Annotated in this window: 57 protein-coding genes and 1 riboswitch (1 of these 58 running past the window's edge); of the genes, 26 read left to right on the top strand and 31 right to left on the bottom strand. The window is 73.0% G+C overall.

What is annotated here, in order from left to right:
• Nucleotides 1-60: 60 nt before the first annotated feature.
• On the bottom strand, nt 61-1,044 hold the full coding sequence (locus ACFWJB_RS25020; RefSeq protein WP_385473650.1) for a DeoR/GlpR family DNA-binding transcription regulator: 984 nt from the start codon (nt 1,042-1,044) through the stop codon (nt 61-63).
• 248 nt (nt 1,045-1,292) lie between these two features.
• Nucleotides 1,293-2,741, bottom strand: a complete 1,449-nt coding sequence (locus ACFWJB_RS25025) for an NAD(P)H-quinone dehydrogenase (protein ID WP_385472353.1) — start codon at nt 2,739-2,741, stop codon at nt 1,293-1,295.
• A gap of 85 nt (nt 2,742-2,826) precedes the next feature.
• Between ACFWJB_RS25025 and ACFWJB_RS25030 the strand changes: the two genes are divergently transcribed.
• The 3 genes from ACFWJB_RS25030 to ACFWJB_RS25040 all read left to right on the top strand — a co-directional run bounded on the left by ACFWJB_RS25030 (nt 2,827) and on the right by ACFWJB_RS25040 (nt 6,312).
• Entirely contained in the window at nt 2,827-3,264 is a 438-nt protein-coding gene (locus tag ACFWJB_RS25030; protein WP_385472350.1) for a gamma-glutamylcyclotransferase, read from the top strand.
• A 94-nt stretch (nt 3,265-3,358) separates the two neighbouring features.
• Nucleotides 3,359-4,183 carry a purine-nucleoside phosphorylase gene (locus tag ACFWJB_RS25035; protein ID WP_386924983.1) on the top strand — a complete coding sequence of 275 codons (825 nt, stop codon included), beginning with the start codon at nt 3,359-3,361 and terminating at the stop codon, nt 4,181-4,183.
• A gap of 458 nt (nt 4,184-4,641) precedes the next feature.
• Nucleotides 4,642-6,312, top strand: coding sequence for a phospho-sugar mutase (locus ACFWJB_RS25040; RefSeq protein WP_386924985.1), 1,671 nt, complete (start codon nt 4,642-4,644; stop codon nt 6,310-6,312).
• A 173-nt stretch (nt 6,313-6,485) separates the two neighbouring features.
• On the opposite strand, the gene ACFWJB_RS25045 is transcribed toward ACFWJB_RS25040, so the two are convergent.
• Entirely contained in the window at nt 6,486-7,241 is a 756-nt protein-coding gene (locus ACFWJB_RS25045) for a PH domain-containing protein (protein WP_386924987.1), read from the bottom strand.
• A gap of 148 nt (nt 7,242-7,389) precedes the next feature.
• Between ACFWJB_RS25045 and deoC the strand changes: the two genes are divergently transcribed.
• Genes deoC through ACFWJB_RS25060 form a run of 3 tightly spaced genes read left to right on the top strand, consistent with a single transcriptional unit; the run spans nt 7,390 to nt 10,714 of the window.
• Nucleotides 7,390-8,373 carry a deoxyribose-phosphate aldolase gene (gene deoC, locus ACFWJB_RS25050; protein WP_385471677.1) on the top strand — a complete coding sequence of 328 codons (984 nt, stop codon included), beginning with the start codon at nt 7,390-7,392 and terminating at the stop codon, nt 8,371-8,373.
• A 12-nt stretch (nt 8,374-8,385) separates the two neighbouring features.
• The gene (locus ACFWJB_RS25055; RefSeq protein ID WP_385471674.1) at nt 8,386-9,831 is read left to right on the top strand and encodes an aldehyde dehydrogenase family protein; all 1,446 of its coding nucleotides are present in this window, start codon (nt 8,386-8,388) and stop codon (nt 9,829-9,831) included.
• Entirely contained in the window at nt 9,824-10,714 is an 891-nt protein-coding gene (locus ACFWJB_RS25060; protein WP_385471666.1) for an aldehyde dehydrogenase family protein, read from the top strand. Before ACFWJB_RS25055 ends, ACFWJB_RS25060 begins: the two co-directional genes overlap by 8 nt.
• Nucleotides 10,715-10,828: 114 nt before the next feature.
• Here the strand turns inward: ACFWJB_RS25060 and ACFWJB_RS25065 are convergent, their stop codons facing one another.
• Nucleotides 10,829-11,233 (bottom strand): hypothetical protein, encoded by a 405-nt coding sequence (locus ACFWJB_RS25065; RefSeq protein WP_386924989.1) that lies wholly within the window; start codon nt 11,231-11,233, stop codon nt 10,829-10,831.
• 103 nt (nt 11,234-11,336) lie between these two features.
• Between ACFWJB_RS25065 and ACFWJB_RS25070 the strand changes: the two genes are divergently transcribed.
• The gene (locus ACFWJB_RS25070) at nt 11,337-12,050 is read left to right on the top strand and encodes a uridine kinase (RefSeq protein ID WP_385471661.1); all 714 of its coding nucleotides are present in this window, start codon (nt 11,337-11,339) and stop codon (nt 12,048-12,050) included.
• A gap of 203 nt (nt 12,051-12,253) precedes the next feature.
• Here the strand turns inward: ACFWJB_RS25070 and ACFWJB_RS25075 are convergent, their stop codons facing one another.
• Nucleotides 12,254-13,024, bottom strand: coding sequence for a SigE family RNA polymerase sigma factor (locus ACFWJB_RS25075; protein ID WP_385471658.1), 771 nt, complete (start codon nt 13,022-13,024; stop codon nt 12,254-12,256).
• Nucleotides 13,025-13,248: 224 nt separating this feature from the next.
• On the opposite strand from ACFWJB_RS25075, the gene afsQ1 reads away from it, so the two are divergent.
• From afsQ1 to ACFWJB_RS25100, 5 genes are all read left to right on the top strand, one after another.
• The gene (afsQ1, locus tag ACFWJB_RS25080) at nt 13,249-13,926 is read left to right on the top strand and encodes a two-component system response regulator AfsQ1 (protein WP_385471655.1); all 678 of its coding nucleotides are present in this window, start codon (nt 13,249-13,251) and stop codon (nt 13,924-13,926) included.
• Nucleotides 13,923-15,533: an ATP-binding protein gene (locus ACFWJB_RS25085; RefSeq protein ID WP_385471652.1), complete on the top strand. Its 1,611-nt coding sequence runs from the start codon at nt 13,923-13,925 to the stop codon at nt 15,531-15,533. The genes afsQ1 and ACFWJB_RS25085 overlap by 4 nt, the downstream gene beginning before the upstream one ends.
• Complete coding sequence (locus ACFWJB_RS25090; RefSeq protein ID WP_385471650.1) at nt 15,533-16,144, top strand: hypothetical protein; 612 nt, start codon at nt 15,533-15,535, stop codon at nt 16,142-16,144. The genes ACFWJB_RS25085 and ACFWJB_RS25090 overlap by 1 nt, the downstream gene beginning before the upstream one ends.
• A gap of 89 nt (nt 16,145-16,233) precedes the next feature.
• Complete coding sequence (locus ACFWJB_RS25095; RefSeq protein WP_385471647.1) at nt 16,234-16,785, top strand: VanZ family protein; 552 nt, start codon at nt 16,234-16,236, stop codon at nt 16,783-16,785.
• A gap of 93 nt (nt 16,786-16,878) precedes the next feature.
• A complete protein-coding gene (locus ACFWJB_RS25100) occupies nt 16,879-17,082 on the top strand; it encodes a PspC domain-containing protein (RefSeq protein ID WP_386924993.1) in 204 nt (67 codons plus the stop codon).
• A 98-nt stretch (nt 17,083-17,180) separates the two neighbouring features.
• Here ACFWJB_RS25100 and ACFWJB_RS25105 read toward each other — a convergent pair whose 3' ends face one another.
• Nucleotides 17,181-17,582 (bottom strand): ATP-binding protein, encoded by a 402-nt coding sequence (locus ACFWJB_RS25105; RefSeq protein WP_386924995.1) that lies wholly within the window; start codon nt 17,580-17,582, stop codon nt 17,181-17,183.
• Between the two features lie 145 nt (nt 17,583-17,727).
• Complete coding sequence (locus tag ACFWJB_RS25110; RefSeq protein WP_386924997.1) at nt 17,728-18,903, bottom strand: adenosine deaminase; 1,176 nt, start codon at nt 18,901-18,903, stop codon at nt 17,728-17,730.
• A gap of 170 nt (nt 18,904-19,073) precedes the next feature.
• Between ACFWJB_RS25110 and ACFWJB_RS25115 the strand changes: the two genes are divergently transcribed.
• Nucleotides 19,074-19,835 carry an alpha/beta hydrolase gene (locus ACFWJB_RS25115; protein ID WP_386924999.1) on the top strand — a complete coding sequence of 254 codons (762 nt, stop codon included), beginning with the start codon at nt 19,074-19,076 and terminating at the stop codon, nt 19,833-19,835.
• 7 nt (nt 19,836-19,842) lie between these two features.
• On the opposite strand, the gene ACFWJB_RS25120 is transcribed toward ACFWJB_RS25115, so the two are convergent.
• Entirely contained in the window at nt 19,843-20,796 is a 954-nt protein-coding gene (locus tag ACFWJB_RS25120; protein WP_386925001.1) for a LysR substrate-binding domain-containing protein, read from the bottom strand.
• Nucleotides 20,797-20,859: 63 nt separating this feature from the next.
• On the opposite strand from ACFWJB_RS25120, the gene ACFWJB_RS25125 reads away from it, so the two are divergent.
• Entirely contained in the window at nt 20,860-22,179 is a 1,320-nt protein-coding gene (locus ACFWJB_RS25125; RefSeq protein WP_386925003.1) for an MFS transporter, read from the top strand.
• A 165-nt stretch (nt 22,180-22,344) separates the two neighbouring features.
• Nucleotides 22,345-23,349 carry a sigma-70 family RNA polymerase sigma factor gene (locus ACFWJB_RS25130; protein ID WP_386925005.1) on the top strand — a complete coding sequence of 335 codons (1,005 nt, stop codon included), beginning with the start codon at nt 22,345-22,347 and terminating at the stop codon, nt 23,347-23,349.
• On the opposite strand, the gene ACFWJB_RS25135 is transcribed toward ACFWJB_RS25130, so the two are convergent.
• A complete protein-coding gene (locus tag ACFWJB_RS25135) occupies nt 23,242-23,628 on the bottom strand; it encodes an STAS domain-containing protein (RefSeq protein WP_385471013.1) in 387 nt (128 codons plus the stop codon). The two genes, ACFWJB_RS25130 and ACFWJB_RS25135, sit on opposite strands and share 108 nt — an antisense overlap.
• A gap of 129 nt (nt 23,629-23,757) precedes the next feature.
• On the opposite strand from ACFWJB_RS25135, the gene ACFWJB_RS25140 reads away from it, so the two are divergent.
• A complete protein-coding gene (locus ACFWJB_RS25140; RefSeq protein ID WP_385470999.1) occupies nt 23,758-24,678 on the top strand; it encodes an AEC family transporter in 921 nt (306 codons plus the stop codon).
• Nucleotides 24,679-24,684: 6 nt separating this feature from the next.
• Here ACFWJB_RS25140 and ACFWJB_RS25145 read toward each other — a convergent pair whose 3' ends face one another.
• The 10 genes from ACFWJB_RS25145 to ACFWJB_RS25190 form a co-directional block, all read right to left on the bottom strand.
• A complete protein-coding gene (locus tag ACFWJB_RS25145) occupies nt 24,685-25,269 on the bottom strand; it encodes a Uma2 family endonuclease (protein ID WP_385471001.1) in 585 nt (194 codons plus the stop codon).
• A 97-nt stretch (nt 25,270-25,366) separates the two neighbouring features.
• A complete protein-coding gene (locus ACFWJB_RS25150; protein ID WP_385471015.1) occupies nt 25,367-26,644 on the bottom strand; it encodes a thymidine phosphorylase in 1,278 nt (425 codons plus the stop codon).
• An 18-nt stretch (nt 26,645-26,662) separates the two neighbouring features.
• On the bottom strand, nt 26,663-27,055 hold the full coding sequence (locus ACFWJB_RS25155) for a cytidine deaminase (RefSeq protein ID WP_385471003.1): 393 nt from the start codon (nt 27,053-27,055) through the stop codon (nt 26,663-26,665).
• A complete protein-coding gene (locus ACFWJB_RS25160) occupies nt 27,052-28,326 on the bottom strand; it encodes an ABC transporter permease (protein WP_386925008.1) in 1,275 nt (424 codons plus the stop codon). The genes ACFWJB_RS25155 and ACFWJB_RS25160 overlap by 4 nt, the downstream gene beginning before the upstream one ends.
• Nucleotides 28,323-29,447 (bottom strand): ABC transporter permease, encoded by a 1,125-nt coding sequence (locus ACFWJB_RS25165; RefSeq protein ID WP_385471007.1) that lies wholly within the window; start codon nt 29,445-29,447, stop codon nt 28,323-28,325. The genes ACFWJB_RS25160 and ACFWJB_RS25165 overlap by 4 nt, the downstream gene beginning before the upstream one ends.
• Nucleotides 29,447-31,012 (bottom strand): ABC transporter ATP-binding protein, encoded by a 1,566-nt coding sequence (locus ACFWJB_RS25170; protein ID WP_385471009.1) that lies wholly within the window; start codon nt 31,010-31,012, stop codon nt 29,447-29,449. The genes ACFWJB_RS25165 and ACFWJB_RS25170 overlap by 1 nt, the downstream gene beginning before the upstream one ends.
• A gap of 214 nt (nt 31,013-31,226) precedes the next feature.
• Nucleotides 31,227-32,276, bottom strand: coding sequence for a BMP family protein (locus ACFWJB_RS25175; RefSeq protein ID WP_385471011.1), 1,050 nt, complete (start codon nt 32,274-32,276; stop codon nt 31,227-31,229).
• A gap of 330 nt (nt 32,277-32,606) precedes the next feature.
• The gene (locus ACFWJB_RS25180; protein WP_385472236.1) at nt 32,607-32,972 is read right to left on the bottom strand and encodes an Rv2175c family DNA-binding protein; all 366 of its coding nucleotides are present in this window, start codon (nt 32,970-32,972) and stop codon (nt 32,607-32,609) included.
• A 66-nt stretch (nt 32,973-33,038) separates the two neighbouring features.
• A complete protein-coding gene (locus ACFWJB_RS25185) occupies nt 33,039-34,280 on the bottom strand; it encodes an NAD(P)/FAD-dependent oxidoreductase (RefSeq protein ID WP_385472233.1) in 1,242 nt (413 codons plus the stop codon).
• Between the two features lie 32 nt (nt 34,281-34,312).
• On the bottom strand, nt 34,313-34,663 hold the full coding sequence (locus ACFWJB_RS25190; protein WP_385472230.1) for a hypothetical protein: 351 nt from the start codon (nt 34,661-34,663) through the stop codon (nt 34,313-34,315).
• A gap of 51 nt (nt 34,664-34,714) precedes the next feature.
• Nucleotides 34,715-34,826: riboswitch (TPP riboswitch) on the top strand.
• Here ACFWJB_RS25190 and thiO point away from each other — a divergent pair.
• The 5 genes from thiO to ACFWJB_RS25215 all read left to right on the top strand — a co-directional run bounded on the left by thiO (nt 34,824) and on the right by ACFWJB_RS25215 (nt 40,051).
• Nucleotides 34,824-36,035, top strand: a complete 1,212-nt coding sequence (gene thiO / locus ACFWJB_RS25195; protein WP_386925012.1) for a glycine oxidase ThiO — start codon at nt 34,824-34,826, stop codon at nt 36,033-36,035. It overlaps the preceding riboswitch by 3 nt.
• Entirely contained in the window at nt 36,032-36,232 is a 201-nt protein-coding gene (gene thiS, locus ACFWJB_RS25200) for a sulfur carrier protein ThiS (RefSeq protein ID WP_385460802.1), read from the top strand. The genes thiO and thiS overlap by 4 nt, the downstream gene beginning before the upstream one ends.
• A 3-nt stretch (nt 36,233-36,235) precedes the next feature.
• Nucleotides 36,236-37,033 (top strand): thiazole synthase, encoded by a 798-nt coding sequence (locus ACFWJB_RS25205; protein WP_386925015.1) that lies wholly within the window; start codon nt 36,236-36,238, stop codon nt 37,031-37,033.
• 133 nt (nt 37,034-37,166) lie between these two features.
• Complete coding sequence (gene pknB, locus ACFWJB_RS25210; protein WP_386925017.1) at nt 37,167-39,125, top strand: Stk1 family PASTA domain-containing Ser/Thr kinase; 1,959 nt, start codon at nt 37,167-37,169, stop codon at nt 39,123-39,125.
• Nucleotides 39,126-39,172: 47 nt separating this feature from the next.
• Nucleotides 39,173-40,051 (top strand): deoxyribonuclease IV, encoded by an 879-nt coding sequence (locus tag ACFWJB_RS25215; RefSeq protein WP_385460793.1) that lies wholly within the window; start codon nt 39,173-39,175, stop codon nt 40,049-40,051.
• 13 nt (nt 40,052-40,064) lie between these two features.
• Here ACFWJB_RS25215 and ACFWJB_RS25220 read toward each other — a convergent pair whose 3' ends face one another.
• Entirely contained in the window at nt 40,065-40,712 is a 648-nt protein-coding gene (locus ACFWJB_RS25220) for a sulfite oxidase-like oxidoreductase (protein ID WP_386925019.1), read from the bottom strand.
• Nucleotides 40,713-40,904: 192 nt separating this feature from the next.
• Here ACFWJB_RS25220 and bfr point away from each other — a divergent pair, with 192 nt between their 5' ends.
• Nucleotides 40,905-41,408 (top strand): bacterioferritin, encoded by a 504-nt coding sequence (bfr, locus tag ACFWJB_RS25225; protein ID WP_385460787.1) that lies wholly within the window; start codon nt 40,905-40,907, stop codon nt 41,406-41,408.
• Here the strand turns inward: bfr and ACFWJB_RS25230 are convergent.
• Together ACFWJB_RS25230 and ACFWJB_RS25235 are read right to left on the bottom strand one after the other, a co-directional pair.
• On the bottom strand, nt 41,405-41,638 hold the full coding sequence (locus tag ACFWJB_RS25230) for a bacterioferritin-associated ferredoxin (RefSeq protein ID WP_385460784.1): 234 nt from the start codon (nt 41,636-41,638) through the stop codon (nt 41,405-41,407). The two genes, bfr and ACFWJB_RS25230, sit on opposite strands and share 4 nt — an antisense overlap.
• 171 nt (nt 41,639-41,809) lie before the next feature.
• Nucleotides 41,810-43,162 (bottom strand): class II 3-deoxy-7-phosphoheptulonate synthase, encoded by a 1,353-nt coding sequence (locus ACFWJB_RS25235; RefSeq protein WP_385460781.1) that lies wholly within the window; start codon nt 43,160-43,162, stop codon nt 41,810-41,812.
• A 104-nt stretch (nt 43,163-43,266) separates the two neighbouring features.
• Here ACFWJB_RS25235 and ACFWJB_RS25240 point away from each other — a divergent pair, with 104 nt between their 5' ends.
• Both ACFWJB_RS25240 and ACFWJB_RS25245 read left to right on the top strand, forming a co-directional pair.
• Nucleotides 43,267-43,323, top strand: a complete 57-nt coding sequence (locus ACFWJB_RS25240; RefSeq protein ID WP_225634270.1) for a trp operon leader peptide — start codon at nt 43,267-43,269, stop codon at nt 43,321-43,323.
• A gap of 104 nt (nt 43,324-43,427) precedes the next feature.
• Complete coding sequence (locus ACFWJB_RS25245; protein ID WP_386925022.1) at nt 43,428-45,317, top strand: anthranilate synthase family protein; 1,890 nt, start codon at nt 43,428-43,430, stop codon at nt 45,315-45,317.
• Here ACFWJB_RS25245 and ACFWJB_RS25250 read toward each other — a convergent pair.
• The 4 genes from ACFWJB_RS25250 to ACFWJB_RS25265 all read right to left on the bottom strand — a co-directional run bounded on the left by ACFWJB_RS25250 (nt 45,269) and on the right by ACFWJB_RS25265 (nt 49,128).
• Nucleotides 45,269-46,264: a 2-hydroxyacid dehydrogenase gene (locus ACFWJB_RS25250; RefSeq protein ID WP_385460775.1), complete on the bottom strand. Its 996-nt coding sequence runs from the start codon at nt 46,262-46,264 to the stop codon at nt 45,269-45,271. The two genes, ACFWJB_RS25245 and ACFWJB_RS25250, sit on opposite strands and share 49 nt — an antisense overlap.
• Before the next feature lie 111 nt (nt 46,265-46,375).
• Nucleotides 46,376-47,053: a response regulator gene (locus ACFWJB_RS25255; protein ID WP_386925024.1), complete on the bottom strand. Its 678-nt coding sequence runs from the start codon at nt 47,051-47,053 to the stop codon at nt 46,376-46,378.
• Nucleotides 47,050-48,300, bottom strand: a complete 1,251-nt coding sequence (gene macS / locus ACFWJB_RS25260; protein WP_385460769.1) for a MacS family sensor histidine kinase — start codon at nt 48,298-48,300, stop codon at nt 47,050-47,052. The genes ACFWJB_RS25255 and macS overlap by 4 nt, the downstream gene beginning before the upstream one ends.
• A gap of 33 nt (nt 48,301-48,333) precedes the next feature.
• The gene (locus ACFWJB_RS25265) at nt 48,334-49,128 is read right to left on the bottom strand and encodes a lysophospholipid acyltransferase family protein (protein ID WP_385460808.1); all 795 of its coding nucleotides are present in this window, start codon (nt 49,126-49,128) and stop codon (nt 48,334-48,336) included.
• 192 nt (nt 49,129-49,320) lie between these two features.
• On the opposite strand from ACFWJB_RS25265, the gene ACFWJB_RS25270 reads away from it, so the two are divergent.
• On the top strand, nt 49,321-50,124 hold the full coding sequence (locus tag ACFWJB_RS25270; protein WP_385460766.1) for an alpha/beta hydrolase: 804 nt from the start codon (nt 49,321-49,323) through the stop codon (nt 50,122-50,124).
• Nucleotides 50,117-50,779: a hypothetical protein gene (locus ACFWJB_RS25275; protein ID WP_385460763.1), complete on the top strand. Its 663-nt coding sequence runs from the start codon at nt 50,117-50,119 to the stop codon at nt 50,777-50,779. The genes ACFWJB_RS25270 and ACFWJB_RS25275 overlap by 8 nt, the downstream gene beginning before the upstream one ends.
• Before the next feature lie 30 nt (nt 50,780-50,809).
• Here ACFWJB_RS25275 and ACFWJB_RS25280 read toward each other — a convergent pair whose 3' ends face one another.
• The 5 genes from ACFWJB_RS25280 to ACFWJB_RS25300 all read right to left on the bottom strand — a co-directional run.
• The gene (locus ACFWJB_RS25280) at nt 50,810-51,556 is read right to left on the bottom strand and encodes an endonuclease/exonuclease/phosphatase family protein (protein ID WP_385460761.1); all 747 of its coding nucleotides are present in this window, start codon (nt 51,554-51,556) and stop codon (nt 50,810-50,812) included.
• A gap of 138 nt (nt 51,557-51,694) precedes the next feature.
• Nucleotides 51,695-52,648 (bottom strand): ROK family glucokinase, encoded by a 954-nt coding sequence (locus tag ACFWJB_RS25285; RefSeq protein WP_385460758.1) that lies wholly within the window; start codon nt 52,646-52,648, stop codon nt 51,695-51,697.
• A 55-nt stretch (nt 52,649-52,703) separates the two neighbouring features.
• Entirely contained in the window at nt 52,704-53,237 is a 534-nt protein-coding gene (locus ACFWJB_RS25290) for a DUF5304 domain-containing protein (RefSeq protein ID WP_385460755.1), read from the bottom strand.
• A gap of 57 nt (nt 53,238-53,294) precedes the next feature.
• Nucleotides 53,295-54,476 carry an ArsA family ATPase gene (locus ACFWJB_RS25295; RefSeq protein WP_386925029.1) on the bottom strand — a complete coding sequence of 394 codons (1,182 nt, stop codon included), beginning with the start codon at nt 54,474-54,476 and terminating at the stop codon, nt 53,295-53,297.
• Between the two features lie 75 nt (nt 54,477-54,551).
• On the bottom strand, nt 54,552-54,917 hold the 3' portion of the coding sequence (locus ACFWJB_RS25300; protein WP_385460749.1) for an SRPBCC family protein. Its footprint extends 75 nt past the window's final position; the window shows 366 of its 441 coding nt (coding positions 76-441); its start codon lies off the right edge, out of view; its stop codon occupies nt 54,552-54,554.

Raw genomic sequence — 54,917 nt, forward strand, 5'->3', positions numbered from 1 at the left:
TCTAGCACGGTCCGCCGGGCGCCCCGCCGTTCACGGGGACGCGACGGACCGTGGGGGCCCTCAGCGCCGGCGCAGGTCCGCGACCCGGGCCCGTTCGGTCCCGGTGCTCTGCTCGCCGAGTGCCGCGGCCGTGCGCAGCGCCGGCCCCGCGCCGGGGACCTGACGGCGCGGCCCGGGCAGCGGCACGTCCCGGCGCTGCTGACGCGCCGGGGCGGTGTCAGCCCCGGCGGCCTGGGGGTTTCCCGCGCCGCCCACACCCCCCGACGCCCCGGCCACGGCGATCTGCACGCCCTGGTCGGCCAGGGCCTGGAGCTCGGTGGCCGCACGGTCGTCGTGGCCGGGCGGCTCGTCCGTCACCAGGCGGGTGATGAGCTCCGTCGGCACGGTCTGGAACATGGTGTCCGTGCCCAGCTTGGAGTGGTCGGCGAGGACGACGACCTCGCCCGCGGCCTGCACCAGCGCGCGGTCGACGGACGCCGACAGCATGTTGGACGTGGACAGGCCCCGCTCCGCGGTCAGGCCGCTCCCGGACAGGAAGGCCCTGGACACCCGCAACCCCTGGAGGGACTGCTCGGCACCGCTGCCGACCAGGGCGTAGTTGGATCCCCGCAGGGTGCCGCCGGTCATCACGACCTCGACCCGGTTGGCGTGGGCGAGGGCCTGGGCGACCAGGAGCGAGTTGGTGACGACGGTCAGCCCGGGCACCCGCGCGAGCCGGCGCGCCAGCTCCTGGGTCGTGGTCCCGGCCCCCACCACGATGGCCTCGCCCTCTTCGACGAGGCCCGCGGCGAGGTCGGCGATGGCCGTCTTCTCGGCGGTCGCGAGATGGGACTTCTGCGGAAAGCCGGATTCTCGCGTGAATCCGCCCGGCAGTACCGCACCGCCGTGCCGGCGGTCGAGGAGTCCTTCTGCCTCCAGTGCGCGCACGTCCCGCCGTACGGTCACTTCGGAGGTCTGGACGACGCGGGCGAGCTCACGGAGCGACACGGCCCCGTTCGCTCGCACCATTTCGAGGATCAATTGGCGACGTTCTGCAGCGAACACGAAACTGACAGTAACCCCAACGACCGTCTGCTTTCAGCAGTATGCGCCGAATAACAGAAGTTGTTCGCACCGTAGGGACAGGAGTGGTATACACGCCTACTCCGGCCGCCTATGCCACCCGCAGGATCCGCGACTCCCCGTGACCGGCGGGGAGTAAATTCCGGCCGCCCAGGGTCTGTCGTTTGGATCAGGCCGGCTGGGACGGACGGCGCGTCCCGCTCGGGTCGGCATGATCCAAACGACAGGCCCTAGCCCTCTCCGTTGGCCTTCCGGGTGTGCAGTTGCCGCGCGACCTCGGCGATCGATCCCGAGAGCGAGGGGTAGACGGTGAAGGCGTTGGCGATCTGCTCGACCGTCAGGTTGTTGTCGACCGCGATGGAGATGGGGTGGATGAGCTCCGAGGCGCGCGGTGCCACGACCACGCCGCCGACCACGATCTCGGTGCCCGGCCGGCAGAAGATCTTGACGAAGCCGTCCCGGATGCCCTGCATCTTGGCGCGCGGGTTGCGCAGCAGCGGCAGCTTCACCACGCGGGCGTCGATCTTGCCGGCGTCGACTTCGGCCTGCGAGTAGCCGACCGTGGCGATCTCGGGGTCGGTGAAGACGTTGGCGGAGACGGTCTTGAGGTTGAGCGGGGTGACCGCGTCGCCGAGGAAGTGGTACATGGCGATGCGGCCCTGCATCGCGGCCACCGAGGCGAGGGCGAACACGCCGGTGACGTCGCCGGCGGCGTAGACGCCGGGAGCCGAGGTGCGCGAGACCCGGTCGGTGCGGATGTGCCCGGAGTCCTTGAGCTTGACCCCGGCCTCCTCCAGACCCATGCCCTCGGTGTTGGGGATGGCGCCGACGGCCATCAGGCAGTGCGACCCGGTGATGACGCGCCCGTCGGCCAGCGTCACCTCCACCCGGTCCCCGACCCGCTTGGCGGACTGGGCCCGCGACCGCGCCATGACGTTCATGCCGCGGCGCCGGAACACGTCCTCCAGGACGGCGGCGGCGTCCGGGTCCTCGCCGGGCAGCACGCGGTCGCGCGACGACACGAGGGTCACCTTGGACCCCAGCGCCTGGTAGGCACCGGCGAACTCGGCACCGGTGACACCGGATCCGACGACGATGAGCTCTTCCGGCAGCTCCTCCAGGTCGTAGACCTGGGTCCAGTTGAGGATCCGCTCACCGTCGGGGCGCGCGTCGGGCAGCTCCCGCGGGTGCCCGCCGGTCGCGATGAGCACCGCGTCCGCGGTCAGCGTCTCCTCGCTCCCGTCGGCGGCCCGCACCACGACCTTGCGCGACCCGTCGAGTGCCTGCATGCCCTCCAGCCGGCCGCGCCCGCGCATCACCCGCGCACCGGCGCGCGTCACGGAGGCGGTGATGTCGTGCGACTGGGCGAGCGCGAGCCGCTTCACGCGCCGGTTGACCTTGCCCAGGTCCACGCCGACCACGCGGGCTGCCTGCTCCATGGGCGGGGTGTCGTCGGCGACGATGATCCCCAGCTCCTCGTACGAGGAGTCGAAGGTGGTCATCACCTCGGCCGTGGCGATGAGGGTCTTGGACGGCACGCAGTCGGTCAGCACCGACGCCCCGCCCAGGCCGTCGCAGTCGACGACGGTCACCTCCGCGCCGAGCTGTGCGGCCACGAGCGCCGCTTCGTATCCGCCGGGTCCGCCACCGATGATCACGATCCGAGTCACGTACTCCATTGTCCCGCACCGCTCAACGAGGGGCCGCCCGGGGGCACGTCTGTGACGAGAGCGACTCGCGGGACGCCTGCCGTACGCTCTCCCCATGTCGCTCTACGCCGCATACGCCGGCAACCTCGACGCGCGGTTGATGACCCGCCGCGCCCCTCACTCGCCGCTGCGCGCCACCGGCTGGCTGAACGGGTGGCGGCTGACCTTCGGGGGCGAGCACATGGGCTGGGAGGGCGCGCTGGCGACCCTGGTCGAGGACCCGGTCTCCCAGGTCTTCGTGGCCCTGTACGACGTCGCCCCGATGGACGAGGACTCGCTCGACCGCTGGGAGGGCGTGGGCCTGGACATATACCGCCGCATGCGCGTCCGCGTCCACACCCTGGACGGCGAGGAGGGCGCCTGGACGTACGTCCTGAACGCCTACGAGGGCGGCCTGCCCTCCGCCCGGTACCTGGGCGAGGTGGCCGACGCGGCGGAATCGGCGGGCGCGCCCCACGACTACGTCATGGAGCTGCGCAAGCGCCCCTGCTGAGCGACGGCTTCGTCAGAAACAACAAAGCAACAATCACGATCCCGTGAGCTCCGTCATCTACGCGCGTAGGCGTAAAGCGGCTACCCTCATCGGCGTGAACGCATCTCTTCTTCCGGACGACATCCAGGGCGACCCCTACGCCGCCGCCGACGCCGCCGCGGCCCGCCTGCGCGAACTCACCGGCGCCGAGACCCACGACGTAGCCCTCGTGATGGGCTCCGGCTGGGCACCGGCCGTGGACGCCCTGGGCGACCCCGAGGCCGATCTCCAGGTCACCGACCTGCCGGGCTTCCCCAAGCCCGCAGTGCAGGGGCACGGCGGCAGGATCCGCTCGTACTCCATCGGCGACAAGCGCGCGCTGGTCTTCCTGGGCCGCACCCACTACTACGAGGGCCACGGCGTCGCCGCCGTCTCCCACGGCGTCCGCACGGCCGTCGCCGCCGGCGCCAAGACGATCATCCTGACCAACGGCTGCGGCGGCCTCCGCGAGGGCATGCGCCCCGGCCAGCCGGTCCTGATCAGCGACCACATCAACCTCACCGCGACCTCCCCGATCGTCGGCGCGAACTTCGTGGACCTGACCGACCTCTACTCGCCGCGCCTGCGCGCCCTGTGCAAGGAGGTCGACCCCACGCTGGAGGAGGGCGTCTACGCCCAGTTCCCCGGCCCGCACTACGAGACGCCGGCGGAGATCCGCATGGCGCGCGTCATCGGCGCCGACCTGGTCGGCATGTCGACGGTCCTGGAGGCGATCGCCGCCCGCGAGGCCGGCGCGGAGGTGCTGGGCATCTCGCTGGTGACCAACCTGGCGGCGGGCATGACGGGCGAGCCCCTCAACCACGAGGAGGTCCTCCAGGCGGGCCGCGACTCGGCGACGCGGATGGGCGCGCTGCTGACGCGGGTGCTGGGCCGGCTGTAACCCGGGGTACGGGTCGCCGCGCCCGGTCTCGTGACGCGCCGCCCCCGGCGCGATGGCTGACCGGGGGTGGGTCCGCGTGGCCCGGCGCTGCCGGGGTGCCTCCCCCACCGCCCACCCGTGCCGCCCTGGGGGCACCTCCCAGGCCGTTCAGGCACTGGGGGAGGCGCGACGGCCCGCAGCCGGGACGGCGTAGCGGGAGGGCGGAGCGGGACGGCCGACAGCCGCGTACGGCGGGAAGGGGACGGGTCGGGGGGTGTCCGCCCGCAGCGGTTGGCGCGTCAACGCCGACCACTTCCGTGGCCGACCGATTCCGCGCCGTTCCGAGGACGGACACCCCCCGGCCCGGCCCCGACCCACAGACCACGCACCGCGCTACGCGCACCCCCACCGACCCCGCGCGGGCCGCCGCAGGCATCCCGCACGACCCACCGACCACACGACACGAAGGGCTGACCGACGTGCACGACGACCTCCTCGCACGGGCCAGGGCATGGCTGGCCGAGGACCCCGACCCGGACACCCGCGCGGAGCTCGCCGGGCTCATCGACGCCGAGGACCACGCCGAGCTCACCGCCCGCTTCGCCGGCACCCTCCAGTTCGGCACCGCGGGCCTGCGGGGCGAACTGGGCGCCGGCCCGATGCGCATGAACCGCGCCGTCGTCATCCGGGCCGCCGCCGGCCTCGCCGCGTACCTCAAGAAGCAGGGCACCCCCCACGGGGACGACACGGCCGGCCTCGTCGTCATCGGCTACGACGCCCGCCACAAGTCCGCCGACTTCGCCCGCGACACCGCCGCCGTCATGACCGGCGCCGGCCTGCGCGCCGCCGTCCTCCCCCGCCCCCTCCCCACCCCCGTCCTCGCCTTCGCCATCCGGCACCTGGGCGCGGTCGCCGGCGTCGAGGTCACCGCCAGCCACAACCCGCCCCGCGACAACGGCTACAAGGTCTACCTCGGCGACGGCTCCCAGATCGTGCCCCCCGCCGACGCCGGCATCGCCGCGGAGATCGACGCCGTGCGCTCCCTGCACGACGTCCCCCGCCCCGAGTCCGGCTGGCAGACCCTGGACGACTCCGTCCTGGACGCCTACCTCGCCCGCACGGACGCCGTCCTGGCCCCCGGCTCCCCGCGCACCGCCCGCACCGTCTACACGGCGATGCACGGCGTCGGCACGGAGACCCTCCTCGCGGCCTTCGCCCGCGCCGGCTTCCCCGCCCCCGACCTCGTCGCCGAGCAGGCCGAGCCCGACCCGGACTTCCCGACCGTCGCCTTCCCCAACCCGGAAGAGCCCGGCGCGATGGACCTGGCCTTCGCCAAGGCCCGCGAGACCGGACCCGACCTGGTCATCGCCAACGACCCGGACGCCGACCGCTGTGCCGTCGCGGTCCACGACGGCACCGACTGGCGCATGCTCCGCGGCGACGAGGTCGGCGCGCTCCTCGCCGCCCACCTGGTCTCCCGCGGAGCGCACGGCACGTTCGCCGAGTCGATCGTCTCCTCCTCCCTCCTCGGCCGTATCGCGGAGAAGGCGGGCCTGCCGTACGAGGAGACCCTCACCGGCTTCAAGTGGATCGCCCGCGTGGAGAACATCCGCTACGGCTACGAGGAGGCCCTCGGCTACTGCGTCGACCCCGACGGCGTCCGCGACAAGGACGGCATCACCGCGGCGCTGCTGATCACGGAACTGGCCTCCGTTCTCAAGGCGACCGCGTCCGACAGCGGCTCCGCCGCGGGCCGCACCCTCCTCGACCTCCTCGACGACCTCGCCGTCGAGCACGGGCTGCACGCCACCGACCAGCTCTCGGTCCGCGTCGAGGACCTCTCCCTGATCGCCGCGGCGATGCGGCGCCTGCGCGAGCAGCCGCCCGCCCGGCTCGCCGGTCTCGAGGTCACGAAGGCCGAGGACCTCACCCGGGGCACGGACACGCTCCCTCCCACGGACGGCCTGCGCTACACGCTCGACGGCGCCCGGGTGATCGTCCGCCCGAGCGGCACGGAACCCAAGCTGAAGTGCTACCTGGAGGTCGTCGTCCCGGTCGCCGGGCACGCCGGCCTCCCCGCGGCCCGCGCGAAGGCGACGGAGCTGCTGACGGCACTGAAGCGGGACCTCTCGGCAGCGGCGGGCATCTGACGAACCTCCCCGCGCACCACGCACTCGACGGGGTGCCCCCACCCGGGGGCACCCCGTCGGGTGCTTCACCGAGGCCGAGGCCGAGACCGAGGCCGGTGGAGGCGCAGGCGCGGCAGGAAGGCCGGGGTCCGGCGTTCAGGCCGGTACCGGGGCCGACCCGTGGCCGACCGGCCTCACCCCACGGCCAGCAGCACCGCCAGCAGCACGGCCCCGGCCACCGTCGGCGCGATGATCTCGTAGGCCCAGCGGACGCCGACCCCGCCCTGCGCGGCACCGGCCTCGTCCCGGGCGGCACCGGCCTCGTCCCGGGCGGCACCGGACTCGTCCCGGGCGGCGCCGGCCGGCTCCGAGGCCCGGGCCTCACGCGCATCGAGCAGTGCGCGCAACTCGTCCATCGCCTGGTCGCCCTCCGACCGCACCGGCCCGTCCGGCAGGGCCCCGGGACCGCCGCGGCCGCCGGTCAGCCCGCCGAGGCCGCCGCGCCCGCGGGTGTCCCCGGCCTGGCGCCGGTCCTCCCGCTGGGCCGCCTTCTTGCGGGCCCGCAGCGAGACGGGGATGGCCCACAGCTGGTACTTGGTGCCGGACCGGGCCACGACCTCGTTGGAGTAGCCCGACCGCAGCGAGGCGACCTGGTCCCAGGGCAGTACGACGACGCGGAGCGGGTTGCGGACGCGCAGCCGCTCCTCGTTGGCGAAGACGGCGGGCCGCACCGTGAAGGCGGCGCCGAGCGGCACGACGAGCAGCATCAGGGCGAGTGCCGTCCACGGGGTGTTCCCCTCGCCCGAGACCACCGCGTCGATGCCGAGCCAGAAGACGAGGGCGAGCAGCAGGACGCCGCCGACGATGCCCCCGAGCGAGCGGTAGACCCGGTCCTTGGACGCGGGTTCCGGTGGCTGGGGCGCGGGTGACTGGGGCTCCGGGGTCGTCATGGTGCAGATTGTGCCCGACGTCCCGTGCGCCCCTCGGCCGCGGTGCCGGTCGGCGGCCCGGGCGACCCCCGGCCGCGGTGCGGGCGGGCGGGACGGGCGCCGGGGACTGTACAGCCGCTACGCGCGTAGATATGCTCGTCTGGTGACCATGCCCACCACTGCATCCGCTGCACCCGTTGCATCCGCTGCGTCCTCCCACGGACTCACGGACGTCACCGCGTCCGACAGCACGCTGCGCCGCTTCCTCCACGGGCTGCCCGGCGTCGACGCGGTCGGCCTGGAGGCGCGCGCCGCCTCGCTCGGCACCCGTTCCATCAAGACCACCGCGAAGGCGTACGCGCTCGACCTGGCCATCTCCATGGTCGACCTGACGACGCTGGAAGGCGCGGACACCCCGGGCAAGGTCCGGGCGCTCGGCGCCAAGGCGGTCCGCCCCGATCCGACGGACCGGACGAGCCCCGCCACGGCGGCCGTCTGCGTCTATCCCGACATGGTGCCCGTCGCCAAGGAGGCCGTCGCCGGCTCGGGCGTCAAGGTCGCCTCGGTCGCCACGGCGTTCCCGGCGGGCCGCGCCTCGCTGGCCGTCAAGCTGGCCGACGTCCGCGAGGCCGTCGCGGCGGGCGCCGACGAGGTCGACATGGTCATCGACCGCGGGGCCTTCCTCGCGGGGAACTACCTGAAGGTGTACGACGAGATCGTCGCCGTGAAGGAGGCCTGCGGGACGTCCGCCCGCCTGAAGGTCATCTTCGAGACCGGCGAGCTGTCGACGTACGACAACATCCGCCGCGCGAGCTGGCTCGGCATGCTGGCGGGCGCCGACTTCATCAAGACGTCCACCGGCAAGGTCGCCGTCAACGCCACCCCGTCCAACACCCTCCTGATGCTGGAGGCGGTCCGCGACTTCCGCGCGCAGACGGGCGTCCAGGTCGGCGTGAAGCCGGCCGGCGGCATCCGCACCGCGAAGGACGCGATCAAGTTCCTGGTCCTGGTCAACGAGACGGCGGGCGAGGACTGGCTGGACAACCACTGGTTCCGCTTCGGCGCCTCCTCGCTGCTGAACGACCTGCTGATGCAGCGCCAGAAGCTGGCCACCGGCCGCTACTCCGGACCCGACTACGTGACGGTGGACTGAGACCCCATGACCATGGAAAAGCAGACCTCTGCATTCGAGTACGCGCCGGCGCCCGAGTCGCGCGCGGTCGTCGACATCGCCCCGTCGTACGGACTGTTCATCGACGGCGAGTTCACCGAGGCGGCCGACGGCAAGGTCTTCAAGACCGTGTCCCCCTCCACCGAGGAGGTCCTCTCCGAGGTCGCCGAGGCCGGCGAGGCGGACGTCGACCGTGCGGTGAAGGCCGCCCGCAGGGCCTTCGAGAAGTGGTCGGCGCTGCCCGGCTCCGAGCGCGCCAAGTACCTGTTCCGCATCGCCCGGATCATCCAGGAGCGCAGCCGTGAGCTGGCCGTCCTGGAGACCCTGGACAACGGCAAGCCGATCCGGGAGACCCGCGACGCGGACCTCCCCCTGGTCGCAGCGCACTTCTTCTACTACGCGGGCTGGGCCGACAAGCTCGACCACGCCGGTTTCGGCGCCGACCCGAAGCCGCTGGGCGTGGCCGGCCAGGTCATCCCGTGGAACTTCCCGCTCCTGATGCTGGCGTGGAAGATCGCCCCGGCGCTGGCGACGGGCAACACGGTGGTCCTGAAGCCCGCCGAGACGACCCCTCTGTCGGCCCTGTTCTTCGCGGACATCTGCCGTCAGGCCGGGCTCCCCAGGGGTGTCGTCAACATCGTCACCGGTGACGGCCGCGCCGGCGCCGCGCTGACCGCGCACCCCGACGTGAACAAGGTCGCCTTCACCGGCTCCACGGCCGTCGGCAAGGAGATCGCGCGCACGGTCGCGGGCACCCGCAAGAAGCTCACGCTCGAACTGGGCGGCAAGGGCGCCAACATCGTCTTCGACGACGCCCCGATCGACCAGGCCGTCGAGGGCATCGTCACCGGCATCTTCTTCAACCAGGGCCAGGTCTGCTGCGCGGGCTCGCGCCTCCTCGTCCAGGAGTCGGTCCACGACGAGCTGCTGGACTCCCTCAAGCGCCGCCTGTCCACGCTGCGCCTGGGCGACCCGCTGGACAAGAACACCGACATCGGCGCGATCAACTCCGCCGAGCAGCTCGCCCGGATCACCGCGCTCGCCGACCAGGGCGAGGCGGAGGGCGCCGAGCGCTGGTCGCCGTCCTGCGAACTGCCCTCGGCCGGCTACTGGTTCGCGCCGACCCTCTTCACCCACGTCACCCAGGCGCACACCATCGCCCGCGACGAGATCTTCGGCCCGGTGCTGTCGGTCCTCACCTTCCGCACCCCGGACGAGGCGGTCGCCAAGGCGAACAACACGCAGTACGGCCTGTCGGCGGGCATCTGGACCGAGAAGGGCTCCCGGATCCTGGCCGTCGCGAACAAGCTGCGCGCGGGCGTCGTCTGGTCCAACACGTTCAACAAGTTCGACCCGACCTCGCCGTTCGGCGGCTACAAGGAGTCGGGCTTCGGCCGCGAGGGCGGCCGCCACGGCCTGGAGGCGTACCTCGATGTCTGACGCACGACTGTCGGTGTTCAAGACCTACAAGCTGTACGTGGGCGGGAAGTTCCCGCGTTCCGAGAGCGGCCGGGTGTACGAGGTGACAGACGCGAAGGGCACGTGGCTGGCGAACGCCCCGCTCTCCTCCCGCAAGGACGCCCGGGACGCGGTGGTCGCCGCGCGCAAGGCGTTCGGCGGCTGGTCCGGCGCGACGGCGTACAACCGCGGCCAGATCCTGTACCGGATCGCCGAGATGCTGGAGGGCCGGCGCGACCAGTACGTCGCCGAGGTCGCCGGCGCCGAGGGCCTGTCGAAGTCGAAGGCGGCGGCGCAGGTCGACGCCGCGATCGACCGCTGGGTCTGGTACGCGGGCTGGACCGACAAGATCGCCCAGGTGGTCGGCGGCGGGAACCCGGTCGCGGGCCCGTTCTTCAACCTCTCCTCCCCGGAGCCGACCGGCGTCGTCGCCGTCCTCGCCCCGCAGGAGTCCTCCTTCCTGGGCCTGGTCTCGGTCGTCGCCCCGGTCGTCGCCACCGGCAACACGGCGGTCGTGATCGCGAGCGAGAAGGCCCCGCTCCCGGCGCTCTCCCTCGGCGAGGTCCTGGCGACCTCCGACCTCCCCGGCGGCGTGGTCAACGTCCTCTCCGGCCGTACGGCGGAGATCGCGGCGCCGCTGGCCGCCCATCAGGACGTCAACGCGATCGACCTCGCGGGCGCCGACGAGGCGCTGGCGAAGGAGCTGGAGATCGCGGCGGCGGACAGCCTGAAGCGCGTCCTGCGTCCACAGCCTGTGGACGACTGGTCGGCGACGCCCGGCATCGACCGCATGACGGCCTTCCTGGAGACCAAGACGGTCTGGCACCCCACGGGTTCGCTGGGCGCCTCGGGTTCCTCGTACTGAGGCACTGAGGCACTGAGGCACCGGGGCGCCCCCCACCCGGGCACCCGCGAGCGAGCCGCGCCCTCCCCCCGTCCGGGGTCGGCGCGGCTCCGCGCGTCCCAGGGGCGGCGGCCCTCAGCGCAGCGCCTCGGTCACCCGCCCCACCGCCGGCACGGCGCCGACGGACTGCGCCTGGGCCACCGGCCGGGTCAGCTCCGTCGAGGACACCGGCCGGAAGTCGGCCACCTGCGTGCCGACGCCGTTGTCGAGCGGGTCCACGCCGGTACCGGCCAGCGGGTTGGGCCTGAGATCGGCGACCGGGCCGGTGGCGAAGCCGACACTGCCGGTCAGCGCCCGCACACCCGCCTGCGGGTCGACGGGGTCCGACGAGGCGGCCCGGGGCCGCGCCGGGCCGGCGGCCGGCCCACCGCCGTCCGCGGACGCCGTCGCCGCGCCTGCCGCCAGGGCCGCGCCGGTGGTCGCGAGGACGACCAGGGCGCGCCGGGCGTTCGGGATGTGGGGGGAGACGTGTCGGGCCATCGCTGCTGCCACCTCATGTCGCCGCGGGGTGCCGCGGGTTGCTTCGGACTACCGTGACAACACCGCGGAGGGTGATCAGGTCACCGCGTGGCGTGGTGGGAGTGTGACGCGCGCTGCAAAGCCGGCCGGCGGGCTCGTACGGCGGCCCGCCGATGCCTCACACTGGTGTCCCGTGACCTCCCATCCGCCCATACCGACGCGAGTCGTGCTGCTCTGCGGCCCCTCCGGCTCCGGCAAGTCCCTCCTCGCCGCCCACTCCGGTCTCCCGGTGCTGCGGCTCGACGACTTCTACAAGGAGGGCGCCGACCCGACGCTGCCGCTGGTGGAGGGGAGTTCCGACATCGACTGGGACCACCCCGGCTCGTGGGACGCGGACGCCGCCGTCGCCGCGATCACCGAGCTGTGCCGGTCGGGCCGCACCCAGGTGCCCGTCTACGACATCGCGCTCAGTGCCCGCACCGGCGAGGAGGCGGTCGGCATCGGACGCACCCCGCTGTTCCTCGCGGAGGGCATCTTCGCCGCCGAGATCGTGTCGCGCTGCCGCGAACTGGGCGTCCTGGCCGACGCGTTGTGCCTGAGCCGGGGGCCGCTGACGACGTTCCGCCGGCGCTTCCTGCGGGATCTGCGGGAGGGCCGCAAGTCCGTGCCGTTCCTGCTGCGCCGCGGCTGGCGGCTGATGCGCCGGGAACGGTCGATCATCGCCCGGCAGACGGCCCTGGGCGCCCACGCCTGCGACCGGGACGAGGCGATGGGCCGCCTGGCCGCCGCGGCGGCGGGCCGCCGCCCCACGGCCCGTACGACGCGTACGGCGGTGTGACGGACGTACGCGGGGCGCGTACGCAAAAGAGAACGGGACTGGACGGACCCCCCGGCCCTCCAGTCCCGCTTCCTTGTGCTCCCCCGTGTCCCCCCGTGTTCCCCCGTGGTGCTTCCCCGTGAGTAAGAGCCCGGTACTTCCCCCGTGATACACCCGGGCTCCGACTTTTTTTCGGGGTCCCCCCCCGGGGTCCCCCCGGACCTTCAGGCGACCAGTTCGCCGAAGGCGTCCTCCCGGTCACGGCCGAAGCTGAGGACCTCGTCCTCGCGCAGCCGGCGCAGGGAGCGCCAGATGCTCGACTTCACCGTGCCGACACTGATGCCGAGGATGTCCGCGATCTCCGGGTCCGTGCGGCCCTCGTAGTAGCGCAGGACCAGCATGGTGCGCTGGAGTTCGGGGAGCCGGGCCAGCGCCTGCCACAGGACCGTGCGCAGTTCGGTGCCGCGCATCGCGTCCGTGTCGCCGGGCGTCTCCGGCAGTTCCTCGGTCGGGTACTCGTTGAGCTTGCGGCGCCGCCAGGCGCTGATGTGCAGGTTGGTCATGGTGCGGCGGAGGTATCCGCCGACCGCCGCCTTGTCACTGATCCGGTCCCACGCCCGGTAGGTCGAGAACAGTGCGCTCTGCAGCAGGTCCTCGGCCTCGAAGCGGTCGCCGGTCAGGTGGTAGGCGGTGGCGTACAGGGAGGCGCGGCGCTCCTGGACGTAGGCGGTGAACTCCGCCTCCGACACCGAACGCCGCTCCCCCGGAACCTCCCCGTACGCCTGTCCCCCGTGCGTCTCCGCCCGGTTCCCCGTGTCCCCCGTGTCCCCCGTGCGTGCGTCGACCACCGTCATGTAGGCGGTGTGCTGACGCCCGGTGCCGCGAGCGCACCCCCGCCCGCTCACGGCACCGGACTTCTCGGAACCCCGGTGTGCGTGCACGTCGTGCAGACGCGTGACCACTGCGCTGGTGCTGGTGCCCTTCAGCGTGTTCATCTCGCGCCCCCCGTCGTGGACTTCCGGTGTTCGGACTGCTGTGTTGCCTGTGCCGAGAAGCCTGCCGGGCCGACTTCATGGCCGTGTCCGCCGACTGTCACAGACCTGTCACAGGGGTCGGCCACGGTTGCGTCACGGATCCTTCACAGGCCCCGTCGGCAGGTGGGGACCCCATCCGGGCCCGCGGGTCGAACCCCGGCCCCTCCATGGGCCAGAATGAGCCCGTGCCTTCCCTGTTGCTGATCGAGGACGACGACGCCATCCGGACGGCCCTGGAGCTCTCTCTGACGCGCCAGGGCCACCGCGTGGCGACCGCTGCCAGTGGTGAGGACGGTCTGAAGCTGCTGCGCGAGCAGCGGCCGGATCTGATCGTGCTGGACGTGATGCTGCCCGGCATCGACGGTTTCGAGGTGTGCCGGCGCATCCGGCGCACCGACCAGCTGCCGATCATCCTGCTGACCGCGCGCAACGACGACATCGACGTGGTCGTCGGCCTGGAGTCGGGCGCCGACGACTACGTCGTCAAACCCGTGCAGGGCCGCGTGCTGGACGCCCGCATCCGGGCCGTGCTGCGGCGCGGGGAGCGGGAGTCGAACGACTCGGCGAGCTTCGGCAGCCTCGTCATCGACCGGTCCGCGATGACCGTGACGAAGAACGGCGAGGACCTCCAGCTCACCCCGACCGAGCTGCGGCTGCTGCTGGAGCTGAGCCGGCGGCCGGGGCAGGCGCTGTCGCGGCAGCAGCTGCTGCGGCTGGTGTGGGAGCACGACTACCTCGGTGACTCGCGGCTCGTGGACGCCTGCGTGCAGCGGCTGCGCGCCAAGGTCGAGGACGTGCCGTCGTCGCCGACCCTGATCCGTACCGTGCGGGGTGTCGGCTACCGGCTGGATCCGCCTCAGTGACACAGGAACACCAGGGGGGCTCGCGCGGCTGGACCGCGACGCGCAAGGGAGTCCGCTCGCGGCTGCGCCTCACCAGCCTGCGCCTGCGGCTGGTCCTCGTCTTCGGTCTGGTCGCGCTCACCGCCGCCGTGTCGGCGTCCGGCATCGCGTACTGGCTGAACCGCGAGGCGGTGCTCACCCGTACCCAGGACGCCGTGCTGCGCGACTTCGAGCAGGAGATGCAGAACCGGGCGGGTGCGCTGCCCGCGCGCCCCACGCAGGACGAGGTGCAGCGCACCGCCGGGCAGATGGCCAGCAGCAGTCAGCGCTTCGGGGTGCTGCTCGTCGCCCTGAACGCCGACGGCGAGGCCGTGTATGGCAGTTCCGGCGGGCTCGGCGGGTTCTCGCTGGCCGACGTGCCCGAGTCGCTGCGCACCGCGGTGAACAAGGAGCAGAAGGTCTCCTCGGCCAACAAGTACCCGTACCACCTGTACTGGCAGCGGGTCGTGGAGGACGGCACGCCCTACCTCGTGGCCGGTTCGAAGGTGATCGGCGGCGGACCGACCGGTTACATGTTCAAGTCGCTGGAGCCCGAGGCCAAGGACCTGAACTCGCTGGCCTGGTCGCTGGGCATCGCGACCGGGCTCGCGCTGCTCGGGTCCGCGCTGCTCGCCCAGGCCCTGGCCACGACCGTGCTGAAGCCGGTGCACCGGCTCGGGGTTGCGGCACGACGGCTCGGCGAGGGCAGGCTGGACACCCGGCTGCGCGTCTCGGGCACCGACGAACTGGCGGATCTGTCACGGACGTTCAACAGCGCGGCGGAGGCGCTGGAGAAGCGGGTCGCGGACATGGCGGACCGGGAGCAGGCCTCGCGGCGCTTCGTGGCGGACATGAGCCACGAGCTGCGGACGCCGCTGACGGCCATCACCGCCGTCACGGAGGTGCTGGAGGACGAGCTGGAGTTCGAGGGCGGCGGCATCGACCCGATGATCGAACCGGCCGTAAGGCTGGTGGTCAGCGAGACCCGGCGCCTGAACGACCTCGTGGAGAACCTGATGGAGGTCACCCGCTTCGACGCGGGCACCGCCCGGCTGGTCCTGGACGACGTCGACGTGGCCGACCAGATCACCGCCTGCATGGACGCCCGCGCCTGGCTGGACGCCGTCGACCTGGACGCCGAGCGCGGCATCCACGCCCGCCTCGACCCGCGCCGGCTGGACGTCATCCTGGCCAACCTCGTCGGCAACGCCCTCAAGCACGGCGGGTCGCCGGTGCGGGTGTCGGTGACGCGGGCGGACGACGAGATCGTCATCCGGGTGCGGGACCACGGCCCCGGCATCCCCGAGGACGTGCTGCCGCACGTCTTCGACCGCTTCTACAAGGCCAGCGCCTCCCGGCCCCGCTCCGAGGGCAGCGGGCTCGGCCTGTCCATCGCCCTGGAGAACGCCCACATCCACGGCGGCGAGATCACCGCCGAGAACTCCCCCGAGGGCGGCGCGGTGTTCACGCTGCGGCTGCCGCAGGACGCGTCGGTGCCCGCGGAGGAGGACGCCGGGGAGGCCCCGGCGGGCGACGGGACCGGGGACGCGGGCCGGGAGCCGGGCAAGGACGCGAAGGGACAGGCCTGATGACCGTACGCCGCCTGCCGGCGCTTCCCCTGCTGGCCGTGCTGGCCGTGCTGCTCACCGGGTGCGGGATACGCGCCACGGAGGTGCCCACGGACTACGGCCCCGCGCCGTCGCGGGTGCGCTGCTCGCTCGCCGAACCGGACGGGCCGGCCGGGGCCACGCCGGGGCTGCCGGTGCGGGTCTTCCTGCTGTGCGGCTCCTCGCTGGTGAGCGTGGACCGGACGGTGCGGGTCCCGGACGGCGCCGCGGACTCCGCGCGCCGGGTCCTGGTCGCCCAGGGGCTGCTGGACCAGCTCGCCGCGCCGCCGTCGGCCGCGGAGAAGGAGGCCGGGTACACCACGGACATACGCGCCGGCGTCGCCGTGAAGGGGCCCCGCCCCGGCGACCCGGAGGACACCCTGCGGCTCGGCATCGCGCCCGGCGACCTCGCCTCGTACGCCCTCGCCCAGGTGGTCTGCACCTTCTCCGACTCGGCCGCGGCCGAGGGCGACGGTTCCGTGATCCTGGCCGGGCCCGACGACCGGGCCCCGCGCCGCTACACCTGCACGGACGAGGTCCGCGCCCGGCCGGGCAGCAACGAGCCGCCGTCCCGGGCGGTCTCCGGCGGGTGACGCCGGGCCCGGGGTCCGTGTGGCGCAGGACTCATCCTCGCGCGGAGGGCACCGGAACCGACCGAGCCGGAGGCCGCGTCTAGGGGGGCGTGCAGCGTCAAGGGTTCACCGGCGGCAGCGCCGCGCACCGCATCCGTGCGACAGGAGGTGTCCTCCTCGTCGCGCACCTCGCGTTCGTCGCCTGGTACACCCTGCGGCCCCTGGACGTGCCGTGGGTCCTGCCACCCAACGTGCACCCGCTCGACGGTATCCGCGCCGACCTGGCACTGGGCTGGCCGGCGGCGGCCCGCTCCCTCGGCGGCGCGCTGGCCCTGCTGGCGCCGCTGGGGGTGCTGCTGCCCGCGGTGAACGGGCGGCTGGCCGTGTCACCCACGGCGTCCCTGCTGCGCACCGTGGCCGCGGGCGCCCTGCTGTCGCTGGGGATCGAGCTGTTGCAGACCGGGGTGCCCGGCCAGGTCGTGGACGTCGACTCGCTGCTGCTGAACACCCTGGGCGTGGCCCTCGCCCACCTCGCCGTCGTACCCGCGTGCCGGGCGCGGCTCCGCCGCAGGTCCGGGCCGGGGGACCGGGAGGACGTCCCTCAGGGGGAGCCGGCTCAGGGTCGGACCCCGACGATTCCCAGGGTCGGTATCGCCCCGTAGAGCGACGCTTTGTTCCGTTCGTCTCCGTAGCGTGGAGGGCAGATGAGGGGTGGCCGGCCGGCCGCCTCGCGACACGCTGACGAAGGAGCCGCGATGTCCCGCCTCGCCCGCCCCACCCACGGCCGCATGATCGGCGGAGTGTGCGCCGCGCTGGCACGGCGCTTCGGCACCTCCACCACCACGATGCGGGTGATCTTCGTACTGTCCTGCCTGCTGCCCGGCCCGCAGTTCCTGCTCTACCTCGCCCTGTGGATCCTCCTGCCGTCGGAGGAGGAGGCGGCCCGGACGGCCTGGTGACGGGCCCGCCCGGCCGACTCGTCCGTCCTCTCCGCGGCATGCCGACGGGGGCGCACCCGGTGCGGGTGCGCCCCCGTCGGCGCGTGGAGCGGGAGGGCTCAGTCGCCCAGCGTCAGGCCGTTCACCGGCATGCCCTGGGTGGACAGACCCTGCGGGGGCAGGGCCGGGGCGGGCAGGGTCCGGGCGGTCGGCAGTCCGCCGAGGAGGCCCGCGGCCGGGCCGGCCGGGCCGTCGGCGGGCTTCCCGCCGAGCGTCTGCTCGACGACCGGCTGGGTGGCGGCCAGACCCGTGCCGGCCATCCGGCGTCCCTGCTCCAGCCTGGTGCCGGTGCCCGGTGCCACGGTGGAGACGGCTTCCGTGGGGAGCGTGCGGGCGACGGAGTCCACGGTCCCGGCGGCGTCCGGGAGCTGCGGGGCGGCCGAGGCCGCCCCCGCCCCGGCTGCGGCGAAGGCGGCACCGAGGGCGGCGACACCGAGGGTCTTGACAGCAGACTGCTTCATGAAATGCGTCCTCGAATATGGATGACGGGGGATGTGAGCGGTGCTCGACCGTAAACAGGCGGGACCGCCCGCCGCAAACATCGAAATGCGTACGAGTCGTGAACGCCCGTCCCCGTCTCCGATTTCCCCGGACGCCGTCCGGCCTCTATTCTTCCGGAGAACCGCTGGTGGAGGCCGCCTGCTGGAACAGCCATTCGGATTTCAGTTCCGCGTATCCCGGCTTGATCACGTCATTGATCATGCCCAGTCGTTCATCGAAAGGAATGAACGCTGATTTCATCGCATTGACGGAGAACCACTGAAGGTCGTCGAGCGTGTAGCCGAACGCGTCGACAAGGTGCTCGAATTCCCGGCTCATACCCGTGTGGGACATCAGCCTGTTGTCCGTGTTGACGGTGACGCGGAAGTGCAGCCGGCGCAGCAGGCCGATCGGGTGCGCGGCGTACGAGTCGGCCGCCCCGGTCTGGAGGTTGGAACTGGGGCACAGCTCCAGCGGGATCCGCTTGTCCCGTACGTAGGAGGCGAGCCGGCCGAGCTCGACCGTGCCGTCCCCGTGGACCGTGATGTCGTCGATGATCCGCACGCCGTGTCCGAGCCGGTCGGCGCCGCACCACTGGAGGGCCTGCCAGATGGACGGCAGGCCGAAGGCCTCGCCGGCGTGGATGGTGAAGTGGTTGTTCTCCCGCTTGAGGTACTCGAAGGCGTCGAGGTGCCGGGTGGGCGGGTGGCCGGCCTCGGCGCCCGCGATGTCGAAGCCGACGACGCCGAGGTCGCGGTAGCGGTTGGCGAGTTCGGCGATCTCCAGGGAGCGGGCGGCGTGCCGCATGGCGGTGAGCAGGGCGCCGACGCGGATGCGGTGGCCGTTCTCCCGGGCCCGGCGCTCGCCCTCGCGGAAGCCCTCGTTGACGGCCTCGACGACCTCTTCGAGGCTCAGCCCGCCCTCCAGGTGCTGCTCGGGGGCGTACCGCACCTCGGCGTAGACGACGCCGTCCTCGGCGAGGTCCTCGGCGCACTCGGCGGCGACCCGGACGAGGGCGTCGCGGGTCTGCATGACGCCGACGGTGTGGGAGAAGGTCTCCAGGTACCGCTCGAGCGATCCGGAGTCGGCGGCCTCCCGGAACCAGGCGCCGAGCCGGCCGGGATCGGTCTCGGGGAGATCCTCGTATCCGGCGGCGCGGGCGAGTTCGACGACCGTGCCGGGGCGCAGCCCGCCGTCGAGGTGGTCGTGCAGCAGAACCTTCGGCGCCCGGCGGATCTGGTCCGGTGTCGGAGTCCTCCCGGCGGTCTGCGCGCCGGCCTTCGCGGTGTTCTGGCTCGTCATTTCCGCACTCTAGCTCCTACGCGCGTAGAGCGGCAGGACTGCGGCCGGCGGGGACGGGAGTACCGGCGGGCGGGGACACTTCCCGACGAATCGGTGTACGGAACCGCCGATATGTAACGGTGACTGCGAGGGACGGGTCTCCGCACCCCGTCTTCTGAGAATGTTCTGTCATGGGACAGCAAGCGACGCCGGCCCGTCGGGCCCGGCTGGGGCGAACGCTCGGTCCGGAGCGGACGGCGGTCAGCGGTGTGGTGCTCCTGCTCCCCGGTGGCGACGAGGTGTCCGACCGCAGGCCGTCCGGGCTGCTGGCGTCCGCGTCGGTACGCGCGCTGGGGCGCGGGCTGGCCCGGGCGGGCCGGGACGAGGGCCTGGCCACGCACGTCGTGCACTACCGCTACCGGGGCTGGAACGGCACCGAGGCGCACCTCGCCCGCGACGCCGACTGGGCCGCCGCCGAGGCCGTGCGGCGCTACGGCGACGTCCCGGTCTGCCTCGCCGGCGTCGGCATGGGCGGGCGGGCCGCGCTGCGCGCGGGCGGGCACGAGGCCGTCAACTCCGTGCTGGCGATCGCCCCCTGGCTGCCCGACGAGGACGTGGCGGCGGCCCCCGAACCGGTGAAGCAGCTCGCCGGGCGCCAGGTGCTGATCGTGCACGGCACCAACGACGGACGCTGCGACCCGGAGTTGTCGTTCCGGCTGGCGTCCCGGGCGAAGAAGGCCAACCGCGACGTGTGCCGGTTCGAGGTGCACTCGGACGGACACGGGCTGCGGCACTACCGGGACGAGGTCGTCGCGCTGGCGGAGGACTTCGTGATGGGCGCGCTGTTCGGGCAGTCCTTCTCGCGGCCGGTGGAGGACGCGCTGGCCGCGCCCCCGCCCCTGGGACTGCGGATGCCGCTGGCGGCGGGGTTCGGCAGGTCGCGGCGCCGGTAGGGCCCGGTCAGCCGGGCAGGAGGTGCCCCCTTCTGGACAGCAGGAACTTCTTGAAGGCCGCCACCGGGGGCGTGTCCGTGCGGCCCGCGAGCCAGGCGACGCCGATCTCGCGGGCCGCGCGCGGTGCCGTGACCGTCAGTTCGACCACGCCGGGGCGGGGCACGGCGGGCGGCGGCAGGAGTGCGACGCCGAGGCCCGCGGCGACCAGGCCGCGCAGCGTCTCCGCCTCCTCCCCCTCGAAGGCCACCCGCGGCCGGAAGCCGGCCTCCCCGCAGAGGTCGTCGGTGATGCGGCGCAGCCCGTAACCGGGCTCCAGGGTCACGAAGTTCTCGTCGGCCGCCTCGGCGAGGCGGATGCGCCGGCGGGCGGCCAGCGGATGGTCGGCCGGGACGACGAGGCGCAGCTTCTGCTCGTCCAGGCGGCGGGCGACCAGGTCGGGGGCGTCCGGGACCGGGGAGGTCAGGCAGAGGTCGAGGTCGCCGGCGCGCAGCCGCTCCAGCATGGCCTCGCCGTAGTTCTGGACGAGGCTGAAGCGGACGCGGGGGTGGTCGGCGCGGAAGGCGTGCAGCAGGCCGGGGACGGTCTCGGCGCCCATGGTGTGCAGGAAGCCGAAGGCGACCTTGCCGGTGGCCGGGTCGACGTCCGCGCGCACCTCCTCCGCGGCGCGCTCGATCTCGGCGAGGGCGCGTTCGACCGAGCCGAGGAAGGTGTGCCCGGCGGGGGTCAGCGCGAGGGTGCGGCCCCGGCGGACGAACAGGTCCACGCCGAGGTCCGCCTCGAGGCGGACGAGGGCGCGGGAGAGGGTGGACTGAGGGACGTTCATCTCCTGCGCGGCCCGGGTGACGTGCTCGGTGCGGGCGACGCCGGCGAAGTGCGCGAGGCGCGGCGCGAGCAGCGTGACGATGTCTTCTGTGTCACCGGACGGTGACAGGCGGGCCTGTGAGCTCTGCTGATGCACCATGGGAACGATTATGACGATTCCATGCATTGGACGGATGAGTGCAGGGCTTCGTACCTTCGCAGCATGACTCCCGCCGATACCGGGGCGTCCACCACCGTGGACGCCGCGACCGCCGTCTCCGTCCCCTCCTCCCCCGACCCCGCCGACTCGCGCATGACCCCGGGCGGCCCCGGTTACCGCCGGATGAGTCTCGCCCTGTTCCTGGCGGGCGTCGCGACCTTCGCGCTCCTCTACTCCACCCAGGCCCTGCTGCCGCTGATCTCCGGCGACCTCGGGGTGAGCGCGGGCGACGCGAGCTGGACGGTGGCCGCCGCGACGGGCGGCCTGGCCCTCTTCGTGCTGCCGATGAGCGCCCTGTCGGAGCGCTTCGGGCGGCGTACGGTCATGACGGCGTCGCTGGCCGTCGCGGTGTCCGTCGGGCTGCTGGTGCCCTTCGCCCCGTCGCTGCCGGCGCTGGTCGCGCTGCGCGCGGTGCAGGGCGCGGCGCTGGCCGGGCTGCCGGCCTCGGCGACGGCGTACCTGGCGGAGGAGGTGCGGCCGCGGGCGCTGGTCACCGCCATCGGCCTGTTCGTGGCGGGCAACAGCGTCGGCGGCATGAGCGGCCGGGTCATCACCGGCTGGGTCGCGCAGGAGTGGGGCTGGCGGGTCGCCGTCGGGGTGATCGGCCTGGTCGCGGTGGCGTGCGCGGTGGCCTTCCGGCTGCTGCTGCCGGCGCCGCGGCACTTCACGGCGGGCTCGCTGCGCCCGCGGGTCCTGGTCCGCACGGTCCGCGACCACCTCGCCGACCCGCTGCTGCGCCGCCTGTACGCGATCGGCGCGCTGTTCATGACGGTGTTCGGCGGCGTCTACACGGTGATCGGCTACCGCCTGACCGATGCCCCGTTCTCCCTGCCGCAGGGCGTCATCGGCTCGATCTTCCTGGTGTACCTGGTCGGTACGGTCTCGGCGTCGACGGCGGGCCGGCTGGTGGGCCGGCTCGGCCGCCGCGGGGCGCTCTACCTGGGCGGCGGTACGACGGCGGCGGGCCTGCTGCTGTCCCTCGCGCCCTGGCTGCCGCTGGTCCTGCTGGGGCTGGTGCTGATCACGGCGGGCTTCTTCGCGGGTCACGCGGTGGCCTCGTCGGCGGTGGGCAGGACGGCCACGCACGGCCGTGCCCAGGCGTCGGCGCTGTACCAGTCCGCCTACTACATCGGCTCCAGCGCGGGCAGCACGGTGGGCGCGGTGGCCTTCCACTCCGGCGGCTGGGCCGGGACGGTCGGCGTCGGGCTGCTGGCGGTGCTGGGCGTCGTGGGGATCACCGCCCTCGGGTCGCTGGCGGCGCGCCGCCGGAGCGCGGGCGTGGGCTCCGGCGCGTCGGTGCGCGGCCTGCCCGCGACGCGCTGACGGCCGGGCGGGGCCGCCACGCGCCGACGTGCCGGTCCTGCCCGCCACGGCGCCGACGTGCGCCTTTCCCGACTCCGCGGGCCATTGTCGGTCCCCTGCGGTAGCTTCCGAAGTGCGAGGCGCGACAACGCGCACGACGGGACGCGGCCCAGGGGTGGGTGGACGATGACCAACGGCACCGTGACGCCGGAGCTGGACTCCGCGCTGGAGAAGCACCGGGTCGAGCTGACGGGGTACTGCTACCGGATGCTCGGTTCCTCCTTCGAGGCCGAGGACGCGGTGCAGGACACCCTGGTCCGCGCCTGGCGGAGCTACGACAAGTTCGAGGGCCGCTCCAGTCTCCGTTCCTGGCTGTACCGCATCGCGACCAACGTCTGCCTGGACATGCTGACCGCGGGCAACAAGCGGGCCCGTCCGATGGACCTCACGGACTCGACGCCGCTCGCGCAGGCAGCCCTGGCGCCGCGCCCGGACAACACCTGGCTGGAGCCGATGCCGGACGCCCGCGTGCTGCCGACGACGGCCGATCCGGCGGAGGCCGCGGTCGCCAAGGAGTCGGTGCGGCTCGCCTTCATGGCCGCGCTCCAGCAGCTGCCGCCCAAGCAGCGGGCGGTGCTGATCCTGCGCGAGGTGCTGGCGTGGCGGGCGAGCGAGGTCGCCGAGCTGCTCGGCACGACGGTCGCGTCGGTCAACAGCGCCCTCCAGCGGGCCCGGGCGACGCTCGCCGAGCGGCAGGACCGGGGGGCGGGCGCGGCGGTGTCCGATCCGCTGGACGAGGAGCAGCAGAAGCTGCTGGAGCGCTATGTCGCGGCCTTCGAGGGGTACGACATGACGGCGCTGACGGCGCTGCTGCACGAGGACGCGGTCATGACGATGCCGCCGTTCGACCTGTGGCTGGCCGGCCCGGCGGACATCACCGGCTTCATGGAGACGCTCGGCTCCGCGTGCGCGGGCTCGCGCCTCGTGCCGGTCGAGGCGAACGGACTGCCGGCCTTCGCGCACTACAAGCCGGACCCGGAGGCGGGCGGCTTCGCGCCGTGGGCGGTCCAGGTGCTGGAGATCTCAGAGGGCCGCATCACCGGGTTCCACTGCTTCCTGGACACCAAGCGGTGGTTCCCGCTGTTCGACCTGCCGCTCCGCCTCGAAGCGGAGGCCGACAAGGTCGAGTAGGGCGTGCAGGGCGGGGTCGGGGTCGCGCAGGCGTATCCGTCCCCCGGCCCGCCGGGCGGTGAGCTCGAGCCGGGCCAGCAGGTCGACGACGGCGAGTCCGGGCGGCCCCAGCCCGCCGACGTCGCAGACGACCACGCCGGCCCGGGTGGTTTCCAGCAGCGCGCGCACCTCGTCGCAGAGCCGGGGCGTCTCCCCTCGGGAGACGGGCCCCGGCAGCACGAGTACGGCGGGTGTCACGGCGTCCACGTGCGGTAGACCGGGCGGCCCGGCGGAACTCATCGGTGCCGGCACGGCGAAGATCACGTTGACCTCGGGACGGCCCGCCCCGGAGGGTTGGCATGTGCCCCACATACCGCCGCCCGCCGCGCTGCCCGACGCCGTCCGCCTCCCGGCCGAGGAGGCGTCGCCGTGCAGGGGGTGCTGACCGGCTTCGCGGTGATCGCGGTCGTGATCGGCGTGGGCTATGTGCTCGGGCTGCGCGGCCACCTCGGCGGCCAGGGGCGCGAGGTCCTGACGAAGCTCGCCTTCCACGTGGCCTCACCCGCCCTGCTGTTCACGACGCTGGCGACGGCCGACCTGTCGGTGGTTTTCTCCACCCGGCTGCTGGTGACGGCCCTGTCGACGCTGGCGGTGGCCGGCGCGTTCGCCGCGGTGGGCGTCGTACGGGGCTGGGGCGTGGGCCGTACGACGATCGGCGCGCTCTGCTCCGGCTACGTGAACTCCGGCAATCTCGGCATCCCGATCGCCGTGTACGTGCTGGGCGATGCCTCGCTGGTGGCGCCGGTGCTGCTGTTCCAGCTGGTGCTGGTGACGCCGGTGGCGGTGACGATCCTGGACCTGTCGGGCGGGGGCGCCAAGGGCCCGCTGCGGCGGCGGCTGCTGACGCCACTGCGCAATCCGATCGCGCTGGGTTCGCTCGCCGGGGTCGCGGTGGCCGCGAGCGGGCTGCGGGTGCCGGACGCGGTCATGGACCCGGTGACCCTGATCGGCAACATGTCGGTCCCGGCTGTGCTGCTGGCCTTCGGCATCGGCCTGTGCGGCTCCACGATGCCGCTGCGGGGCGTGGAACGGCGGCCGGTGCTGCTCGCGGTCGCGCTGAAGGCGGTGGGGCAGCCGGCGGTGGCCTGGACGCTGGCGTCGGGGGTCTTCGGTCTGCGGGGCCCCCAACTGCTCGACGTGGTGGTGACGTCGGCGCTGCCTGCCGCGCAGAACCTCTACACGTACGCGTCGACGTACGGGGTGGGCGAGCGGCTGGCGCGGGACGCGATCCTGGTGTCGACGGTGGTGTCCGTGCCGGTGCTGGTGGGGGTGGCGACGGTGCTGGGGTGACGAGCCTCAGCTCGTGGGGAAGGCGTCGGTGTCGATCTCCAGGCCGAAGGGGTCCGGCAGGGTCAACTTTTCGCCGTACTCCACCGATGCCAGGACGCGATAGGTGCCGTCCTCAGGGTCTCCGTACAGCGTGACCGTCGGGCATCCGCTGTGCCAGGGGTCCAGAAGAAGGTAGAGGGGGACACCGGCCCGGGCATATCCCCTGACCTTCTTGATCCGATCGTGATTGGCATTGCTTCGCGAGGTGACTTCGACGACCAGCTCCGCCTCACTCGCATGCACTCTCCTGCCCTGCCGCAACGCCACTCTGGGCACCACGCACAGATCGGGCTGGAAAACACCCGCAGTCTCGGGGACCCCCAGCCCCAGAGTCTGGTAGATGCCACACCCCTCGGGGACAGCGGTATAGAGGCTGAGTTGAAGCAGTTCGGCGGTGTCGTTGTGTGCTTCGGACGGCGGAGGCGCCACGGTGACGATCCCTTCGATGATCTCCACCTTGCTGCCCTCCGGAGCGTCCGTCTCCTCCAGGACACGGACGATCTCGTCCCAGCCCGCCCCTCCGGGGGACGGCTCGGCACTGAGTGCGCTCATGGCGGTGTCTCCTATCGGTGCGTCACCGATCCCAGCATGCCGAACGGGACCGGCAGTGGTCTACCGGTCCCGTTCACCCGATCGAGGAAACCCCTGGTCAGGCGATGCGCTCCAGCACCACCGGCGAGGCGGTGAAGTCCGTGCCGGCCGGGCCGATGTCGTGCGAGCCCTCCAGCGCCGCGAGCGCGTAGGCGAAGCGGTCCGGGGTGTCCGTGTGGAGGGTCAGCAGGGGCTGGCCCTCGGTGACCGTGTCGCCGGGCTTGGCGTGGAGTTCGACGCCCGCGGCGGCCTGCACCGGGTCCTCCTTGCGGGCCCGGCCCGCGCCGAGGCGCCAGGCGGCGACGCCGACGTCGTAGGCGTCGAGGCGGGTCAGGACGCCCGAGGAGGCGGCCTTCACCACGTGCTGCTCCTTCGACGTGGGCAGGGCCGCGTCCGGGTCGCCGCCCTGGGCCGCGATCATGCGGCGCCAGACGTCCATCGCGGAGCCGTCGGCCAGGGCCTTCGCCGGGTCGGCGTCCGGCAGGCCCGCCGCGTCGAGCATCTCGCGGGCCAGGGCGAGGGTCAGCTCGACGACGTCGGAGGGGCCGCCGCCGGCCAGGACCTCGACGGACTCGCGGACCTCCAGGGCGTTGCCCGCGGTGAGGCCGAGGGGCGTGGCCATGTCGGTGAGCAGCGCGACGGTCTTCACGCCGTGGTCGGTGCCGAGGCCGACCATGGTGGAGGCCAGCTCGCGGGCGTCCTCGATCGTCTTCATGAAGGCGCCGCTGCCCACCTTCACGTCCAGGACCAGCGAGCCGGTGCCCTCGGCGATCTTCTTGGACATGATGGAGGAGGCGATCAGCGGGATCGCCTCGACCGTGCCGGTGACGTCGCGCAGCGCATACAGCTTCTTGTCGGCGGGGGCGAGACCGTCGCCCGCCGCGCAAATCACCGCGCCGGTGGTGTCCAGGACGTCCAGCATCTCCTCGTTGGAGAGGAGGGCGCGCCAGCCGGGGATCGACTCCAGCTTGTCCAGGGTGCCGCCGGTGTGGCCGAGGCCCCGCCCGGAGAGCTGCGGGACGGCCGCCCCGCACGCCGCCACCAGGGGCGCCAGCGGGAGGGTGATCTTGTCGCCGACGCCGCCGGTGGAGTGCTTGTCGGCGGTCGGGCGGGACAGGGACGAGAAGTCCATGCGCTCGCCGGAGGCGATCATCGCGGCCGTCCAGCGGGCGATCTCGCCGCGGTTCATGCCGTTGAGCAGGATCGCCATCGCGAGGGCCGACATCTGCTCGTCGGCCACCTCGCCGCGGGTGTACGCGTCGATGACCCAGTCGATCTGCTCGCCGCTGAGTTCACCGCGGTCCCGCTTGGTGCGGATGACGGAGATGACGTCCATGGCCATGTCTGGCTTTCCTTACTTGGTGAGGTGGTCGGGGCCGAAGGCCTGCGGGAGCATCTCCGCGAGCGGGAGCACCCCGGCGGGGGTCTCCAGCAGCAGCTCCGGGCCGCCGAACTCGAACAGCAGCTGACGGCAGCGCCCGCACGGCACCAGGATCTCGCCGTGGCCGTCGACGCAGACGAAGTGCGTCAGCCGGCCGCCGCCGGTCAGCTGGAGCTGGGAGACCAGACCGCACTCGGCGCACAGGCCGATGCCGTAGCTGGCGTTCTCCACGTTGCAGCCGGTGACGGTGCGGCCGTCGTCGACCAGGGCGGCGGCACCGACGGCGTAGCCCGAGTAGGGGGCGTACGCCCGGGACATCGCGTCCCGGGCCGCCGTGCGCAGGGCCTCCCAGTCGGCGCCGGTCACTTGCCCTGCCCCTTCCGGTACTGCATGCCGTCCGCCTTCGGCATCCGCAGCCGCTGCGCGGACAGGGCGAGGACGACCAGGGTGACGACGTACGGGGTGGCGGAGACGACCTGGTTCGGGACCTCGTTGGTGCCCGCGTACCAGGCGAAGACCAGGGCGCCGACGACGAGGGTGATCGCGGCCTTGACGTACTTCTTGCGGATCACCAGCCAGACGGCGCCGGCGACCAGCAGGAGCGCGCCGAGCAGCAGCAGGGCGTGCACGTTGGCGGAACCGCCGCGCAGGTTGAGGCTGTCGGTGTAGCCGAAGAGGCCGGCGCCGATGGCGAGGCCGCCCGGCATCCAGTTGCCGAAGATCATCGCCGCGAGGCCGATGTAGCCGCGGCCGCTGGTCTGGCCCTCCAGGTAGAAGGGGTTGGCCACGATGGAGAGGAAGACACCGCCGAGGCCGGCCAGACCGCCGGAGATGATCACGGCGAGGTACTTGTACTTGTAGACGTTGACGCCGAGGGACTCGGCGGCGACCGGGTTCTCGCCGCAGGAGCGCAGGCGGAGGCCGAACGGCGTGCGCCACAGGATCCACCAGGTGGCGGGGACCAGGGCGACGGCGATCAGGGTCAGCCAGGACACGTTGGTGACCAGGCCGCCGAGCAGGCCGGCGACGTCCGAGACCAGGAACCAGCCCTTGTCGTTGAGGGTCTGGAGGCCGTCGGACAGGCCCGGCACCGTGAAGTGGCCGAGGGAGTCGACCGGCGGGGACTGCTTGGCCGAACCGCCCTGGTGGCCCTCGAAGGCGAGCGGGGCGAGGTAGCGGGTGGCGCCCAGCGCGAGGATGTTGATGGCCACACCGGAGACGATGTGGTTGACGTTGAAGGTGACGGTGACGATCGCGTGCAGCAGGCCGCCGATCGCGCCGCCGACGATGCCGACGAGGACACCGGTCCACGGGCCCCACTGGAAGCCGGCCCAGGCACCGAACCAGGTGCCGAGGATCATCATGCCCTCGAGGCCGATGTTGACGACGCCCGCGCGCTCGGCCCACAGGCCGCCGAGGCCGGCCAGGCCGATCGGCACGGCGAGCTGGAGCGCGGTGGACATCTGGCTGACGTTGGTGATGCCGTCGGCGCCGGTGATGATGCGGACGAGCGAGGTCAGCGCCAGGGCTCCGGCGATGACCAGGAGCAGCACGGGCCACGACATGCGGCGGCCGGTCGGCGCCCCGGGCTGCAGCGAGGGCTGGTTGACGTCGGTCGCTGTGGTCGGAGCGGTCATCGGCCGGCCACCTCCTTCTTCGAGTTGTCGGTGGCGCCCAGGACGTGACCGGCGGCCAGCTCCGCGCCGACCCGGCGCTGCTGGCGGCGCAGGCCCCACTCGCGGACGGCCTCGTAGGAGACGACCACGGAGAGGACGATCAGGCCCTGCATGATGACCGCGATCTCCTTGTCGTAGCCGTGGAAGTCCAGCTCGGGCGAGGCCTTGTCGAGCCAGGCCCACAGCAGGGCGGCGAAGGCGATGCCGACCGGGCTGTTGCGGCCGAGCAGGGCGATGCCGATGCCGAGGAAGCCGATGCCGGTGGGGAAGTTGAGGCTGTAGGTGTGGGTGGCGCCGAGCAGGATCGGCAGGCCCGCGAGTCCGGCGAGGCCGCCGGAGATGAGCATGGCGGTGAGCACCATGCGCTTGGGGTCGACACCGCTGGCCGCGGCGGCGGACTCGGAGGCGCCGGAGGCGCGCAGGTCGAAGCCGAAGCGGGTGCGGTTGAGGACGACCCAGTAGCCGATGCCGAGCAGCACCGCGAGGAGGACCAGGCCGTAGATCTCGCCGGCCGCGCCCGTGTCGATGCCGGGGATCCAGCCGGAGTCGTGCATCTCGCCGGTGGTGTTGTTGTTGCCGATCTTGACGCCGAAGACGTCCGGCAGCCACAGGTAGCCGATGACGGCGGTGGCGATCGCGTTGAGCATGATCGTCGCGACGACCTCGCTGACGCCGCGGGTGATCTTGAGGACACCGGCGATGCCGGACCAGAAGGCACCGGTGCACACGGCGGTCAGGAGCAGCAGCGGCACCTGGAGGAACGCCGGCAGGTCGGCGTGGGCGCCGACGATGGCGGCCGTCATCGCGGCGAGCTGGTACTGGCCGTCGACGCCGATGTTGAACAGGTTCATCCGGAAGCCGATGGCGACCGCGAGGGCCGCGATGTAGTACATCGACGCCTGGTTGACGATCAGGACCTGGATGTCGGAGAAACCGGCCTGCTCGAACATCAGGGCGAACGGTTCGACGGGGTTCTTGCCCGAGGCGACCAGGACGATCGCGCTGAGCACGAAGGCCACGGCGAGCGCGATGACCGGCCCGGCCACCGCGAGGAGCACGCGCTCCTTGTCGAACTTCTTCATCAGCGGGCCTCGTCTTCCGGAGACCCGGGAGACTTGCGGATCTCGGGGGTCTCGTCGTGTTCCAGGTGTCCGGAGGCGGCACCGGTCATCGCCGAGCCGAGCTCCTCGGGGGTGATGGTGGCCGGGTCGGCGTCCGCGACCAGCTTGCCGTCGTAGATCACCCGGAGGGTGTCGGACAGGCCGATCAGCTCGTCCAGGTCGGCGGATATCAGCAGTACGGCCAGGCCCTCGCGGCGGGCCTCGCGGATGTGGTCCCAGATCGCGGCCTGTGCGCCGACGTCCACACCGCGGGTGGGGTGGGCGGCGATCAGGAAGCGCGGCTTGTGGCTCATCTCGCGGCCGACGATCAGCTTCTGCTGGTTGCCGCCGGACAGGGAGGCGGCGGTGACGTCGATGCCGGGGGTGCGGACGTCGTACGCCTCGACGATGCGGCGGGTGTCCTCCTGGGAGCCCTTCGGGTCCAGCCAGAAGCCCTTGCTGTTGGGCTTCTCGGTGACGTGGCCGAGGATGCGGTTCTCCCACAGGGGGGCCTCGAGGAGCAGGCCGTGGCGGTGGCGGTCCTCGGGGATGTAGCCGACGCCCTGCTCGCGGCGCTTGCGGGTCGGCAGGGAGGTGATGTCCTCACCGAGGAAGCGTATGGAGCCGGAGTCGGCGTGCTTGAGGCCGATCAGCGCGTCGACCAGCTCGGTCTGGCCGTTGCCCTCGACGCCGGCGATGCCGAGCACCTCACCGGCGTGGATGGTGAAGGTGACGTCGTCGAGCAGGGCCTTGCCGCCCGGCGCCACCAGGCGCAGCGTGTCGACGGCGAGGACCGGGCGGTCGGTGACCGTGGACTCCGCCGTCTCCGGCGTCGGCAGCTCGCTGCCGACCATCAGCTCGGCGAGCTGGCGCGGGGTGGTCTCGGCGGGCACGGCCGTGCCGACCGTCGTGCCGCGGCGTATGACCGTGATGTCGTCCGCGACGGAGAGGACCTCGCCCAGCTTGTGGGAGATGAAGATGACGGACAGCCCCTCGGCCTTGAGCTCGCGCAGGTTGTCGAAGAGGGCGTCCACCTCCTGCGGCACCAGGACGGCCGTCGGCTCGTCGAGGATCAGCGTGCGGGCGCCGCGGTAGAGGACCTTGAGGATCTCCACGCGCTGGCGGGCGGCGACCCCGAGCTCCTCGACCAGGACGTCGGGGCGCACGCCGAGGCCGTACCGCTCGGAGATCTCCTTGATCCTGCGGCGGGCCCTGCCGCCGATGCCGTGGAGCTTCTCGCTGCCGAGCACCACGTTCTCGAGGACCGTGAGGTTGTCGGCGAGCATGAAGTGCTGGTGCACCATGCCGATGCCGCGGACGATCGCGTCGGCGGGCGACGAGAAGGAGACCTGCTCGCCGTCGATCGCGATGGTCCCCTCGTCCGGCTTCTGCATGCCGTAGAGGATCTTCATCAGCGTCGACTTGCCGGCCCCGTTCTCGCCGACGAGGGCGTGGACGGTGCCCCTGCGGACGGTGAGGTGGATGTCGTGGTTGGCCACGACACCGGGGAAACGCTTGGTGATCCCGGCGAGTTCGACGGCGGTCACCGATTCGTTGACCGCCGCTCCGGCCGGAGGGCTGCTGGACGCGTTGATGGCGCACTCTCCTGGGGACGGGGGTCGTCTACGCGCGTAGCGCCCCTACGGCATCTGAAGCGGCGGCACATCGGCACGACGGGGTACGAGGAGGCCGACTCCCCGTACCCCGCCGAGCGGCGCAACCCCGCGGTTACACACTGTTCGAGGTGGTGCTCAGCTCAGTTCAGCTGCTCTTGACCTTGATCTCACCGCTGACGATCTTCTCCTGGGCCGCCTTGACGGCCGCCTGGAGGTCGGCGTTGCCCGCGAACTTCGGGTTGGAGACCGACAGACCGACCTCGCCGGACTTCAGATCGCCCTTGACGATACCGGTCACGGGCTTGCCGTCCTTGACCGACTTCGCAAGGTTGTACACGGCCTTGGCGACGTCCTTGGTGGCCGACGTCAGGATGGAGTCCTTGTACTTGGCGAGGGCTTCCTGCTTGTACTGGTCGGAGTCGACGCCGATCGCCCAGATCTTGTGGGCGGAGGCGGCCTCGATGACGCCCTGGCCGGACAGGCCGGCGGCGGCGTAGACGACGTCGGCCTTCTTCTCGATCTGGCCCTCGGCGGCGGTCTTGCCCTTGTCGGGGCTGGAGAAGCCGCCCTCCTCCGCCGTCTGCGTCAGGTACTGCGACAGCACCTTGACCTTCGGGTTGGTGTCGGTGACACCCTGCTCGAAGCCGGCCTGGAACTTGTGGATCAGCGGAACGTCCACGCCGCCCACGAAGCCGACCGTGTTGGTCTTGGTGCTCTTGGCGGCGGCGACACCGGCGAGGTAGGAGGCCTCCTCCTCGCTGAAGACCAGGTCGGCCACGTTCTTGGCCTGGATCTGGGAGTCGTCCACGATGCCGAAGGTGGTGTCCGGGTACTTCTCGGCCGCGTTCTTCATGGCGGTGGCGTACGCGTAGCCGACGCCGATGACCGGGTTGTAGCCCTGCTTCGCCAGCGACGCGAGGCGCTGCTCCTTGTCGGCGTCGGTCTCGCCCTCGGTGGGCTCGATGTCGGCCGTGGCGTAGCCGAACTCCTTCTTCGCCTGCTCCAGGCCCGAGTAGGCGGCGTCGTTGAAGGACTGGTCGCCCTTGCCGCCGACGTCGTAGGCGATGGCGAGACCCTTGTCGCCCTTCGAGTCCGACGACCCGGAGGAGGTCGAGGTACCGCCGCAGGCGGCGAGGGCGAGGGCCAGGGAGGCGGTCGCTGCGCCTGCGACCGTGATCCGGGAAATCCGGCGCATTGTGGAGCTCCTGTCGTACAAGCGCCGTACGGTTCGGCTTCGGCGCTGGCTTCGCCGCAGATTAACGCGCGTAGACCTGCCTGAAAACCCCTTCTGTCCACCTTGTTATCCGCCCGTGAGCAAGGTGACGCGGACGACGGCCCGGGGCTTGCCGGGCGCGAACGCGGGGTGGCGGAGGGTGACGCCAGGGGGCCGGAGCGGTCGGGCGGGTGGCCGGCGCGGATGCGGGCGGTCCGGCGGGGGTGGCCGGACGGAAGCGGGCGGGCAGGGGGTGGGAACGCCGAAGCGGGGGGGGGGCCGGGGGGCCCCCCCCGCCGGCGGTGTGTCAGGTCAGACGGCGAGCGCCTGGGCGCGGCGCTTCACCTCCGTGCCGCGATTCTCGCTCAGCGCCTGGGCGGGGGTGCCGGGCAGGGTCGGGTCCGGGGTGAAGAGCCACTCGAGCATCTCCTCGTCCGTGAAGCCGTCGTCCCGCAGCAGGGTCAGGGTCCCGACGAGGCCCTTGACGACCTTGTCCTCGTCGATGAAGGCCGCCGGGACGTGCAGCGCGCGGTTCTCGCCGCGGCGTACGGCGATGAGCTGGCCTTCCTTGATCAGCTGCCGCACCCGGGTCACCTCGACGCCGAGCATCTCGGCGATGTCGGGGACGGTGAGCCAGGCGGGTACGAGAGCATCGGTCTTTGCGTCAATCTCGGTCACGCCTCCAGCCTGCCATCTGCCGCTGACACCGGGAAGCCGGACCCGCCCCGAGAGGCCGGCGGCGGACTACGCCGTCGCCGCCTTGAGCGGCCGCGCGGGGTCGGCGAGCAGCCGCGGATCCATCCGCGCGCCCGCCTCGATCAGGCGCCTGCCCTGGGCCAGGTCGCGGGGGCGGCCCACCGCCAGCAGGGCGATCAGCCGCTCGTCGCGCAGCCAGCAGACCGTCCAGGCCGGGCCGGAGGGGTCGCCGCGCCACAGGGTGGTGTCGGCGGACGTGTGATGCCCCGCGTACTGGACGAACCGGCCGAACTGCTCGGACCAGAAGTACGGCACCGGGTCGTAGACCGGCGGGACCTCGCCGGTGGCGGCGCCGACGATGTCGGCGGCGACCGTGCGCGGGCCCTGGAGGGCGTTGTCCCAGTGGTGGACGAGCAGGCGCTCCCCGTAGCGGCCGGAGGGGAAGGAGGCGCAGTCGCCGACCGCGTGGACGTCCGGCACGGAGGTGCGCAGGCGGTCGTCGGCCAGGATCTCGCCCTGCGGGCCGAGCTCGACGCCGGAGCCGGCCAGCCAGGCGGTGGCGGGCCGGGCTCCGATGCCGACGACCACGGCGCCGGCGGGCAGTCGCGAGCCGTCGTCGAGGACGACGTGGCCGGGCTCGACGCGCTCCACGCGCGCGCCGGTGCGCAGGACGGCGCCCGCGTCGGCGTACCAGGCGGTCATGGGGGCGGCGACCTCGGCGGGCAGGGCACCGGCGAGGGGCCGGTCGGCGGCCTCCACGACGGTCACCGCGCAGCCCGCCTCGCGCGCGGCGGTGGCGAACTCGGCGCCGATCCAGCCCGCGCCGACGACCACGATGTCGTGCTGCCGGGCGAGCACCGGACGCAGCCGCTCGGCGTCGTCCAGGGTGCGCAGCAGATGCACGCCGGGGACGTCCTCGGCGCCGGGCAGCAGGACCGGTTCGGCGCCGGTCGCGACCACCAGGACGTCGTACGGCACGGGCCCGGCGGAGGTGTCCAGGACGTGTGTGCCGGGGCGGACGCCGAGCGCCTCGCAGCCGAGCCGCAGCTCGATGCCGAGCGCCTCGAAGTCGACGTCGAAGGCGGAGCCCTCGGCCGTGCCGAGCAGGACGGCCTTGGACAACGGGGGGCGGTCGTACGGCTGGTGGGGTTCGGCGCCGATCAGTGTCACCGTGCCGGTGAAGCCCTGCTCGCGCAGGGCGACCGCGGTCTGCACGCCCGCCATGCCCGCACCGACGACGACCACGCGACGCTCCGCGTCCGCTCCCCGCTCCTGCGTCTGCTCGTTCACCTGATCACCTTAGACACCCGGCAAATCGACGGTCAGTCCCCGTGTGCGGTGATCTCCTCCACAACGCTCGTCCCGCTCCCCCGCCGGGACTCCCACTCCCAGCTCTCCTCCAGGCGCACCCGCCCGTCGGGCAGGTCGACGACCGTCGAGACGCAGTGCCCCGACGACGTGCTGCCGTCGGTCCTGAGCTGGACGTAGCGGAAGTCGAGCCGGTCGCCCGCGCGGGTGCCCACCAGCCGGCCGCGGACGACGTCGCCGCCCGCGTACTCGGCCCAGACCGCCCCGTCCTCCTCGTGGTAGGTGAACCGGGTGCGGGTCCCGACCTGGCCGGGGGCCTGGTCGGCGACCGGTGCGAGGACGAGACCGTCGAGCGAACGGGCCACGGTGGGGACTCCCTTACGAGTTCGGCGCGCTGCGGGCTAGGGTGGCCAACGTAAAGCACTCGCGGGAGCCCGGACGCACCGGGCTGAGAGGGAGGCTGGCGGCCTCCGACCGTACGAACCTGATCCGGGTCATGCCGGCGAAGGGAGGGGCTGGACGCCCATGTCGTCCCCACCGAACGCACCGTCCGTACCGTCGTCGTCCCGCACGTCCGCGCGTACGCCGGACGTGCTCGTCGTGGGCGGCGGGATCATCGGCCTGGTCACCGCCTGGCGGGCCGCGCAGCGCGGGCTCGCCACGGCCCTCGTGGACCCCGACCCGGGCGGCGGGGCCGCCCGGGTGGCGGCCGGGATGCTGGCCGCCGTCACGGAGCTGCACTACGGCGAGCAGACGCTGCTCGCGCTGAACCTCGCCTCGGCCCGCCGCTACCCGGAGTTCGCCGCCGAGCTGACCGACCTCACGGGCCACGGCCTCGGGTACCGCCGCTGCGGCACCCTGGCCGTCGCGATGGACGCCGACGACCGGGCCCACCTGCGGGAACTGCACGCGCTGCAGGAGCGCTCGGGCCTGGAGTCCGAGTGGCTGTCGGGCCGCGAGTGCCGGCGCCTGGAACCGATGCTCGCGCCGGGCGTGCGCGGCGGGCTGCGGGTGGACGGCGACCACCAGATCGACCCCCGCCGCCTGGCCGGCGCGCTGCTGGCCGCCTGCGAGCGCTCGGGCGTGGTCCTCCACCGGGTGTGGGCCGACCGGCTCACCCTCGCCGGGGACCGGGCGACCGGCGTCGTCACGGCCGACGGGACGGCGCTGGAGGCCGGGCAGGTGGTGCTGGCCGGAGGCAGCCTGAGCGGGCGGCTGGCGGGCGTGCCGGACGACGTACTGCCGCCGGTCCGGCCGGTGAAGGGGCAGGTGCTGCGCCTGACCATGCCGCGGACGCGCGGGCCGCTGCTGAGCCGGACGGTGCGTGCCGTGGTGCGCGGCAACCCGCTCTACCTGGTGCCCCGGGAGAGCGGCGAGCTGGTCGTCGGCGCCACCAGCGAGGAGCTGGGCTGGGACACGACGGTGACCGCGGGCGGCGTCTACGAGCTGCTGCGCGACGCCCACGAGCTGGTCCCCGGCATCACCGAACTGCCCCTCACGGAGACGCTGGCGGGTCTGCGCCCCGGTTCCCCGGACAACGCCCCGCTGCTCGGCCCGGCCGGGCCGGAGGGGCTGCTGCTGGCCACCGGGCACTACCGCAACGGCGTGCTGCTGACCCCGGTCACCGGCGACGTCATGGCGGACGTCCTGACCACCGGGGAGCTCCCGGAGGAGGCCCGCCCCTTCACTCCGCGGCGCTTCAGTGCCGCCCCCGCACTCACGGAGGGGACCGTATGAACGTCCGCGTCAACGGGGAGCCGCGCGAGGTGGCTCCCGGCACCGCCCTGGACGCCCTGGTGCGCACGCTCACCGCGGCGCCGTCCGGAGTGGCCGCCGCCCTGAACGAGACCGTCGTCCCGCGCGCGCAGTGGTCCGCCACCGCCCTGTCCGACGGCGACCGCGTCGAAGTCCTCACCGCCGTCCAAGGAGGCTGACCCATGGCCGACGATCCCTTCGTTCTCGGCGGTACTGCCTACACGTCCCGCCTGATCATGGGCACCGGCGGTGCACCCAGCCCGGACGTGCTCGAGCGCGCGCTGGTGGCGTCCGGGACGGAGCTGACGACCGTCGCGATGCGCCGGGTGGACCCGTCCGTGCACGGGTCGGTGCTGTCGGTGCTGGAGAAGCTCGGCATCCGGGTGCTGCCGAACACGGCCGGCTGCTTCACCGCCGGGGAGGCGGTCCTCACCGCGCGCCTCGCGCGCGAGGCGCTGGGCACGGACCTGGTGAAGCTGGAGGTCGTCGCCGACGAGCGCACCCTGCTGCCGGACCCGATCGAGCTGCTGGACGCGGCGGAGACGCTGGTGGACGACGGCTTCACGGTGCTGCCGTACACGAACGACGACCCGGTCCTCGCCCGGAAGCTGGAGGACGTCGGGTGCGCGGCGATCATGCCGCTCGGGTCGCCGATCGGATCGGGGCTCGGCATCCGCAACCCGCACAACTTCCAGCTGATCGTGGAGCACGCGCGCGTGCCGGTGATCCTGGACGCGGGGGCCGGTACGGCGTCGGACGTGGCTCTGGCGATGGAGCTGGGCTGTGCGGGGGTGATGCTGGCCTCGGCGGTGACGCGGGCGCAGGAGCCGGTGCTGATGGCCGCCGCGATGCGCTCCGCGGTGGAGGCGGGGAGGCTGGCCCGGCGGGCCGGGCGGATTCCGCGCCGGCACTTCGCGGAGGCGTCGTCTCCCGCGGAGGGCCTGGCGGTGCTGGATCCGGAGCGGCCCGCTTTCCGGTGAGCCCGTGCGGGGGTGACCCGCCGCGGGCGGCCGGCCGGGGCGTGGGGTGGGAAGCGTCACAGGTCCGCTTCAGTACCGCCGCGGATCCGGACGTGGCCGCCGGGTGTCCGCGGCGGCTCGTACACTCGCCTGCGTGGACACGACCCTTCAGGACCCTCTCGTCGGGCAGGTGCTCGACGGCCGGTACCGCGTCGAGGCGCGGATCGCGGTCGGCGGGATGGCCACGGTCTACCGGGCCGTGGACACCCGCCTGGACCGCGTGCTCGCGCTGAAGGTGATGCACCCGACGCTCGCCACCGACGCCACCTTCGTGGAGCGGTTCATCCGCGAGGCCAAGTCGGTGGCGCGGCTCGACCACCCCAACGTCGTCCAGGTCTTCGACCAGGGGGCCGAGGGGGCGTACGTCTATCTGGCCATGGAGTACATCGCCGGCTGCACCCTGCGCGACGTGCTGCGCGAGCGCGGGGCGCTCCAGCCGCGGGCCGCGCTGGACATCCTGGAGCCGGTGCTGGCCGCGCTGGGCGCCGCGCACCGGGCCGGGTTCGTGCACCGGGACATGAAGCCGGAGAACGTGCTGATCGGGGACGACGGCCGGGTCAAGGTCGCCGACTTCGGGCTGGTGCGGGCCGTGGACACGGTCACCAGCACCACCGGGTCGGTGCTGGGCACGGTCTCCTACCTGGCGCCCGAGCAGATCGAGGACGGCACCGCCGATCCGCGGGTCGACGTGTACGCGTGCGGTGTCGTCCTGTACGAGATGCTGACCGGCGGCAAGCCGCACGAGGGGGACTCCCCCGCCCAGATCCTCTACAAGCACCTCCACGAGGACGTGCCGCCGCCGTCGGCCGCCGTCCCGGGGATGGCGTATCCGCTGGACGACCTGGTCGCCTCGGCGACCGCGCGCACCCCGGAGGTCCGCCCGCACGACGCCGTGGCGCTGCTGGCACGGGCCCGTGAGGCGCGTGCGGCGCTGACCGCCGAGCAGCTGGACGCGGTGCCCCCGCAGGCTCTCGCCGCGGACCACGACAACGCCGAGGACCGCACGAGTGTGATCCCGCGCGCCCTGACACTGCCCCGGGCGCTGCCGGTGAACGAGGACGTCGACCCGCCCGCCGGCCCGGCCGGCGTCCCCGGCGCCGACGGGGTGCACCGCACCAGCCGGCTGGCGGCGGAGCCGCCGCTGCCGCCCCGGAGCCGCCGCCCGCGGCTGAAGCGCGGGCCGGTGGCCCTCGTCGTCGCCGTGCTGCTCGTCCTCGGCGTCGGCACGGGCGTCTGGTACATCAACTCCGGCCAGTTCACCAAGGTGCCACCGCTGCTGTCGAAGACCCAGGCGCAGGCCGAGGACCGGCTGGAGGAGGCCGGGCTCGACGTCGGCGCGGTCCGGCACGCCTACAGCGACACGGTCGAGCGGGGCACCGTCATCAGCACCGACCCCGGGGTCGGCACCCGGATCCGCCGGAACGACTCGGTGTCGTTCACGATCTCCGACGGTCCCGACACCGTGAAGCTGCCGGACGTGCAGGGCTACAAGCTGGACCGGGCGCGGACCCTGCTCGAGGACGAGGGGCTGGAGCCGGGCATGGTGACCCGGGCGTTCAGCGAGGACGTCCCCAGGGGCCTCGTGATCTCCACGGACCCGGGGACGGGCAGCGAGGTGCGCGCGGGCTCGGCGGTCGCCCTCGTGGTCAGCAAGGGCCGCCCGATCGACGTGCCGGACGTGACCGGCGAGGACCTGGCGGACGCGAGGGCCGAGCTGACGGACGCCGGCCTGAAGGTGAAGGTCGCCACCGAGCAGGTCACCTCCGAGTACGACGAGGGGCAGGTCGCCCGGCAGACGCCGGACGCCGGCAGCCGGGCCGCCGAGGGCGACACGGTGACGCTGACCGTGTCCAAGGGCCCCGAGATGATCGAGGTGCCGGACGTGGTGGGCGACAGCGTGGACGACGCGAAGCGGAAGCTGGAGGACGCCGGGTTCGGGGTGAAGGAGGACCGCGGGCTGCTCGGGCTGTTCGGCGACACCGTGAAGGACCAGTCCGTCGACGGCGGGGACACGGCGCCCAAGGGCTCCACCATCAAGATCACCATCAGGTGACGGCTCTCACGGTCCGGACCCCTGACCGGGCATGACACCCTGAACGGGTGAACAGTCAACAGTCCGCCCTCCCGCGCAACCCGGTCGGCGGTCACGTGCCCGTGGCCGGCGGCCTGCACTCCGTCGGCCTGTCCTACGCCCGTGACCTGCGGGCGGAGGCCGTGCAGGTCTTCGTCGCCAACCCGCGCGGCTGGGCCACCCCGGCCGGCAACCCGAAGCAGGACGAGGCGTTCCGGGAGGCCTGCGCCACCGAGTCGATCCCGGCGTACGTGCACGCGCCGTACCTGATCAACTTCGGGTCGCACACCGAGGCGACGGTGGAGCGGTCGGTGGAGTCGCTGCGGCACTCGCTGCGGCGCGGGCGCGAGATCGGGGCGCTCGGGGTGGTCGTGCACACCGGCAGCGCGACCGGCGGACGGGACCGTTCCGTGGCCCTGAAGCAGGTGCGGGAGTTCATGCTGCCGCTGCTGGAGGAGCTGACCCACGACGACGACCCGTACCTGCTGCTGGAGTCGACCGCCGGACAGGGCGCCTCCCTGTGCTCGCGGACCTGGGACTTCGGGCCCTACTTCGAGGCGCTGGACGCCCATCCGAAGCTGGGCGTCTGCCTGGACACCTGCCACATCTTCGCCGCCGGGCACGACCTGACCGGCCCGGCCGGCATGCACCGGACGCTGGACCTGCTGGTGGACACCGTCGGCGAGGGGCGGCTGAAGCTGATCCACGCCAACGACTCCAAGGACGTGGCGGGCGCGCACAAGGACCGCCACGAGAACATCGGCGCCGGCCACATCGGCGAGGACCCGTTCCGGGCACTGATGACGCACCCGGCGACCGAGGGCGTGCCGCTGGTCATCGAGACACCGGGCGGCAAGGAGGGGCACGCCGCGGACGTGGAGCGGCTGAAGAAGCTGCGCGACGGCTGATCCGGCGGCCGGGTCAGAGCCCGGGGCCGTCCCCGGGCTCCTCCTGGTAGGAGTAGCGCTGCTCCCGCCACGGGTCGCCGATGTTGTGGTAGCCGCGCTCCTCCCAGAAGCCGCGGCGGTCGGCGGTCATGTACTCGATGCCGCGGACCCACTTCGGGCCCTTCCAGGCGTACAGGTGGGGGACGACCAGGCGGAGCGGGAAGCCGTGCTCGGCGGTCAGCAGCTCGCCGTCCTTGTGGGTGGCGAACAGGGTCCGCTCGGCGGCGAAGTCGGACAGCCGGAGGTTGGAGCTGAATCCGTACTCCGCCCACACCATCACATGGGTGACGGCGGGCGCGGGCGGGGCGATCTCGAGGATCGTGCGGGCCGGCACGCCGCCCCACTCGGAGCCGAGCATGCTGAACTTCGTCACGCAGTGCAGGTCGGCCACGACCGTGGTGTACGGCAGGGCGGTGAACTCCTCGTGGGTCCAGCAGTGCTTGTCGCCGCCGGCGGTGGCGCCGAAGACCCGGAACTCCCACCGCTCGGGCCGGAACTTGGGGACCGGACCGTAGTGGGTGACCGGCCAGCCGCGCTGGAGCCGCTGTCCCGGCGGAAGCTCGACCTGCGGCGTCTTCCCCGAACCGCCCTCTCCCGACCCGTGTTCCACCGGCTGACCCATGCCTCCATCCTGACAGACCCGGACCGATGCCCCTGACACGGCCCCCTTACATGCGGGTACACGCGATCAAAAAGGGCATTTCTTTCTAAGTCTGTACGTACTTACTAAGTCAAGACTTACTGGACGATCTTCGATGCCGGTGCAATCATGCGGCGCAACCCGCCAGTTCCCGCGTGGAAGGAGCCTTACGCGATGCAGGGCGACCCCGAGGTCCTCGAGTTCCTCAACGAGCAGCTGACCGCCGAGCTCACCGCGATCAACCAGTACTTCCTGCACTCGAAGCTGCAGGACCACAAGGGCTGGACCAAGCTCGCGGAGTACACGCGCGCCGAGTCCTTCGACGAGATGCGGCACGCCGAACTCCTCACCGACCGCATCCTGCTTCTCGACGGCCTGCCCAACTACCAGCGCCTGTTCCACGTGCGGGTCGGCCAGAGCGTGACGGAGATGTTCCAGGCCGACCGGGAGATCGAGGTCGAGGCCATCGACCGGCTGCGCCGGGGCGTCGAGGTGATGCGGGCCAAGAACGACATCACGTCGGCCAACGTCTTCGAGGCGATCCTCGCCGACGAGGAGCACCACATCGACTACCTCGACACCCAGCTGGAGCTGATCGACAAGCTGGGCGAGTCGCTCTACCTGTCGACGGTCATCGAGCAGTCCCAGCCCGACCCGTCGGGACCGAAGCTGGTCTAGGCGGCTTCCGGAATCTCCGAGAGGACCGGTTCCCCCTGGTCGGCGAGCTGCCGGCGGGGGCAGGCGCCGCGGCCGAGCAGCGCCTGGATGCGCCGTACGCAGCCGCCGCAGTCGGTGCCGGCCTTGCAGGCGGACGCGATCTGCCGGGGCGTGCAGGCGCCGGCCTCCGCGTGGCCCTTCACCTGTTCCTCGGTGACACCGAAGCAGCTGCAGACGAACACGCGGTTCACCTCCCGAGCGGGGTACTGGGTCGTGCCGTACCGACGACCGGGGACCCGACTGGTCGGTGAGGCAAACCTAACCTTACCCATCACGCGGGAGCCGCAAAAGCGGAGGGGGCACGGATCGTATGTGACCCGCGCCCCATTCCGTGTGCCCGCCGCCCGGTCGGGGGCGGACCGTCACTGGTCCCGGTACATCTCCGCCACCAGGAACGCCAGGTCGAGCGACTGGCTGCGGTTCAGGCGCGGGTCGCAGGCCGTCTCGTAGCGCTGGTGCAGGTCGTCGACGAAGATCTCGTCGCCGCCGCCCACGCACTCGGTGACGTCGTCGCCGGTGAGCTCCACGTGGATGCCGCCCGGGTGGGTGCCGAGCGACTTGTGGACCTCGAAGAAGCCCTTGACCTCGTCGAGCACGTCGTCGAAGCGGCGGGTCTTGTGGCCGGAGGCCGCCTCGTAGGTGTTGCCGTGCATCGGGTCGGTGATCCAGGCGACGGTGGCACCGGAGGCGGTGACCTTCTCGACCAGCTCGGGGAGCTTGTCGCGGATCTTGTCCGCGCCCATCCGGACGATGAAGGTCAGCCGGCCGGGCTCGCGGTCCGGGTCGAGACGCTCGATGTACTGCAGCGCCTCCTCGGCCGTCGTCGTCGGGCCGAGCTTGATGCCGATCGGGTTGCGGATCCTCGAGGCGAACTCGATGTGCGCGTGGTCCAGCTGCCGCGTGCGCTCACCGATCCACACCATGTGCCCGGAGACGTCGTAGAGCTGACCGGTGCGGGAGTCGACGCGGGTGAGCGCCGACTCGTAGTCGAGCAGCAGCGCCTCGTGCGACGAGTAGAACTCGACGGTCTTGAACTCCTCCGGGTCCGTGCCGCAGGCCCGCATGAAGTTCAGGGCGCTGTCGATCTCCCGGGCGAGCTGCTCGTAGCGCTGGCCGGACGGGGACGACTTCACGAAGTCCTGGTTCCAGGCGTGCACCTGGCGCAGGTCGGCGTAGCCGCCGGTGGTGAAGGCACGCACCAGGTTCAGCGTGGACGCCGACGCGTGGTACATGCGCTTGAGCCGCTCGGGGTCCGGGATCCGGGCCTCTTCGGTGAAGTCGAAGCCGTTGACGGAGTCGCCGCGGTAGGTCGGCAGCGTGACGCCGTCGCGGGTCTCGGTCGGCTTGGAGCGCGGCTTGGAGTACTGGCCGGCGATCCGGCCGACCTTCACCACGGGCACCGAGGCGGCGTACGTGAGCACGGCGCCCATCTGGAGCAGGGTCTTGAGCTTGTTGCGGATGTGGTCCGCGGACACCGCGTCGAAGGCCTCGGCGCAGTCGCCGCCCTGGAGGAGGAACGCCTCTCCCTTGGCGACGGCCGCCATCCGGGCGCGCAGCTGGTCGCACTCGCCCGCGAAGACGAGCGGCGGATACGACTCGAGGTCCGCGATCACTGCGCGCAGAGCCTCGGTGTCGGGGTACTCGGGCTGCTGCGCCGCGGGCAGGTCTCGCCAGGTGTTGCCAGCGCTCGGGCTGGTCTTAGCGTTCACGGTCACGGCCTCAACACTACGGGGTCGGATGACCGCTCCCGGCGCATGCCCAGGGAGTGAGACACGGTGCACGCCCTGTGGACGGGCGGCGGTGGGGTACGCTGCGCCGTATGTTCGCGCACTCGACCCAGAACTGGTGGTGGACCGCTCCTCCGGCGGCCCACTGACTGCGCGTACGCAAGACTTCGCGAAGGCCGCCCGAGAGGCGGCCTTCGGTGTTTTCGCGTCCGGGCCGTTCCTCTCACCGAGAGAACGAGAAGGACACGGACCCATGCCACAGTTCGACCTGCGCGCCCTGACCGCCGGCGACCGCCCGTTCGCCCTGCTCCGCCGCCGCACGCCGGGCCACCCGCACGACACCGTGGAGCTGCTGCTCGGCCCGGTGACGGAGCACGACCGGCTCGCCGCGCTGCCCGACGAGGGGCTGGCGCTGGTGCCGTTCCGGCAGATCCGCGAGCGCGGCTTCGACGTCCGCGACGACGGCACACCACTGCTGGTGCTGACCCCCGAGGAGCGGTACGGCATCCCGCTCGACCAGGCCCTGGAGCAGCTGCCCGCGCACGACGTGCGGGTCGAGGACGGCGGCTTCGACGTGGACGACGAGGAGTACGCGCGGATCGTCGGACGGGTGCTGGACGAGGAGATCGGCCGGGGCGAGGGCGCCAACTTCGTGATCCGGCGGACGTACGAGGGACACGTCCCCGGCTTCGGGCGCGCCGACGCGCTCGCCCTGTTCCGGCGGCTGCTGGAGGGCGAGCGGGGCGCGTACTGGACCTTCGTGGTGCACACCGGGGACCGGACGCTGGTGGGGGCCAGCCCCGAGGTGCACGTGCGGATGTCCGGGGGCACGGTCGTCATGAACCCGATCAGCGGCACGTACCGCTATCCCGCGGAGGGACCGTCCCCGGAGCACCTGCTGCGCTTCCTCGCCGACGGCAAGGAGATCGAGGAGCTGTCGATGGTGGTGGACGAGGAGCTCAAGATGATGTGCACCGTCGGCGACATGGGCGGCGTCGTCGTCGGGCCCCGGCTGAAGGAGATGGCCCACCTCGCGCACACCGAGTACGAGTTGCGCGGCCGTTCCTCGCTGGACGTGCGGGAGGTGCTGCGGGAGACGATGTTCGCGGCGACGGTCACCGGCTCGCCGGTGCAGAACGCCTGCCGGGTCATCGAGCGGCACGAGGCCGGGGGGCGGGGCTACTACGCGGGTGCGCTGGCGCTGCTCGGCCGGGACGCGGGCGGTGCGCAGAGCCTCGACTCGCCCATCCTCATTCGTACGGCGGACATCGACGCCGAAGGACGGCTGCGGGTGCCGGTCGGCGCCACGCTGGTGCGGGGCTCTGACCCGGCGGGCGAGGTCGCGGAGACGCACGCCAAGGCCGCCGGGGTGCTGGCGGCGCTGGGGGTGCGTCCCGCCCGGCCCCGTGCTGAGGCCGGGCGACCGAGGCTGGCCGACGATCCGCGGGTGCGGGCGGCCCTGGACGGGCGCCGGGCATCGCTGGCGCCGTTCTGGCTGCGGATGCGGGAACCGTCGGACCTGCTCACCGGGCAGGCCCTGGTCGTCGACGCGGAGGACACGTTCACCGCGATGCTCGCGCACGTGCTGCGCTCGGCCGGGCTCGGCGTCACCGTCCGGCGGTACGACGAGCCGGGGCTGCGCGAGGCGGTGCTCGGGCACCAGGGCCCGGTGGTGCTGGGGCCCGGTCCCGGTGACCCGTGCGACTCCGCCGATCCGAAGATGCGCTTCCTGCGCGCGCTGACCGCCGACGTGCTGCGGGACGGCCGGCACGGTGTCCTCGGGGTCTGCCTGGGGCACGAGCTGATCGCGGCCGAGCTGGGTCTGGACATCGTCCGCAAGGAGGTGCCGTTCCAGGGGGCGCAGACCGGGATCGACCTGTTCGGGCGGCGGGAGACCGTCGGCTTCTACAACAGCTTCGTGGCCCGCTGCGACGACCGGGCGGCCGCCGGGCTGGCCGCGCGCGGCGTGGAGGTGAGCCGGAGTGCCGCGCAAGAGGTGCACGCGCTGCGCGGACCGGGCTTCGCCGGCGTGCAGTTCCATCCGGAGTCGGTGCTGACGCTGAACGGCGCGGCGATCGTGCGGGAGCTAACCGGTCAGGTGCGCGGCACGAGCACGTTCTCCGAGCGGCGGCCGGCCCGGTAGTCGAGGACGTTGCGCACCGTGGCGTCGACGATCTGCCGGACGGCGTCCTCGGTGTAGTAGGCCTGGTGCGAGGTGACCAGGACGTTCGGGAAGGTGACGAGGCGGGCCAGCGTGTCGTCGGCGATGGCCTCCAGGGACTTGTCGAGGAAGAACAGGCCCGCCTCCGCCTCGTACACGTCGAGGCCCACCCCGGTGAAGCGGCCGGCGCGCAGTTCGCCGACCAGGGCCGCGGTGTCGATCAGGCCGCCCCGGCTGGAGTTGACCAGGATGGCGTCGTCCTTCATCGCCTTCAGGGCGTCCGCGTCGATCAGGTGCTGGGTCTCGGCCATCAGCGGGACGTGCAGGCTGACCAGGTCGGACTCGGCGAGCAGCTCGTCCTTGGCGACGTAGCGCATGCCCAGCTCCAGGCAGGCCGGGTTCTCGGCGACGTCCCAGCCGAGCAGCCGCATGCCGAAGCCGTGGGCGATGCGGGCGAACGCCTCGCCGATCTTGCCGGTGCCGAGGACGCCGGCGGTGCGGCCGTGCAGGTCGCGGCCCATCAGGCCGTGCAGGCGGAAATCGAAGTCGCGGGTGCGGGTGGAGGCCCGCACGATGCGGCGGTTGACGGCCATGGCGAGCGTCCAGGCGAACTCGGCGACCGAGTGGGGCGAGTAGGAGGAGACGCGGGCCACGGTCATGCCGAGCCGCTCGGCCGTGTCGAGGTCGACGTTGTTGAAGCCGGTGGAGCGCTGGGCGACCATCCGGGTGCCGCCGGCCGCGAGGATCTCCAGGACGCGTGCGCCGAGGTCGGCGTTGACGGACGTGGAGACGATCTCGTGGCCCGCCGCGATGGGGGCGGTGTCCTCGGTGAGGAAGACGTCGAGGCAGTGGACGCCGTCGTGGCCGAGGAACGCCTCCTCGATCAGGGGCTTCTCGTCGGCCTGGACGCCGAAGGCCAGGATCTCCATGACCGCTCCCGTTCCGCTGGGCTCCGGGCCGAATATACGGCGCCCCGTCCGCGGCCGCCGACAGGTCGGGGAAGTGCTGCCCGTGGGCGTCCGGTCACCGTCCCGTTCCGGTCACGCGTCGTCCAGGCCCCGCTCTATCGCGTACCGCACCAGTTCCACCCGGTTGTGGAGCTGGAGCTTGCCGAGGGTGTTCTGGACGTGGTTCTGCACGGTGCGGTGGGAGATGACGAGGCGTTCGGCGATCTGCTTGTAGCTCAGGCCCTTGGCGACCAGGCGCAGCACCTCGGTCTCGCGGTCGGTGAGCCGGGGCGCCCCGGGCTCGCCGGTATCCGGGGCGGGGGCCGGTTCGGAGGCGAGGCGGCGGTACTCGCCGAGGACCAGCCCGGCCAGGCCCGGGGTGAAGACGGGGTCGCCGACGGCCGTACGGCGCACCGCGTCCTGCAGTTCCCCGGTGGAGGCCGACTTCAGCAGGTACCCGGTCGCGCCGGACTTCACCGCCTCGAGGACGTCGGCGTGCTCCCCGCTCGCGGACAGCACCAGGACGCGCAGCTTCGGGTCGGCGCCGACGACCTCCTTGCACACCTGGACCCCGGGCTTGCCGGGCAGGTTGAGGTCGAGCACGAGCACGTCGGGCGCGGCCGCCCGGGCGCGGCGCACCGCCTGTTCGCCGTCGCCGGCGGTGGCGACCACCTCGAAGCCGGACTCGGAGAGGTCCCGGGCCACGGCGTCGCGCCACATCGGGTGGTCGTCGACCACCATGACCTTGATCGGATCCTGTCGCTCGGTCATCGGTCCGCCTTCCCCCGTGCGCTGCCGCCGGTGTCCATGGATGTGCCCGGCGCCTTCGGCGCCCTGAGTTCCACCTCGGTGCCCTGTCCGGGCACCGAGATCAGTTCGGCCGTGCCGCCGAGGTCGCGCAGTCGTCCCCGGATGGACAGGGCGACACCGAGCCGCCCCTCGCCCTCGGCCTCGGCGAGACGTCCCTCGGGGATGCCGGGGCCCTCGTCGCGGACGGTGACGATCACCTCGTCCGGCTCGTCCTCGACGAGGATCCACGCACGCGCGTCCTCGCCGACGTGCCTGCGGACGTTGTCCAGGGCGGCGCCCACCGCGGCCGCGAGCTCCCGCGCGGCGGCCGGGGCCAGGGGCACCGGGGCGCCGGGCTCGGCGAGGTTCACGCGCGCCCCGGCGTACGGGGCGAGCAGTGCGCGCAGGTCGACGGGACCGTCCGGGGCGTCCTCGTCCGGTTCCTCCACCGCCCGTACGACGGCGCCCTCGGCGGTGTCCTCCGACACCCGGGAGACGGGGACCAGGCCGCCGGAGACCAGGGTGCGCAGCGCGACCTCCTGCTCGCCGGCCATCCGGCCCAGCTCGGCCGCCTCGCCGCCGATGACGGCGCCGCGCCGCTGCACCATGGCGAGGACCTGGAGGACGCTGTCGTGGATGTCCCGGGCGAGCCGCTCCCGCTCCCTGGTCGCCGCCTCGATCTCCAGGGCGCGGGCGAGGGTGCGCTCGGAGGCGCGGGCGACCTCGACGACGTAGCCGATGGCGATGGAGGCGACCCAGACGAGGATCACGTTGTGGACGGTGTCGCGGGCCGGGGTGCCGCGTTCGACGAGGTTGGCCACGGCGACCGGGGTGGAGGCCATGGCCGCCCAGCGCCAGCCGCCCTTGATGGCGAAGGCCAGGACGGAACCGGCGGTCCATATCGACGGCAGGGTCGGCCCGCCGTCCATGACCCGTTCGGGAGCGTCGGCGAAGGGGGTGAGCAGGATGCCGGTGAGGGCGATCGTGAGGTCGGCGGCGAGGAAGCCCCTGGTGCAGCCGGCCGCGCCCGAGACCCTGGGCAGGGTCGCCAGCGTCCAGACGAAGAGGACGGCGTAGTAGCCGACGGCGAGCCAGGGGCGGGTGAAGCCGGACCAGGCGGTGGTGAAGAAGCCGATCGCGTACAGCATGGTGAGCACGCGGTACCCGGCGAGCGCGCGCCACAGCGGCTGCTCGACCGACATCCTCATGACTCTCTCGCGCCTGGCCATGTCCCCCCGCCCCCGCCCCCGGCCCCGGCCCGGCTAGGGCTCGGTGCTCCGCTCGGCGCCGCCGTCCCGCTCGGCCGCCTTCTCCTTCGCCGTCTGTTCCTTCTCCGCCTGCGCGAGCGCGGCCTTCGCCGCCTTGCCCGCCTCCTTCTCGGCCTTCGCCGCCTCCGCGAGCTGCCGCTTCATGGCGGTCGCGTACATGTCGACGTACTCCTGGCCGGAGAGCTTCATGATCTCGTACATGACCTCGTCGGTCACCGCGCGGAGCACGAAGCGGTCGTGCTCCATGCCCTGGTAGCGGGTGAAGTCCAGGGGCCTGCCGATGCGGATGCCGGGGCGCATCAGCTTCGGCACCACCTTGCCCGGCGGCTGGATCTTCTCGGTGTCGATCATGGCGACCGGGATGACCGGGGCGCCGGTGGCGAGCGCCACGCGCGCGAGGCCGCCGGGCTTGCCGCGGTACAGCCTGCCGTCCGGGGACCGCGTGCCCTCGGGGTAGATGCCGAACAGCTCGCCGCGCTCCAGGACCTCTATGCCGCTCCTGATGGCGGCCTCGCCCGCGCCGCGCGCGCCGGAGCGGTCCACGGGGAGCTGGCCGACGCCCTTGAAGAACGCGGCGGTCAGCCGGCCCTTGACCCCGGGCGTGTTGAAGTACTCGGCCTTGGCGATGAAGGTCACCTTGCGGTCGAGGACGGCCGGCAGGAAGAACGAGTCGGAGAACGACAGGTGGTTGCTCGCCAGAATGGCGGGGCCCTCGGCCGGGATGTGCTCCAGGCCTTCCACCCAGGGCCGGAAGGCGAGCTTCAGCGAACCCCCGACGGTGACCTTCATCGCGCCGTACAACAACCGAGTGCCTCCTGTGTCTGTGGGTCAGACCCTATCCCGGGGCACCGTCAATGGCCCCGACGGCCCTGGTCGGTGTCAGTGCGGTCGCGTACGGTGAAGTACCCGCGAGTACCGCACACGCTTCACTGCACCCGACGGTCCGGCTGTGCCGGCCCCCTGACGACAGGAGACCGAGACGTGCCGGTCCTGCCCGGAGCCGAGCCGTTCCGCCACGAGGGCGGGGAGGCCGGCGTCCTCCTCTGCCACGGTTTCACCGGTTCCCCGCAGTCGCTGCGCCCGTGGGGGCGGTATCTCGCGGAGCGCGGTCTGACCGTCGCGCTGCCCCTGCTGCCCGGGCACGGCACCCGCTGGGAGGACATGCAGGTCACCGGCTGGCAGGACTGGTACGCGGAGGTGGACCGCGAGCTGCGCGCCCTGCGGGAGCGCTGCGCGCGCGTGTTCGTGGCCGGCCTGTCGATGGGCGGGGCCCTGGCGCTGCGGCTCGCCGCGAAGCACGGCGACGCGGTGTCGGGCGTGGTGGTCGTCAACCCGGCGAACCGGATGCACGGCGTGGCCCAGCACGCCCTTCCGGTGCTGCGCCATCTGGTCCCGGCGGCCAAGGGCATCGCCAGCGACATCGCCAAGCCGCTCAGCACCGAGCTGGGGTACGACCGGGTGCCGCTGCACGCGGCCCACTCGCTGCGCACCTTCTTCCGTCTCGCCGACGGCGATCTGCCGCAGGTCACGCAGCCGCTGCTGCTGCTGCGCAGCCCGCAGGACCATGTGGTGCCGCCCGCGGACTCGGCGCGCATCCTCGGCCGGGTGTCCTCGACGGACGTCACGGAGGTCCTGCTGGAACAGAGTTACCACGTGGCGACGTTGGACCACGACGCGGACCGGATCTTCGCGGAGAGCATCGCGTTCATCGGCCGGCTGGCGCCCGGTTCCGTCAGGGAGCCGGAGTCGGGTGCCGGTGGGGAAGGGACGACCGCAGGTGGCTGAGCACGACTCCGACCGCGAGGACCGGGAGGAGCGGGACGTGGAGCGTGAGGAGCGGGACGTGGACGGGGAGCTGGAGCGGGAGGCCGGGCGGGAGCGGCCCGAAGGCCGGGGGTCCGAGGAGGAGCGCGCGCCGGAGGAGCGGGCCGCGCCCCTCGACGAGGACGCGGCCTGGGCGGCGATCGTCGCCGGGTACGGGGAGGAGCCGCCGGACCCGCCGGGGGCCAAGCCGTTCAAGTCGGTGGAGGACCTGGCCCTGCTGGAGCCGGAGACGAACGACGACGGCCCCGAGCCGGAGCGGCCGGCCTCGGCGCGTCCGCTGGGCAGCTCCGTCGCCTTCGCCCCGGGTGTCGGGCCGCGTGACCACAGTCTCGCCGAGCCCTCCGACGGTGGTCCGGGCGAGGACGACGAGGGCCACTTCGTGCCGCCCGAGCCGCCGCCGCTGCCCGAGGGCGACACCACGGCGAAGTTCGCCTGGCTGGGCGTGCTGGGCGGCCCGGTGCTGCTCCTGCTGGCGGTGGTGCTCGGCTGGGACATGACCTGGTGGCTGACGACCCTGAGCCTGGGCGGCTTCCTCGGCGGCTTCGCCACGCTGGTCATGCGGATGCGGACGGGCGACGAGGACGACGACGACCCGGGGCGGGGCGCGGTGGTCTGAGGCCGGGCTCGGCCCGGGGGCCGGGCGGGCTCAGGCCGCGGGCACGCGGAGGGCGGTCAGGACCGGAAGGTGGTCCGTGGCCGCCCTCAGGTCGTCCTCGGCCACCCCGGGGAGCCCCACGGGCACCCCGCAGCCCAGCACCTCGATGCCCTCGGTGGTGAACACCGCGTCGATGCGCTGGTGCGGGTCGGTGGCGGTGGAGGTGTACTCGCCGCCCCAGGGCGCGGCGGTCCAGCAGTCCCGCAGCCCGTCGCCGAGCCGCCGGAAGGTGGGGCCGCCGGGGCGTTCGTTCAGGTCGCCGCCCGCCACCACGTGCCGCACGCCCAGGGCGGCGACCCGGTCGAGAAGCAGGCCGGCCTGCGCGTGCCGCTCGTCCTTCTGCAGTGACAGGTGGCAGCTCACGACGCCGAGCCGGGCTCCGCCGAAGCGGACCACGGCAGTGGCGAGGCCGCGGCGGTGCAGGCCGGGGGTGAGCGGGAGCAGTACGTCCTCGGTGCGCTCCACGGTGGCCCGCAGGGAGCACAGCAGCGCCGGCCCGGCGGCCGTGGCGCCCCCGGAGAGGAGCACCAGCCCGGAGGCGGCGGCGAGCCGGGTGAGCTTCTTGCGCCAGCGGAAGAAGCGGGGGGCCTCCTGGAGGAGGACGAGGTCGGGGGCGCAGGCGGCGATCACGCGGGCGAGGGCGTCGGTGTCGTCGCGCATCGAGCGGATGTTGTAGCTGAGGACCCGGACGACGGCGGAACCGTCGGGTTCGGTGCGGGAGTTGGGGAGCGGCTCCATGTGGATCACAGTACGCCCAACGGCTCTGGCCGCGAGGAGTGTGGGCGGCTGCCGGTACGTCGTGGCCTGTCGCGCCCGCGGGGCGGAGTCCCGAACGGACTCCGCCCCGCGGCCACCGGAGGCGTGCCGTGAGCGTCGTTACATGATCGGGTCGGGCTCGCGGGCCAGGTCGGCCGCACCCACCAGGCCGGCCTTGTTGCCGAGCTGGGCGGCGATCACGTCGGCCACCGGACGCCAGTTGCCGCCGACCAGCCAGCGCTTGTACGACTTGCGGATCGGGTCGAGGACCAGGTCGCCCTCGTCGGACAGGCCGCCGCCGACGATGAAGGCGGACGGGTCGAAGAGCGAGGCCAGGTCGGCGAGGCCGGCGCCGGCCCAGCGGGCCAGCTCGCGGTAGGAGTCGACGGCGACCGGGCAGCCCTGCCGGGCGGCGACCGAGATGTGCTTGCCCTCGATGCCGTCGGGCGTGCCGTCGCCGAGCGCGAGCAGCACCTCGGCGCGCTCGGGGGTGGCGTTGGCGCGCTGCTTGGCGTAGCGGACGAGGGCGCGGCCGGAGGCGTACTGCTCCCAGCAGCCCTGCGAGCCGCAGCCGCACAGCAGTCCGTCCGGCACCATGCGGATGTGGCCGAACTCGGCGGCCACGCCGAAGTGACCGCGGCGCAGCTTGTTGCCGATGATGATGCCGCCGCCGAGGCCGGTGCCGAGCGTGATGCAGATGACGTTGCGGTGGCCCTTGCCGGCGCCGAACTTGTACTCGCCCCAGGCCGCGGCGTTGGCGTCGTTCTCCACGACGACCGGGAGGCCGACGCGGGCCTCGACCTTCTCCTTGAGCGGCTCGTTGCGCCAGTCGATGTTCGGCGCGAAGTAGACCGTCGAGCGCTGGCGGTTGACGTATCCGGCGGCGCCGATGCCCACGCCGACGATCTCGTGCCCCGCGCGTGCGCCCTCCACCGCCGAGGCGATGGCGTCCACGATGGCCTCGGGTGTGGTGGGGGTCGGCACCTTGAAGGTCGAGAGGATGTTGCCTTCCTCGTCGACCACGCCGGCCGCGATCTTCGTGCCGCCGATGTCGACGCCGATGGTGAGTCCCATGAATCCCTCAGTTCCGGTCGAGCCCCGCTACGGCCAACCGTACCCGAGGGGGGCCTCAGTCCAAGTCGATACGCTGCCCCGGGCCGGTGCCCCCGTCGCCGTCGTCGCCGGGTTCGTCCAGGTCACGGGGGTCGGCGGCGTCGGTGGCCCGGGCGGTCCAGCGACGCTCCTGGTTCTGGACGGCGGAGCGGTAGGCGGCGAGGAGCTCGCCACCGGCCGCCGCGAGGTGGTCGAAAACATCAGGATTGCGCTCGATGACCGGTTCGACGGCGGCCTTGGCCTGCTGGACGACCTGACGGACCACCTGCTGGGCGGCCGGCCCGGCGACCTGGCCGAGCAGCGGGGACTGGAGGCCGGACAGCTTCTCCGCGACCGTGTCGACGAGCCGGCGCAGTTCCTCGGCGGCCGACCCCGGCTGCGGCCCGTACTCGGACCGGCGGCGGGCCTTCTCGGCCTCCAGGTCCTCCGCGCAGGCGGTCGCCCACGCGTCGGTGTCGGACGCCCGCGCCTCGCCGGCCGGTCCGGCCGGCCCGACCGCGTCGGCCGCGTCGTGGCGCGCGTCCTCGGACGGGGGGAGCTCTTCGCTCATGACGGACTCCTGACTACGGTTCGTCCCTCCGACGTTACCCGAACGGGCGCGGCGGCATCAGCGTCCGCGCGGCCACAGCCGGGGGTCCGGCGCGAACCGCACGGCGAGGGTGCCCTCCCGCAGGGCGGCCCCGTCGACGGTGCAGCGGCGCAGCGCGGACGGCAGCGGCACGATCCGGCGGAACGGACCGGCGGTGACGACGAGTTCGTCACCGCGCCGGACGAGGTCGAGATCGTCGCGTATGGCACCGGGCAGCGGGATGTGCCAGACGAGCACGCCGTCGTCGGCCAGCCGGTCGGTGACGGGCCACTCGACCGGGGCGGCGGGCCGGTCGGCGCCCGGCGCGCCGAGGGCGGCCAGGTCGTCCGCGCCCCGCGGGTCACGTCCGAGGTGGGTGACGGTCCGGACGTCGTACACCTCCTCCCACTCCTCCAGCGCCTTGCGCTGCTGGGCGAGGGGACCGGCGGACCAGCCGTCCGCGAAGGCCTCCTCGGGCAGGACGCGGTTGGCGACCAGCAGGTCGGCGCGCAGGCCGCGCAGGGCGAGGCCGAGGCCGGCGGTGCGCACGGCGTCCGCACCGGCGGGTCCGGGCTCGGCGACGAGCCGCACCACGGTGTTCCGGTCGGCGAGGACGGACTCGGCGGCGGCCAGCTCCAGGTCCCAGCGGGCGGCGGCCTCGTACAGCGACTCGGCGGGCAGGGGGACGCCCGCGAGCCGGCCGAGGACGGGCCGCAGGGCGCGGGCGGCCTGCCGCTCGGGCGGGAGCAGGCGGCGCAGGTAGCGGCGCAGTTCCTCGGGGAGGGCGAGCAGGGCGAGGGCGCGCGGGGCGGGCGGGAGGTCGACGACGACGAGTTCGTGGGAGCCGGGGCCCTCGGCGAGGGCGGCGTCGCGCAGGGCGCGCAGCAGGGCGAGCTCCTCGGCGCCGGGCAGCGGGGTGAGCTCCTCTGCGTCCAGGCGGGCGGCGCCGAGCAGGCCGAGGGCGGAGGCGGCGCGGTCCTGGAGGGCGGCGAGGCCGTCCCGGAAGCCCCGGGCGGCGTCGGGCCGCCGGACGGTGAGGCCCGGTTCGACGAGGGCCGGTTCGGGTCCGGTGCGCATCCCGAGCGCGGCGCCGAGGGTGTCGTCGCGGTCGGCGCCGAGCAGGAGGGTGCGGGTGCCGGCACGGGCGGCGGCGAGCGCGGTGGCGGCCGCGACGGTCGTACGACCGCTGCCGCCCGGACCCGTGATCAGGATGGTGCGCATGAGGCTGAACGCTACCGCCGCCCCCGCGCCGGACCGCCGCGCCGCTCCCCGCAGCGTGCCGCCCCGGCCGGCCGGCTACTTCGGGGCCGACTCCACGCGCTTCTTCAGGCCCGCCAGCGCGCGGTCGATGATGACCTTCTCGGCCTTGCGCTTGATCATGCCGAGCATCGGGATCTTGACGTCGACCGTGAGCCGGTACGTGACCTCCGTGCCCGATCCGGCCGGCCGGAGCAGGTAGGAGCCGTCGAGCGAGCGCAGCATCTGGGACTTGACCAGCGTCCAGGACACCTCGTGCGCACCGGTCCAGGTGTACGCCAGCGTCTGGTCGTCCTTGATCGCCCCGGCGTCCATGACGAGTCGGACCTGCTCGGCACGCCCCTGCGCGTCGGCCGCGAGGACCTGCGCCTCCTTCACCTCACCGGTCCAGTCCGGGTAGCGGGC

Origin of the sequence: Streptomyces sp. NPDC127100, assembly GCF_042724095.1 — a bacterium.
Taxonomy (GTDB): Bacteria; Actinomycetota; Actinomycetes; order Streptomycetales; family Streptomycetaceae; genus Streptomyces.

Bases quoted from the DNA above. Each gene is read 5' to 3' on its own strand.
- ACFWJB_RS25265 (WP_385460808.1), bottom strand. From the start codon at position 49,128: ATGAAGGTCACCGTCGGGGGTTCGCTGAAGCTCGCCTTCCGGCCCTGG.
- ACFWJB_RS25250 (WP_385460775.1), bottom strand. From the start codon at position 46,264: ATGGAGATCCTGGCCTTCGGCGTCCAGGCCGACGAGAAGCCCCTGATC.
- ACFWJB_RS25110 (WP_386924997.1), bottom strand. From the start codon at position 18,903: ATGACGAGCCAGAACACCGCGAAGGCCGGCGCGCAGACCGCCGGGAGG.
- thiS (WP_385460802.1), top strand. From the start codon at position 36,032: ATGAACGTCCGCGTCAACGGGGAGCCGCGCGAGGTGGCTCCCGGCACC.
- ACFWJB_RS25100 (WP_386924993.1), top strand. From the start codon at position 16,879: ATGTCCCGCCTCGCCCGCCCCACCCACGGCCGCATGATCGGCGGAGTG.
- ACFWJB_RS25145 (WP_385471001.1), bottom strand. From the start codon at position 25,269: ATGAGCGCACTCAGTGCCGAGCCGTCCCCCGGAGGGGCGGGCTGGGAC.
- ACFWJB_RS25220 (WP_386925019.1), bottom strand. From the start codon at position 40,712: ATGGGTCAGCCGGTGGAACACGGGTCGGGAGAGGGCGGTTCGGGGAAG.
- deoC (WP_385471677.1), top strand. From the start codon at position 7,390: ATGCCCACCACTGCATCCGCTGCACCCGTTGCATCCGCTGCGTCCTCC.
- ACFWJB_RS25160 (WP_386925008.1), bottom strand. From the start codon at position 28,326: ATGACCGCTCCGACCACAGCGACCGACGTCAACCAGCCCTCGCTGCAG.
- ACFWJB_RS25285 (WP_385460758.1), bottom strand. From the start codon at position 52,648: ATGGGACTCACCATCGGCGTCGACATCGGCGGCACGAAGATCGCGGCC.
- ACFWJB_RS25090 (WP_385471650.1), top strand. From the start codon at position 15,533: ATGACCGTACGCCGCCTGCCGGCGCTTCCCCTGCTGGCCGTGCTGGCC.
- ACFWJB_RS25255 (WP_386925024.1), bottom strand. From the start codon at position 47,053: ATGACCGAGCGACAGGATCCGATCAAGGTCATGGTGGTCGACGACCAC.
- thiO (WP_386925012.1), top strand. From the start codon at position 34,824: ATGTCGTCCCCACCGAACGCACCGTCCGTACCGTCGTCGTCCCGCACG.
- ACFWJB_RS25205 (WP_386925015.1), top strand. From the start codon at position 36,236: ATGGCCGACGATCCCTTCGTTCTCGGCGGTACTGCCTACACGTCCCGC.
- ACFWJB_RS25055 (WP_385471674.1), top strand. From the start codon at position 8,386: ATGGAAAAGCAGACCTCTGCATTCGAGTACGCGCCGGCGCCCGAGTCG.
- ACFWJB_RS25280 (WP_385460761.1), bottom strand. From the start codon at position 51,556: ATGGAGCCGCTCCCCAACTCCCGCACCGAACCCGACGGTTCCGCCGTC.
- macS (WP_385460769.1), bottom strand. From the start codon at position 48,300: ATGGCCAGGCGCGAGAGAGTCATGAGGATGTCGGTCGAGCAGCCGCTG.
- ACFWJB_RS25115 (WP_386924999.1), top strand. From the start codon at position 19,074: ATGGGACAGCAAGCGACGCCGGCCCGTCGGGCCCGGCTGGGGCGAACG.
- ACFWJB_RS25065 (WP_386924989.1), bottom strand. From the start codon at position 11,233: ATGGCCCGACACGTCTCCCCCCACATCCCGAACGCCCGGCGCGCCCTG.
- ACFWJB_RS25175 (WP_385471011.1), bottom strand. From the start codon at position 32,276: ATGCGCCGGATTTCCCGGATCACGGTCGCAGGCGCAGCGACCGCCTCC.
- bfr (WP_385460787.1), top strand. From the start codon at position 40,905: ATGCAGGGCGACCCCGAGGTCCTCGAGTTCCTCAACGAGCAGCTGACC.
- ACFWJB_RS25130 (WP_386925005.1), top strand. From the start codon at position 22,345: ATGACCAACGGCACCGTGACGCCGGAGCTGGACTCCGCGCTGGAGAAG.
- ACFWJB_RS25060 (WP_385471666.1), top strand. From the start codon at position 9,824: ATGTCTGACGCACGACTGTCGGTGTTCAAGACCTACAAGCTGTACGTG.
- ACFWJB_RS25295 (WP_386925029.1), bottom strand. From the start codon at position 54,476: ATGCGCACCATCCTGATCACGGGTCCGGGCGGCAGCGGTCGTACGACC.
- ACFWJB_RS25105 (WP_386924995.1), bottom strand. From the start codon at position 17,582: ATGAAGCAGTCTGCTGTCAAGACCCTCGGTGTCGCCGCCCTCGGTGCC.
- ACFWJB_RS25120 (WP_386925001.1), bottom strand. From the start codon at position 20,796: ATGGTGCATCAGCAGAGCTCACAGGCCCGCCTGTCACCGTCCGGTGAC.
- ACFWJB_RS25045 (WP_386924987.1), bottom strand. From the start codon at position 7,241: ATGACGACCCCGGAGCCCCAGTCACCCGCGCCCCAGCCACCGGAACCC.
- ACFWJB_RS25075 (WP_385471658.1), bottom strand. From the start codon at position 13,024: ATGAACACGCTGAAGGGCACCAGCACCAGCGCAGTGGTCACGCGTCTG.
- ACFWJB_RS25245 (WP_386925022.1), top strand. From the start codon at position 43,428: ATGCCACAGTTCGACCTGCGCGCCCTGACCGCCGGCGACCGCCCGTTC.
- ACFWJB_RS25150 (WP_385471015.1), bottom strand. From the start codon at position 26,644: ATGGACGTCATCTCCGTCATCCGCACCAAGCGGGACCGCGGTGAACTC.
- ACFWJB_RS25125 (WP_386925003.1), top strand. From the start codon at position 20,860: ATGACTCCCGCCGATACCGGGGCGTCCACCACCGTGGACGCCGCGACC.
- ACFWJB_RS25290 (WP_385460755.1), bottom strand. From the start codon at position 53,237: ATGAGCGAAGAGCTCCCCCCGTCCGAGGACGCGCGCCACGACGCGGCC.
- ACFWJB_RS25025 (WP_385472353.1), bottom strand. From the start codon at position 2,741: ATGGAGTACGTGACTCGGATCGTGATCATCGGTGGCGGACCCGGCGGA.
- ACFWJB_RS25030 (WP_385472350.1), top strand. From the start codon at position 2,827: ATGTCGCTCTACGCCGCATACGCCGGCAACCTCGACGCGCGGTTGATG.
- ACFWJB_RS25135 (WP_385471013.1), bottom strand. From the start codon at position 23,628: ATGAGTTCCGCCGGGCCGCCCGGTCTACCGCACGTGGACGCCGTGACA.
- ACFWJB_RS25165 (WP_385471007.1), bottom strand. From the start codon at position 29,447: ATGAAGAAGTTCGACAAGGAGCGCGTGCTCCTCGCGGTGGCCGGGCCG.